The organism is Muribacter muris (assembly GCF_004569585.1).
Classification (GTDB): Bacteria; Pseudomonadota; Gammaproteobacteria; order Enterobacterales; family Pasteurellaceae; genus Muribacter; species Muribacter muris.
Genome location: NZ_SPPA01000003.1, coordinates 1 through 57,671 on the forward strand (window position 1 = coordinate 1; position 57,671 = coordinate 57,671).

Here is a 57,671-nt window from a genome sequence, read left to right on the forward strand (position 1 = left end):
TTAATTCACCATTGCCATATTTTAGAAACGGGTAATGAATCTTATCGATTTAAACATCGTAATTAAGAAATAATAAAAGTGGATCACTTTTAAAGGATCTTTGTGGTTCAATTTTGGAAGATCATTGACACCCCCCCCAAGCCTCAATGATTATTACGATTGCAAATGAATTAGGGGTTAGCCTTAACTATTTGCTTACTGGTGAATTAGACGAACAATTGCCACAACAAGAACATCAGCGAGTAGTTATCGCTGCGGCTCAAGATAAGGAGGTAAATAGACAAAACGATGATATGGCATTCATTAGCAAAAAACGTTTGATTACAGCCATAGAAACGTTAGAAGAAATTTTAGAAATAAGGCAAAGGGTGATGACTTCGGAGAACAAAGCCCAAATGGTGTGGATTATCTATGGACTGCTTTCCGAAGATGAAACCGATGATAAAGAAAATAATAATACTTTCATTGTTCAACTTGCAGAAAAATTAGTAGCGTAACTTATGGATAAACAAGCATTTTTAAATTTAATTGATGATAGTTCTAGCCCTAAAGGGCAAAAGCCTAACCAGCATCCCTCTCAAATTATAAACTATGTTGAAGGTAACGTTATTGGGATTCAGAATAACATTTATCATACAGACATAGATACGAACGAGAATCTAACAGAAGATAATAAACGAGAAATTAGGGCTATGATTGATAAATTTGAAAAGCAGAACAGGCAAAGAGGGGGACAATCGGCAAATGATGACTAAAATTGGTTTAAAACCCTTTTAAAACCTACCCAAGTTATGCAAAAAGTTTCGCAAAAATAGCCCATTTTCAACCATTTTTGCCCATTTTGCTTTTTGCATAACATTCAAAACCAAAAATGCGGAGAGCCTTGCAATTCCTAGCTTCTCCGCATTTTTTTCGCACCAAATTATTTCTTCTTTAGTTATGCAAAAAGAATCAGTACCCCATAAAAAGTCAAACTGCTGATGCTAGTTTTCATTTTGTTGAGGCTGAAGATGAACAATTAGCTGCTTTTCGTGCTGTAGGGTATATTGCTCAACAGTTGTATTTAGGATATGGAAAAAGCGTGAACTTTACGATTGAGAAAATTGAGTGCGTGAAAAAATGAATTCAATGAAAGTGCTAATGGGCATTCTGACTGCTAGTATTTCTGTTATCGCTATAGTTGCTATAGCATTTACCGTTAGGACTTTCTCTTCCCCTGCTCAGACAGGGGAAGAGCTATTTAAGCAAGCGCAACAGATAACACGTGATGCAGAAAAGTTAGTTATTGAGGCTATAAGTAATCCAGAAGTTAAGTTTAGTGACGTAGAAAAGCAATTTAAAAAGAGTTTTAGTCTGTATAAAGATGCTTTTTCACGAGGGTATTTGCCAGCAGAGAGAAAGTTGTTACAGCTGAAAATGCGCTAGCTTTCCAGTATCGATATACCTTCAAAGAATGCTCTAAGGCAAGGCGTTTATATAATGAGGTTATTGCACAGGATGCTTATTTGAGAGAAAAAGCAAAAGCTTTAGATGATTAGCTGATTGGTATCTTTATGGTTTCTGTGGTGTTACAGATTATGATAAGGCTGAGAAATTATATGCTCAAGCTTGTAGTCTAGGTTATTCATCAGCTTGTACAAGCCGTAAGATGTTACCGCACAATATTAAACGGTTGGAAGAGCATAGAGCTAGAACAAAAGCTAATCAATAACTCAGCTCAATCACTATCAGATCCCTTCTTTTCCGAAGGGATTTTTATTTTTGCAAAAATCGGGTAACACTGACCGCTTGTGAGCGGTGAAATATGACTGACAAGCGGTCTGCTTCTTACTGATTGAAACAGAACAAACGGATAAGCCGATGCATTTGCAATGTGCTAGCTAATTTTCCGCTATTGTTTTTTCACCCAATCTAAGAAGCGTTTTTGGGTATTTTTATCGGCTTGTTGGAACCAATATTGTAATTGTTGTTCGGCAATATTTTCACCTTGTACGGTGATTTTGCCTTTTGATGTTTTAGTATTTTGCACAACAGCGGCTGTGTTAGCCGCCAGATTTTTCACGGCAGCGTTGCTGTTACCGGCATTGTAATGTGCCAGATTGTCGACAATATGAGAATTTGGCATAAAGCCTTCGCCTTTTAAATAATCTTGTTGGTAGTTTAAAGTCTTACCAGATGTGGTTTTTAGCTCGAAAGTGGGTGATTTTTTAAATTTAGAGATTGCTAGATCGGTTTGAAGGTTAGGCGCATTGAGCTTTACATCTTCGTCGCTACCGTTAAAACGGATAACGATAGGTTGCGATTCAAAAAAATGTTTATCCGAACCGGATTGATACAGACTCGATACTTCAACAACGACCTGATGTTCTTTGTTTTCGCTGACTTGCAAATGAGTGCCTTTTTTTACTTTTTGACCGTCAAATGCAAGAATTGTGAGGTTAGATGAGCTCGTGAGTGTTCCTGCCAGTGCGGTTGTCGAGAGACTAAACGCAGCTAATGAGAGCGCAATGCGGGCAAATTTTGTCATCATTTATTCCTTAATCAGTGAGAAAAAATTGCTTATATCCTATGCTAAATTTATGTAAATAGAAAGCGTCTATAGGCGATTTTGTCGATTTTTGCTAAGATTTGTGATAATTTTTACAAATTATTTTTAATGAGTATATTCAATGAGTGATGACCAACATAGCGTAAATACGCTGGATAAAAAACCGTTTTTTAAGTCGTTATTTAGTGGCTTATTTCAGCAGGAGCCGAAAAATCGTGAGGATTTGGTTGAGGTAATTCGGGATTCTGCTGAAAACGAATTGATTGATAGTGACACCAAAGAGATGATCGAAGGGGTAATGGAAATCTCCGAGTTGCGTGTGCGGGATATTATGATTCCCCGCCCGCAAATTGTGTCGATTGATGCCAACCAGCCCCTTGAACAGTGCGTGGATATTATTATTGAATCGGCACACTCCCGTTTTCCTGTAATTCGGGACGGCAAGGAAACGATCGAGGGAATTTTACTTGCAAAAGATTTACTTAAATACCTTCGCTCCGATTCCGAACCTTTTGATATGGAAGCGATTTTACGTCCGGCGGTGATTGTACCGGAAAGTAAGCGGGTTGATCGAATGTTAAAAGAGTTCCGTTCCGAGCGTTTTCATATGGCGATTGTGGTCGATGAATTTGGTGCTGTTTCGGGATTGGTTACGATTGAAGATATTTTGGAGCAGATTGTCGGCGATATTGAAGATGAGTTTGATGAGGAAGAAATTGAACCGATTCGTCAGCTTTCACAGCATACCTATGCGGTTTCTGCCCTCACGGATATTGAGAAGTTTAACCAGCAATTTGCAGTGCAATTTGATGATGAAGAAGTCGATACGGTGGGCGGCTTAGTGATGCAGGCTTTCGGGCATTTACCAAAGCGGGGCGAAGAAATTGAGTTAAAGGGAATGGTGTTTAAAGTAACCTCGGCAGACAGCCGCCGTTTAATTCAGTTGCGAGTAAAAGTGAGCGATGAACAGCTTGCTCAAATGGCAGGTAATGAACCCAAAGAGAGCCTGAGCGAATGATGATTGCAAAAAAATCCTCGTTTCTGGCCTCTTGCTTAAGCCTGATGTTAGGGGGAATTGGCGTCTTAGCGTATTCTCCCTTTGATTATTGGGGCGTGAGCTTTCTTTCAGCATTCGGTTTAATCTGGTTAGCGACCCAGCCACATCAAAAAGGTGCCTTACTGAGTGTTTTTCTTTGGGGGCTTAGCTATTTTGCAGTGGGGGTAAATTGGGTACAGGTCAGTATGATCCAATTTGGTGGCGTTCCTGAAGTTGTTAGCTATCTGGCGGTGGTGCTATTAGCTGCCTATCTTGCACTTTATCCGCTACTTTTCGGTTATCTATCCCAACGTTTTAAGCTGACAAACCCTTGGATTTTAGCCAGCCTATTTACCTTGACGGAATATTTGCGGGAAGTTGTCTTTACCGGTTTTCCTTGGTTGCAGTTTGGGTATAGCTTGATTGATAGCCCGTTTGCCCGACTGGCTCAACTGTTTGGAGTGGAGGGGCTGACTTTCTTTGTGATCCTGACAAGCGGTTACTTAGTGCAAATTTTTCGCCACTTTACAACAAAGCAGCACAATCTGACCGCTTGCTTTAGCCTTTGCATCATCGTCATTTTTGCTTGGACGAGTCGCTTTGTACAATTTGTTGAAGTCGATAACAGCAAACCGCCGGTAACGATCAGCCTGATTCAAGGGAATATTGAGCAGAAGATGAAATGGGATCCGGCGTATTTCAATGAAACATTGCAAACCTACCAGCGTTTGATCGGGCAAGTCTTAGGTAAAAGTGAGGTGATTATCCTGCCGGAGTCGGCAATTCCAGCGTTGGAAAGCCAGATTGAGCCGCTGTTGAATCAGCTTCAAATCGCGGCAGCAGAAAAAGGCAGTGAACTGATTATTGGCACATTGCACCAAAGTGAGCGGGGGCTATTTAATAGCGCAGTGGTGGTCGGCAATCCGGAAATGCCTTATGCGTTGGCAAGTTCACCTCGTTACAATAAACATCATCTTGTGCCTTTTGGTGAATATGTACCGTTTGGCAGTTTGCTAGATTGGATGCGGGAGGTGTTTGTGTTGCCAATCAATTTATCGCAAGGTGATTATATTCAGTCGCCTTTGATTGCAGGCAAGCGCCGCTTTAATTTAGCGATTTGTTATGAAATTATCTATGGCGAGCAGGTGCAGCAAAATCAAAAAGCAGGTAATGCCGATTATCTTCTCACCATTTCTAATGATGCGTGGTTTGGTACGAGCATTGGACCTTGGCAGCATTTCCAGATGGCTCGAATGAGAGCGTTAGAGCTGGGGAAACCTTTAGTGCGGTCGACCAATACAGGTGTTACGGCGTTTATTGACGAGAATGGTAAATTAATAGCACAACTGCCACAGTTTGAAGCCGATACTTTGACGGCTACGTTGCATTCAACCGTAGGGAAAACGTGGTTTGCCGAGTTTGGGCGTTGGTTGATTTGGGCAATCTGTGCGGTTGTTATCCTTATTGGCTGGGGGAAACGGCTGCGTGGTTTCCAACCGAAAGATTAATTTATTTTTAGAATTCAATGATGAGAGTGAACTTTTTCTTCTTCCAAACGACTAATAAAGCGTGCGGAGCGAATAAAAAGCGTAGTAGTTAGGAGAACGCAAATAGATGAGTGAGCAAATAACCGATCAAGCATTGGTTGAGCTTGCACAACAAGGTGATAAAAAAGCATTTAATTTACTCGTCGTGCGTTATCAAAATAGAGTCGCAGGATTGCTGACACGCTATGTCGCACGAGACGATATTCCCGATATTGTGCAAGAATCTTTTATTAAGGCCTACCGTTCATTAGAGTCTTTCCGTGGGGAAAGTGCTTTTTACACTTGGCTTTATCGTATAGCGGTCAATACCGCCAAAAACCATTTAACCTCGTTAGGCAGACGTCCGCCCAAAGAAGATATTTTGGCGGAAGATGCCGAAAGTTATGACAGTGGCGTACACCTTCGGGAAGCCGATACACCGGAAAATTTAATTCTATCCGAAGAATTAAAACGGGTGGTGTTTGAAACGATTGAAGGGCTGCCGGCGGATCTGAAAACCGCTATTACCCTCAGGGAGTTGGAAGGGCTGAGTTATGAGGAGATCGCCGAAGCGATGCAATGCCCGATCGGTACAGTACGTTCTCGCATTTTCAGAGCGAGAGAAGCGATTGATGAAAAAATTAATCCTTTAATTCAATAATTTAAAAAAACGAATAGCACCGGAGTTATCTATGCAACATAAAGAATCACTTTCCGCCTATATGGACGGCGACAATGTAAGCGGTGAGTTCACTGAGACATTGTGTCAAGACGAGGCGTTACAAAAGAAATGGGCGAGCTATCATCTTGCCCGTAGCGTAATGCGTGGTGAAGACATTCTGCTTGGTGCAGATTTTTCTGCCAAAATGGAAGCATTGATTGAGAATGAGACGATCGAAAAAGCCCCTGCACAATTGGAAAAACCGCGTGGTTTATTGTTAACGTTGAAACGTTGGAGTATGCCGTTAATGCAAGCAGGTATTGCGGCATCGGTCTGTTTGATGGCGGTTTTCGGGGTGAACTATCTGAAATCCGGCGATGAGGTCGCACAGCAGTTAGAACAGCCGATTTTGCAAACCTTGCCTTTGGCAAGCTCCATTCAAACGGTGAGCTATAACACACCGACAAAAGAGCAACCGTCAGCAGAACAGCTTGAAGATCAGCAACGTCGTTTGAACGTGCTAATTCAAAATCACGAATTACAACGCAGAACAATGAACAGCCAAGTTACACCAACAGAAGAAGAAAAGGCAAAAGCGCAAACCTCTGCGGTGGAGACACAAACTCCTCAAACAGTCGATGAGAAATAAATTTTAAAGCCTAATGTTGCCCCTTCTATAAGGGAGAGGGCATTTCTTCTTTGCAAATTTTCTCGGATAATAGACCGCTTGTCAGCAAGGCAAGCGGTCTTTTCTTATCGACTTTTTATAGTAGCAACTGTATCCCCAAATCTTGGAAAGAGACATTAAACAGCCAGAGGCTGCCACTGTGAGCCATCACGGATGATGGCGTTAATCACGGTCAAAAGTTTACGCATACAGGCATTAAGTGCCACTTTAAAGGGCTTGCCTTTTGCCCGTAGGCGTTCATAAAATGCGTTGAACTTGGGTTCGTGTTTTCGGGCGACATTGGCTGCTTGATATAACACGTTGCGAACCGCTTTGCGACCGCCTGAGCAACGGCTTTTCCACTTGGTGTTGCCACTCTCTTTCGGGTGCGGCGCGACACCCACCAGCGAAGCGATTTGCTTGTACTTAAGCTGCCCCAGTTCGGGTAACATTGACACCAAAGTCGCCGTGGTTATCGGTCCGATGCCTTTGATGTCTTTAAACTTTTTTGCCTTGTCGTCAAAGGCTAAGGTGGCTTGTGCAATGGCATTTTCCGGCTCAGCAATGAGACGGTCAAAATGGGCAATCAGCTGTTCGACACTCGCCTTTTGACTGGCGTGGATAATCGTCAAGCGGTTTTTCTCCGCCACACGTATTGCCACAACAAGCTGCGTACGGCGTAGCACAAGGGCTTCTAACTGCGCTTGCTCAGGTGTTGGAGGCGTATAAAGCCGTGTGTCAACCTCGCCATACAAGACCAACATTTGAGCGTATGATGCCGGCATTTTGGCGTCTTTGGCATCGGTTTTCGCCAAGGATTTAGAGAGGGAAAACAGATGCGCTTGGTGAGGATTGGCAATCACCACGCGAAAGTCCGCACGATAAAGGGCTTTGGCAAGCGGGATTTCCAGCCCGCTTGTGCTTTCAAGGACGATTAAGTCCACATTTGCGGATTTTTGCAGGTATTCGACCGCCTGTTGAATCCCTTTGGGATGGTGAGTAAAGGTTTTGGTCTGTTTGCGACCGCTTAATCCCACAACAAAATGGCGTTTGGCAACATCTATACCACAGTAAATTTGTCCGTTCACTGTCACCTGCCTTGTATTCGGGTGCTATGCGTGCAACTGTACGGTTTTTGTGATGAATGTTATCGGCTCTCTAAGCTACGGGACGAAGTGCTTTCGAGGGACACAACGAGATGCCGATAACGGGTTATGTTGCGGAGTATAACTTAATTTAGATATACGAGGGACACACTGCGTGTGTCCGGATTTTAACCTATTGAAATAATTTGATTTTTATAAAGGACACACGCAGTGTGTCCCTACATTCTGTTAAAATGTCTATTTTTGTGCATTTGCTACATAATACCGTAAAATCGTTAAAGTGAGGCGATTTTATAATGGACGCCAGCATGGCGTCCCTACAATGATATTGAAATTGCTATTTTGTGCTTGGCTACATAATACCGTGCTTTTTGTAAATTCTCTTACCACCAAGTCATCCAGAAGAAATAAGAGAGCGAACCGATAACGGCAACGCAGGCGAGGTTAAGGATAATCCCCACTTTAACCATTTCGCTCTGTTTGATATAGCCCGTTGAGAACACAATCGCATTTGGCGGGGTAGCAATCGGCAACATAAAGGCACAAGACGCTCCGCAGGCGATAATCGCGGCAAGGGATACCGGTGGTAAACCCAAACCGTTTGCGACCGAGATGTAAATCGGCATTAGCAGAGCGGCACTGGCGGTATTGGAGGTAAATTCGGTTAAAAAGACGATAAAGGCGGTCATTACAATCGTCATCACCAGCCAATGCTGTGCGCCGATAAAGTGAACGATTGTATCGGCAAGAATTTTACTTGCACCGGTTTCCCGTAACACAATACTTAGCACTAAACCGCCGCCGAATAACATCAAGACGCTCCATTCAGTTCGGGATTGAATTTGTTGCCAGCTTGCCGTGTTACAGACACAAAACGCCAAGACGGCAACCATTGCGATCACCGCATCAAAGTTTTTAATTTGATAATTTAATGCCAGTAATTCCCGTAATAGCGGTTCAATTTTGCTACTCAAAACTAATAAAATAGCGGTAACAGAGAAGATCACAAGGGTTGTAATACGTTGCGGTGTGAGGGGGATGGTTTCAACATTTGCTTCAAATTTGACGTTAAAGTTCGGGCGTAATACCACTAGGAGTGTGATGACCATCGCAATCATCAGCAAAACGGCAACAGGCATTCCGTAAGGCAGCCACTCGGAAAAGCTGATTTTCAGTTGAGAGGCGAGAATTGCATTCGGCGCACTGCCGACCAAAGTCCCGATACCGCCAATGCTAGAGCTAAATGCAATGCCGAGTAACACAAACACATAAAGCGCACGGTTCGTTTTGAGATCAACCTGATGCAAAATGCCAAGCGTAAGCGGCAGCATCATTGCTGCCACTGCCGTATTATTGATAAACAGAGAAAGCAGTGCCGTTACACCAAATAGGTAGATAACCGTCAGTTTTAAATTGCCTTTGGCAAGTCGGATAATATGGCTGGCAATCCATAAATCAATTTTCTGAATATTGAGTACCGCTGCAATGACAAAACCGCCGAAGAACATAAAAATAATCGGTTCGGAGAAGGGGGCAAACGCCGCTTTGGTGGGCAGTACGTTGAGGGCGATGGCAAAGACGGGAATCATTAACGAGGTTACGGTGATATTAAAGGCTTCGGTCAGCCACAAAACGCCGACAAAAATCAGCAAAGCCAGCCCACGATTTTCTTGCGCTGAAAAGGGCAGCCAGTTGAGAAGGCAGAAGAATAAAATGAGATCGAGAGCAAGAATAATCCCGCCTCTCAGTGGATTTTTTGTTGTGCTTGACATAAGCTTATCCTATTTTGTTGTTAATTTTTGCTAAAATGTAGTCAGTTTTTGCATTTTTGTCGAGTAACAAATTAATTTTTTTAATGAAGAAAATCCGACAAAATTCAAGAATAATTTGATCTACATTCGCCTAATTTGCGGTGAAACTGATATAATCCAACGGTTTTTTATTTTTGAAAATCAAAAGAGGAACTCACTATGTCCGTAAAAAAAATGGCAGACCTTGATCTTGCAGGTAAGCGTCTTTTTATTCGTGCCGACCTTAATGTGCCGGTAAAAGACGGTGTAGTTACATCAGATGCCCGTATTCGTGCAACCATTCCGACCTTAAAACTCGCCCTACAAAAAGGGGCAAAAGTGATGGTAACGTCTCACTTAGGTCGTCCGACTGAAGGGGTATTTGAAGAATCCAACTCGTTACAACCTGTGGTCGATTATCTGAATAAAGCGGATTTAGGCGTGCCGGTACGTTTAGTGCGTGATTATTTAGACGGCGTGGACGTAAAAGAAAACGAAATCGTCGTGCTTGAAAATGTGCGTATCAACAAAGGTGAGAAGAAAAACGATCCTGAATTAGCCAAAAAATATGCGGCACTTTGCGATGTATTTGTGATGGACGCTTTCGGCACGGCACACCGTGCGGAAGGCTCGACTTACGGCGTGGCAGAATATGCGCCTGTCGCTTGTGCCGGCCCATTATTAGCCGCTGAATTAGAGGCATTAGGCAAAGCGTTAAAAGAGCCGCAACGTCCGATGTTAGCGATTGTCGGCGGTTCTAAAGTCTCCACAAAATTAACCGTGTTAGACTCGCTGTCTAAAATTGCCGATCAGCTCATTGTGGGCGGTGGTATTGCGAATACCTTTATTGCGGCACAAGGGCATAACGTGGGTAAATCCCTTTATGAAGCGGATTTAATCCCTGAAGCGCAGCGTTTATCCCAAGCGACTAATATTCCGGTGCCGGTGGACGTGCGTGTCGGCACGGAGTTTTCCGACACTGCCCCTGCAACCCATAAAGCAGTGAATGAAGTGGCAGCGGACGAGTCTATTTTCGATATCGGCGATAAATCGGCGGAAGAACTGGCGAATATTATCCGTAATGCAAAAACAATTTTGTGGAACGGGCCGGTTGGCGTGTTTGAATTTCCAAACTTCCGCAAAGGGACGGAAGTGATCTCAAATGCGATTGCCGAAGCAACCGCTAACGGTGCATTCTCAATTGCAGGCGGTGGCGATACACTAGCGGCGATTGATTTATTTGGCATTGCCGATAAAATTTCCTACATTTCAACCGGTGGCGGTGCGTTCTTAGAATTTGTGGAAGGCAAAGTCTTACCGGCGGTTGAAATTTTAGAAAAACGTGCAAACGGCTAAGGTTATTCTGATGTAGGGACGCATTTTTGCGTCCCAAGAATAGTGAATTATCTTAAATCATAAGGAACTCAAAATGGTAAAATTATTAGACATCGTAAAACCGGGTGTAGTAACGGGTGATGACGTTCAAAAAGTATTTGCGTTTGCAAAAGCAAATAACTTCGCAATCCCTGCGGTAAACTGTGTCGGTACAGACTCTGTGAATGCGGTATTGGAAACGGCAGCCCGTGTTAAAGCGCCGGTTATCGTGCAATTCTCAAACGGCGGCGCACAATTCTATGCCGGTAAAGGTTTAAAATCGGCAAGCGGTGCACGTAATGACGTATTAGGTGCTGTTGCCGGTGCAAAACACGTTCACGAATTGGCGAAAGAGTACGGCGTACCGGTTATTCTTCACACCGACCACGCAGCGAAAAACTTATTGCCTTGGATTGACGGCTTATTAGATGCGGGCGAAAAATTCTTTGCGGAAACCGGTAAACCGCTATTCTCTTCCCATATGATTGACCTTTCTGAAGAGCCAATCGAAGAAAATATGGAAATCTGTAAAAAATACCTTGAGCGTATGAACAAAATGGAAATGACCCTTGAGATCGAAATCGGGATCACCGGCGGTGAAGAAGACGGCGTGGATAATTCCGATGTTGATGAAGCCCGTTTATACACTCAACCGTCCGAAGTGTTATACGTTTACGACCAGCTCAATCCGGTCAGCCCACGTTTCACCATTGCGGCGGCATTCGGGAACGTACACGGCGTGTACAAACCGGGTAATGTGAAATTAAAACCGTCTATCTTAGGTGATTCACAAAAATTTGTGTCTGCCGAACGTAACCTCCCGCACAATTCATTAGATTTCGTATTCCACGGCGGTTCAGGCTCAAGCCGTGAAGAGATCCGTGAAGCGATCAGCTATGGTGCAATCAAAATGAACATTGATACCGATACACAATGGGCATCTTGGGACGGTATTTTACAGTTCTACAAAGCAAACCACGAGTATTTGCAAGGTCAATTAGGCAACCCGACCGGTCCTGACGCACCGAACAAAAAATACTACGATCCACGCGTATGGTTACGCAAAATGGAAGAGTCGATGTCTAAACGCTTAGAGCAATCTTTCGAAGACTTAAACTGCGTAAACGTGCTGTAATTTGTAAACTTTTAACTTGATCAGACCGCTTGTACAAGCGGTCTTTTTCCATTTGAAAATGACAATACTGCTTGATATTCAACATCTGACCAAACGTTTTCAAGATCGGGTCGGATTATTCCGCCGCCAAACCTTTTATGCGGTGAAAGATGTCTCTTTCACCCTCAATCGGCAAGAAACCTTAGCGATTATCGGGGCGAACGGGGCGGGCAAATCGACCTTAGCGAAAATGTTAGTCGGCATTACCGAGCCGACGTCCGGCACAATGCTGTTTCACGGTCAGCCGCTGACCTTTGGCGATTACGCCTTTCGGGCAAAGAAGATCCGAATGATTTTTCAAGATCCGAACGATGCGTTTGATCCGAATTACAATATCGGGCAAATTTTGGATTCACCGCTTAAACTGGCGATTTCACTCTCGGAAGAGCAACGCAATATGCGGATTTTCAGAGCTTTGAAATTAGTCGGAATGTACCCCGAACATACCCTTGTGCCGATTAAACACACCTCCAGCAGCCAAAAACAGCGGATTGCACTGGCACGGGCGTTAATTCTCAACCCTGAAATTATTATTGTGGACGATACGCTCAGTGCGGTGGATTTTTCCGTACGCAGCCAACTGATTAACCTAATGCTGAATTTGCAGGAGCGGTTGGGGCTGGCGTACATTTATATCGGGCAGAATTTGGGGATTATCAAACACCTTGCCGATAAATTGATGGTAATGGAGAACGGTGAAGTGGTCGAGTATGGCGATACCAAACAGATTTTACTCAATCCGCAGCACCCGATAACTCAACGGCTGATCGAAAACCACTTCGGAAAACCGCTCACCGAAGAAGCGTGGGCGGCGGTTTCTCAAAGTTAAATCATCGAATCGGGATCGGGAAATTGGTAACGGAAGCCAAGTTCCCGCTCAATTTTGGTGGCGAGAATGACCCGATCAAGCGGGGCATTATCCGCTAAAAAATGCAAATCGGCTAATCCAAGTCGGCGGGCGATACGGCGATAATAGTCGCTGCGGGTCGGGTGGTGTGGCGCACATAAATGATAGAGCCGTTGCCCGTTTGGGTGGCACAGTAGCGTATAAATTGCCTGAATACAATCTTGTAAATGCACTAAATTGACCGGCTGATTGGCATTGGCAAGTTGCGATTTGCCGGCTAAAGCATAGACGGGATGACGCTGTTTGCCGACCAAACCCGCCAAGCGTAAAATATCCGCTTCAATGGCTAAACCGCCCAGCCAATGTTCCAGCTCAATCAGTGTGTTGCTTGTGGCATTGTCCGCTTCCGGCTTACTGTTCTCATCAAATCGACCGGCACGCTGAGGTAATACGGAGGTCGAACTGATGAAAATAATATGGCGTACTTTTTGCAACATCGCCTGTTTAACTAACCGCGTGATCCCCTGTTGATAGCCGATTAAATCAGCACGGTTGGGTGGAACGGCAATCACCATTGCCCGACTATTGCATAACCCATTCGGTATTGAACGGCTGCCCAACTCAAAGGGATAAAGGCTAATCCCCCGCTTAGCCAATGTATTTTGCTGATCCGCTGTTCGCTTTGACCCGCTAACCTGCCAGCCTCGCTCGGCTAAAAACTCGGCTAACGGCAAGCCTAACCAACCAAGCCCGATAATCGTAACGCTTTGCATTTTACCCCCACAGCATAAAAGAATGAAGTTTGATTTATTTCAATTTCAATAGAAAAAAGCCTGAAAAAATCGGCAATCTGTTTAGAATAGATTGTTTGGAAATGTACTAAAAGAGGAAAAAGAATGGAACTTATTGATGCGATAATGCAACGTAAAACGATAAAATTATTTGATGAAAAGGTCAAAATCGAGCGGGCAGAATTAGCCGAAATGCTTGCTCTTGCCCAGCTTGCTCCCTCTAAAGCTAATTTGCAGCCTTGGCGGTTTGTCGTGATTGATGATCCGGCAAAGACAGCGCAGCTCAGTGATAAAGTGGCGTTTAACGCGCCGCCTTGTGAGAGTGCGGCGGCGGTGATTTTGATTTTAGCGGATCGCCATTATGATCAACTACTGCCGACTATTGTTGAATGCTCCGTGGAACAGGGCTGTTTGGACGCAGCATTTAAACAGCGAACGTTAGATTTTCTCACTAAAATGCACCAACATTTGAGTGATACAGCGATCCGAGATCAGGTGCTTATTGATGCCAGCTTAGCGGCAATGCAGCTAATGCTGGTGGTTAAAGCGAAGGGGTATGACAGCCACGCCATTGGGATTTTTGATCGTGATGCGGTATTATCAATGCTGGAGGTGGATCAGACACGTTATCTGCCGGTAATGTTACTGGCAATCGGTAAAGCGGCTGTGCCGGCAATTCCTAGCGCAAGGCTGCCCCTTGAATACACTGTTGCGTGGAATAACGGCAAGGATTTTGGCACATAATATCCAGCAAGCGGTGGGTTATTCTCCAAAATTAACGGTATTATGTAGCAAATGCACAAATATAGACATTTTAACAGAATGTAGGGACACATTGCGTGTGTCCTTTATAAAAATCAAAGTATTTCAATCGGTTAAAATCCGGACACACGCAGTGTGTCCCTACAAATAAACAAAAACAACGTTGTGTAACTGCTACATAATATTGAAAATTAACAAAATGATGCTGATATGCGACCGCTTGTCAAACGAGAAGCGGATTGATTGTTGTACGCTGAATAAGTAGAATGAGCGAAAATAGATAGAGGGAAATTCACAATGAAGAAATGGTTATTATTGGGGATTGCTGTGCTATTGGCGGCTTGTTCTACCCCGATGCAGCAGAGCAGTGTGCCGCTGGATACGAAAGCCGTAGCAGACTATCAGCAGCGGATACACAATGCCGAAGCAGGCAAAGCAACGGTAGATAAGGTGTGGGAGCTTAATCAGAGTGATAAACGCCCGAAGGTGGTTAAAGTCGTGGTGCACCCCTATCCCTATGCTTCGCCGAGTGTCTATTACGGCTGGGGAAGAAACGGCTACGGGCATTATCCCGGCGTTGGAATACGCCTAGGTTACGATTAAGCCACGCTCACTGTTTTTATCTTGGCGGTTAGCGCTCTTTTTCTGCCACTTCGCCGAGTAATCCGGCATAGCGAATCGTGGTCGGGCTGGATTCTAAAGCGATTTTGAGTGCCATTGTCAGCGGTACGGATAACAGCATTCCCACCGTACCGAGCAACCAGCCCCAAAAGAGAAGCGATAAAAACACCACTAATGTGGAAAGCCCTAGGGTTCTGCCCATCATTCTCGGTTCAAGCACATTGCCGATCACCATATTGATACCGATAACCCCGACAGCCACCCCTAATCCCGTTGAAAAGCCATTGAGCAGCAAGGCTTGCAGAACAATTGGCACACTGGCAATAATCGAACCGATATTGGGGATATAGTTAAGCAAAAAGCTAAGTGTTGCCCATAGCACTGCATATTGCACCCCGCACAGTTCTAGCAGTAGCCAAACGCCGAAGCCGGTGAGTAGGCTGACGAAGGTTTTCACTCCCAAATAGCTGATGACCCCTTGCAGTACCCGATCAATATGATTTTCTTTGTCGGCGAGATGCTGGGGATCCCCGCTTAATGCCACGGCGAGTTTATGCTTGGCGGTTGGCGCTTCAAGGAGCATAAAGACTACCACGAGCAGCAGGACAAAGGTGTTGGTTACGACCCCTGAAAAGCTCAATAATAGACGGCTGATAAAATTCATCATCACGCTCGGGTCGAGCTGGTCGAGTAAGTTTTCTTTGGAAACGCTAATCGGTATATGCCACTGTTCTGCCAGTTGGAGCAAGGTCGTCAGACGCTCAGATAGCAGGATTTTGTATTGAGGAATGGAGGCGGTAAACTCACGAATTGTACTGTTGATTAAACCGGCAAGAAAGAAAAAGATCGACACAAACAGCACAAAAAGGAGCGTAATGGCGACCCCAAGCGGCACTTTGCGATCGGTCATCAGCTTAATCAGCGGCGAGCAAATAATCGCAATAAAGAGCGACAATAAAAACGGTACAACGATTTCTGCCGATAGCTTAATTCCCGCCAAAATAATGACGAGCGAGGCGGCGGCAACGAAGAGACGGGTGAGTGATTTTTCCATAGGCGTTAGAGTGAAAGCGGTCGGTTTAGCCGAATATTTTACGAAATTATGTTACCGTTGCAAAATGTGAACCGAGTGCGTGCCACATTATCGTGATATTTTGCAGATTGTTCAGCGTATCCGACCGCTTGTAGTGATTATTTATATTCCGAATGGTAAAGCTTTTTAAGCGCATTAAGTTGTGCGGCAGTCGCTTTCGCTTCGGTTAATTTGCCTTGTTCGGCGAGCAGTTTCGCTTGACTTACCACATCAATGACTTCCTGCATTCCTTGTTGATAGCCGGCAAACTGGCTTTGATCGCCGTTAAGGCTGCGGGGCATTTTGCCTTTTGCTTGATTTGCCGCTTCGATAAATTTGTCGGCACTTTGTTGAAATGCTTCGGCGGAGTCAGCATTAAGCAACTGCCCGACTTGGCGGTTCATTTGAAACATTTCGATCGACACGTTTGCCACTGATACGGTGGCAAATGCAAGACTGAATAGGGCGATTGCCCATTTTACGCACTTCATCACATCACTCCAAATAAAAATGAAAAGCGGGGCAATTTGCCCCTAAATATTAAAATTGAAATTAGCCTTGATATTTTTGGAACACTAAGCAGGCGTTCGTACCGCCGAAGCCGAAGCTATTGGACATCACGGTCGTTAAGGCTTTATCTTGACGTTCGGTGATGATATTTAACCCTTCGGCTTGCTCGTCTAAGGTCTCAATATTGATACTTGGTGCAATAAAGCCGTTATCCAACATCAACAGCGAGTAGATTGCCTCGTGCGCACCGGCTGCCCCGAGAGAGTGTCCGGTCATTGATTTGGTGGAAGAAATTGCCGGCGATTTATCCGCAAATACTTCACGGATTGCGCCTAATTCTTTTACATCACCCACCGGCGTTGATGTACCGTGTACATTGATATATTCCACTTCGCCGTTTACGGTGGCAAGGGCTTGTTTCATACAACGCACCGCACCTTCGCCGCTCGGTGCGACCATATCATAGCCGTCCGAGGTTGCGCCGTAGCCGACAATTTCCGCATAGATTTTTGCACCACGGGCTAGGGCGTGTTCTAATTCTTCGATGACTAACACCGCACCGCCGCCGGCAATGACGAAGCCATCACGGTTGGCATCGTAAGCGCGGGAGGCTTTGGTCGGAGTGTCGTTATATTTGGTCGACACCGCACCCATCGCATCAAATTCGGTGGCACATTCCCAAGACAATTCTTCCGCACCGCCGGCAAAGACAATATCCTGTTTGCCGAGTTGGATCAGCTCCATTGCGTGCCCGATACAGTGTGCGGAGGTCGCACAGGCAGAGCTGATAGAGTAATTGACGCCACGGATTTTATACGGCGTGGCAAGGCAAGCAGACACGCTGGACGCCATCGTTTTGGTAACGGCATAAGGGCCAACGGCTTTCACTCCACGCGGGCCGCGTACCGCATCGCAGGCAACTAATTGGCTGTGTGCTGACCCCGTGCCTGCACCGATAACTAAGCCGGTGCGGTCGTTTGATACTTGATCCTCGGTTAAACCGGCATCTTCAATCGCTTCTTTCATTGAAAGGTAAGCGTAGGCAGCGGCATCGCCCATAAAACGATAGACTTTACGGTCGATAAGCTCGGCAGGATTGAGCTTGATCGTACCGGCAATTTGGCTACGCATACCCACTTCGGCAAATGCCGGCACAAATTCAATACCGGATTTGCCTTCACGCAACGAAGCTAAGACTTCTGCTTTGTTATTTCCGATACTTGAAATAATCCCTAAACCGGTAATTACCACTCTTTTCATTCTTTATCCTCTTTTGAAATAAGATTAAATCTGGGCTATTCTACACAATTTAGCGGATCGGCTAAACCAAAAAATCAACGCAAGCGGTCAGATCCGAGTTGTTTTTGGCAAAAAGAAAGGCTGTTAAACAACAGCCTTTCGGGTCAATACTTATTGCGCAAACGGATCACGCAGAATCATTGTCTCAACTCGGTCAGGGCCGGTGGAAAGAATATCAACCGGCACACCAAGCACTTCTTCAATGCGTTTAATGTAGTTGATCGCATTTTGCGGCAGATCTTCCCATTTGGTTACACGGAAAGTGTTTTCGCTCCAACCCGGTAAGGTTTCGTAGATAGGCTCAACCCCTTCCCAGTCGGCGGCTGCCATTGGGGCATATTCCACGATTTCGCCGTTCGGCATTTTATAAGCAACGCAAATTTTCAGTTCTTCAAAGCCGTCCAGTACGTCTAATTTCGTCATACAAAAACCGGAAATGGAATTGATTTGAATCGCACGGCGTACCGCAACCGCATCAAACCAACCACAGCGGCGCGGGCGACCGGTTACTGCACCAAATTCGTTACCTTTACGGGCAATTTCCGCACCGGTTTCGTCAAATAATTCGGTGGTAAACGGGCCGGAGCCGACTCGGGTACAGTAGGCTTTAATGATACCTAGCACATAGTCTAAATTGCGAGGCCCGAAGCCGGAACCGGTAGCAACCCCGCCGGCAGTGGTGTTGGAACTGGTTACAAACGGATAAGTACCGTGGTCGATGTCCAACATTGTGCCTTGCGCCCCTTCAAACAGGATATTGTCGCCGTTGGCACGGGCTTTATGCAGCAGGGTGGTAATATCCGCCACCATACCGGTGAGAATATCTGCCACCGCAAGCACATCGTCTAGGGTTTTTTGATAATCGACCGGCTCAACTTTGTAATAGTGAACCAGTTGGAAATTGTAGTATTCCAAGATGGTTTTTAATTTTGCCGCAAAGGTTTCACGGTTGAAAAGGTCGCTGACACGCAAGCCACGACGGGCGACTTTATCTTCATAAGCAGGGCCGATACCCCGACCGGTCGTGCCGATTTTGTTATTGCCGAGTGCGGCTTCACGGGCGTGATCCATTGCCACGTGGTAAGGTAAAATCAGCGGGCAAGCCTCGGAAATTTTTAACCGTTCACGCACATTGATACCACGGGACTCCAACTCGCCCATTTCTTGCATTAACGCCGCCGGAGAAAGTACCACACCGTTGCCGATTAAGCAGGTAACATTATCCCGTAAAATACCGGACGGAATCAGGCGCAGAACAGTTTTTTCCCCATTGATAATCAGGGTATGACCGGCATTGTGTCCGCCTTGATAACGCACAACGTATTTAACACGATCGGTTAGTAAATCAACGATTTTGCCTTTTCCTTCGTCGCCCCATTGCGCCCCAAGGATTGCAACACTTTTACCCATAATAAAAAGCCTCTTTATTAGATTGAAATTGGGCAAGCGGTCGGTTTTAGGCTGATTTTTGCAAATTTTCAGCAAAAGCTGACCGCTTGTAAATCGGTTTTAAACGTAAAAAGACCCGAATACTCGGGTCTTTGGATACAACTATTTTGTCGGTGCTTTCATAAAGCGGAAAAATTCACTGTCCGGTTTGAGCAGCATCATATTGTTTGAACCTTCCGCAAAGCTCTCTTCGTAAGCCTTCAAGCTACGCACAAAACGGTAAAAATCCGGATCTTGTTTGAAAGCGTCTGCATAGATTTTCGCCGCTTGCGCATCACCTTGACCTTTTAACTCTTCAGCGGTTTTATTGGCGTTTGCCATAATCAGCACCACTTTTTTATCGGTTTCGGCACGGATAAACTCCGCTTTTTCTTCCCCTTGCGAGCGGTGTTCGCGTGCGACTGCGGCACGTTCTGCCTGCATACGTTGGTAGATAGATGAAGATACTTCATTCGGCAAATTGATTTGCTTCACTCGCACATCAACCACCTCAATGCCGAGACGTTCTGCACCATCTTCACCGGTGTTGAGCGCTTTTTGTGCACCTGCCATTAGTTCGCCACGTGAGCCGGATACAATATCTTTAATGGTGCGAGAACCGATTTCCGAACGTAAGCGGTCATTGACTTTGCGGCGTAATAGATCTTCGGCTTTGCGGAAATCACCGCCTACTGAGGTGTAGAATTTCCCGAAGTCGCTGATTTTCCATTTCACATAGGAATCGACCAATAGATCTTTTTTCTCAACGGTAACAAAACGATCCTCTTTGCCGTCTAAGGTTTTAATACGGGCATCAAGGGTTTTGAGTTGATCGATAAGCGGGAGCTTAAAATGTAAACCCGGTTCATAGACCACCACTTTATTCTCGCCGTCCCGGTGTACTTTGCTAAAACGTAGCATAATACCCCGTTGCCCCTCTTGTACCACGATGACCGATTGATAGGCGATAAACGCAAGAATTGCCAAAACGGGTAATAATAATTTACGCATTACTTAAATCTCCCTTTACGCTCGGTTTGTCTTGGCTGCGGTGCGGGCTGTGCCGGTGGTGTGGTTTGCACCGGCGCAATTTGCGGTTGGATTGGCGCAGGCGGCGCAACCGTTTCGCTCACGCTGGGTTTTGCCATCAATTTATCAAGCGGCAGCACGGCAAGATTATTCGCATTGGCACTGTCCATCATCAGCTTAGGCGTGTTTTTCATTACCTTTTCCATCGTTTGAATGTAAAGGCGCTCACGGGTAACTTCCGCTGCTTGACGGTATTCCGGCAATAATCGGCTGAAGCGTTCTACTTCACCACGCGCATTGAGTACCACTTGCTCTTTGTAAGCATTGGCTTGTTCGATAATCCGTTGCGCTTGACCCCGTGCAATCGGTTCTTGACCACGGGCATAGGCTTCGGCTTCTCGGATCAGTCGCTGTTCGTCCTCTTGGGCTTTAATCGCATCGTCAAAAGCGGCTTTTACCTCTTCCGGCGGGCGAGCGTATTGGAAATTGACATCTGTAACCAGCAAGCCCATATCGTAGTTTTTGATAATCTCCCGCAAGGTATGCCACGTTTTTTCACGCACAACCGCACGGCCGGTGGTGAGAATATCGTCCATTGTCATATGCCCGATCACATAGCGTAGCGCACTGTCGGTCGCTTGTTTTAAGCTATCGTCCGGCTTGGTTACGCTGAAATGGTATTTTGCCGGATCTTCAATGCGGTATTGCACGGTCATTTCAACCTGTACCATATTTTCATCTTGGGTGAGCATTGACCCGCTGGTTTTCAACTCGGAGACTTGTTCCACATTGGTTGGAATCACTTGGTCGATAAAGGTCGGTTTCCAGTTTAAGCCCGGCATTTGAATGCTGTGCAATTTGCCGAAGCGGGTAACCACGCCCCGTTCCGCCTCTTGAATGGTATAAAATCCGGACGCAGCCCAAACGATTGCGCCCAAACCGAAAATAATCGGCAAAAATTTACCGAATGACACGGGGGGCTGGCTGTTTGAACTGTTTCGATTGCCGCCGTTACCGCCGCCTATTTTTTTCAGTAAATTGTTAAAAACGTCTTCTAAATCCGGCGGTTGCTGACCCGATTTAGACTGAGGCGCTTGATCTGGCTGCTGCCCCGTGCCTTGCTGTTCTTGTTCAGGCTTTTTTTGTCCCGGTTTCCCCCAAGGATCTTGCGAATTGCCATTGCCCGATGCGTTCCACGACATAATGTTCTCCAAAATCAACAGTATTTGCATTTTTTAAACACTTTTAAACAAAATGCAAGCGTTGGATTGTACCGATTTTGATTGGTTTTGGCTAGTTTGAATATGCAAAATCTGCGATCAATTTTGGCATTTTTCGCTTGGCGGGACGAGCGAAACGGCATTTGCAATTTCTCGCTAAAAACCGACCGCGTGTTGCGGTAAATAATCGCCCAAAGGGTAAAATCAGCGTATAATTTACCCTTTTTGATTGAAGGTTTACGCTATGCAAAAATTACGTTATCCGGTGGACGCAAAACCGCCTTTTGGTTTAACGCTATTATTAGCCGCTCAACACTTACTGGCGGCATTGGGCGGGATTATTGCCGTCCCCTTAGTATTGGGCAATGTATTGAAATTGCCCACGCCCGATACGATTGTGTTAGTCAATGCCGCCTTATTGGTCTCAGGCATTGTAACGATCATTCAATGCCAAGGGATCGGGTCGATCGGCTTGCGTTTGCCGAGTGTGATGGGAACGAGCTTTACCTTTGTGGCAGCGGCGTTGGCGATCGGCTTTAGCGAATACGGCGTGGCGGGCATTTTGGGTTCGTCCCTTGTCGGCTCGCTAGTGATGATTGTCGGCAGCTTTTTTATGCCCTATGTGCGAAAACTGTTTCCGCCGGTTGTAACCGGTGTGGTAGTGATGATGATCGGTTTGAGCTTAATTCCGGTGGCGGTCGATTGGTTTGCCGGCGGGCAAAAGGGCGATCCGCATTATGCTGATCCGGCTAATTTAGCGATGGCGGCGTTTGTGCTGGTTTTGGTGGTTGCCTTAGTGCAATGGGGCAAAGGCATTTTTTCGGCAGCGGCGATTGTGATCGGGATTTTAGTCGGCTATCTGGTAGCGTTAGCACTGGGAATGATCGATTTCATCAATGTGAACAATGCCGATTGGTTTGCCGTGCCGCAGCCGTTGCATTTCGGTTTAGCGTTTCCGATTTCCGGCATTATTGGAATGAGCATTGCCTATTTGGTTACCATTGTCGAATCCAGCGGCAATTTTTTAGCCCTCGGTAATGCGACCCAAACGGAGATTACCGGCAAGCATTTGCGTGGCGGGGTGCTGTGTGATGGTTTAGGCTCGGCGTTGGCGGCGGTAATGTCCACCACGCCGTTTTCTTCGTTCTCACAAAATATCGGCGTGATCTCGCTGACGGGCGTTGCCAGTCGCTATGTGGTAACGATGATGGGCGTGTTATTGGTGCTTGCCGGTGTGTTTCCGGTATTTGGTGCGTTGATAGTGTCAATTCCGATGCCGGTACTCGGTGGCGCAGGTTTGATGATGTTTGCAATGATTATTGCGGCAGGTATCCAAATGCTGGATAAAGTGGAACGCAGCAAACGCAACGGCTTGATTATTGCCATTTCGATCGGTTGTGGCTTAGCCGTAACGACGCGTCCCGAACTTTTGGATAAATTACCCTCATTTGTGAAAGAGATTTTTGGATCGGGGATTACGGTCGGCTCGTTGCTGGCGCTGACGCTTAATTTAATCCTGCCGCACGAGAAAGACGAGCAGGCGTAATTTCGACAAAATATCACTTGAAATTTAGGGCGATTATCCCTATCTTGTGCAACATCTTATTAACGCTTCACTTCGTGGGAGCGTTTTGTTTTGACCTCACTATAAGGAACGACTATGAGCAGTGTAATTCATACCACCGATGCAACGTTTGAACAAGACGTATTAAAATCAGATGTGCCGGTATTATTAGACTTTTGGGCACCGTGGTGTGGCCCTTGCCGTGCGATTGGGCCGGTATTAGACGATTTAGCCGCCCAAGTCGGCGATAAAGCGAAGATCGTGAAAATGAACGTGGACGAAAACCAACAAGTGCCGGCACAATACGGCGTGCGTAGTATCCCGTTCTTGCTGATTATCAAAAACGGCGAAGTGGTCGCACAACAAGTTGGTGCACAAAACCTACCGGCATTTTTAGAGAATTTAGCCTAGTTTAAATAAACGATAAAAGCGACTTGAGGTAGCTCAAGTCGCTTTTTTAATGTCTGTAAGCGGTTAGATGAGTCGGACATTTTCAATATTATGTAGCGGTTGCACAAAGTTGTTTTTTGTTCGCTTGTAGGGACACACTGCGTGTGTCCGGATTTTAACCTATTGAAATAATTTGATTTTTATAAAGGACACACGCAGTGTGTCCCTACATTCTGTTAAAATGTCTATTTTTGTGCATTTTTGCTACATAATACCGGACATTTTGCAAAAAAACCGCTAAATTCGACCGCTTGTTCTGTTACTGGTGCGGGTTGCGGGTATTGGCATTGACGAGATTACGCATCAATAAGGCGTAGTGGAGTTCAATATCCTGCGGCACATCTAAAAAGACAAAATGCCCGTCCCCCAAGCCGGCTTCCACCGCTTCGTTTTTGCGGTTGAGCATTCTCTCGATTTTAAACACGATATTGCCTTTCGGTGTCATCATTTCCACTTCATCGCCGAGCAGGAATTTATTTTTAACCGCCACTTCCGCCATACCTTGTTCGTTGCGTTTGCCGGTAAATTCACCGACAAATTGCTGACGCTCGGAAATGGAGTAGCCGTACTCGTAGTTTTGATATTCATCGTGAGTGTGGCGGCGTAGAAAACCTTCCGTATAGCCACGGTGTGCCAGCGACTCAAGGGTATCCATCAATGCTGGGTCGAACGGCTTACCTGCGGCGGCATCGTCAATCGCTTTGCGGTAAACTTGGGCGGTTCTGGCACAATAGTAGAAAGATTTGGTACGCCCTTCAATTTTGAGGGAATGTACGCCGATTTGAGCGAGTTTTTCCACGTGTTGCACCGCACGCAAATCTTTCGAGTTCATAATGTAAGTGCCGTGCTCGTCTTCAAAAGCGGTCATTTGCTCGTCCGGTTTTTGACTTTCGGCTAACAAAAAGACTTTATTGGTAGTATCGCCCTCACCTAAGGTCGGTGCGACATTTTTGATCTCAATCTGTTGTGCCGGATCAATTTTCGACACAATGTTCCCCACATCATCAACCTGACCTTCTTCCACTTGGTATTCCCAACGGCACGCATTGGTGCAAGTGCCTTGGTTCGGATCACGTTTGTTGATATAGCCGGAGAGCAGGCAACGCCCCGAATACGCCATACATAACGCACCGTGAACAAAAATTTCGATTTCCATATCCGGCACTTGCTCACGGATTTCGGCAATTTCTTCAATGGATAATTCACGGGATAAAATTACACGGGTTAAGCCCATCTGTTTCCAGAATTTCACCGTTGCCCAGTTTACCGCATTGGCTTGTACCGACAGGTGAATATCCATTTGCGGAAAATGTTCACGCACCAGCATAATCAGACCGGGGTCGGACATAATCAACGCATCGGGCTGCATATCCACCACCACTTGCAAATCCTTAATAAAGGTTTTGAGCTTGGAATTATGCGGTGCGATGTTCACCACCACATAGAATTTTTTGCCGAGGGCGTGGGCCTCATCAATACCGATCTTCAAATTGGCGTGGTTAAATTCATTGTTACGCACACGCAGGCTGTAACGAGGCTGCCCCGCATAGACGGCATCTGCCCCATAGGCAAAGGCATAACGCATATTTTTCAGCGAACCTGCAGGGGATAAAAGTTCGGGTTTTTGTAACATTTCAATTCTCTTCTGATAACAAGTCAGGGTTTTCCAGAGTGGAAAACGTAAAGGGGCGTTATTTTATATGAAGAATGCTATTTCTCTAAGCGAAAATTGAGGTAATAAATGAGGGTTAAGCGTTTAAACATCACGCTATTTTGTATGCGCTTGGTTTACAGGCGAGGTAATCAAAAAGACTTTTAGCACTGTTTAACTAACTTAAGTGTCTAATATTATGTCGCCAACGTACAAAATAGATATTTCAATATCATTGTAGGGACTCCATTCTGGCGTCCGATAAAATCGCATTATTTCACGATTTTTCGGTATTATGTAGCAAATGCACAAAAATAGACATTTTAACGGAATGTAGGGACACACTGCGTGTGTCCTTTATAAAAATCAAATTATTTCAATAGGTTAAAATCCGGACACACGCAGTGTGTCCCTACAAGAGAACAAAAAACGACTTTGTGCAACGGCTATATAATATTGAGATTTTCTTAAACGGACGCAAGCATTGCGTCCCTACCGTTTGCTCAAAATGGTATTTTGTGAATCTGCTAGATATGTCAAAAAATGTCGTCAAACAGACCGCTTGCTATTTAGTTTTCAACTTTATTTTTAACGCTAAGGTAGAGCCACAGTGCTAATAGCGCACAAGCCGATATGACTACCGCGGAAGAGTAGAAAATATTCCCAATGCCGACCAGTGGCGAAACAATACCGCCCAAAAAGAACGGTGCAAAGCCGAGCAGCGCAGACGCTGCTCCGGCGTGTTCCCTTTCACTCTCCATTGCCAGAGATGAAATTGCCGGTAACGGTAAACCGGTCAGCAGTAACATCAAGAAGAAACCGAGCTCTACTAAAAACCAGTGTGGCTGGATAAGCAAAACCACTGCGGTATAGAGGACTGCGGTTACGAAGCCGAGTACTCCCACGCCGAGCGGTTTGCCAATTTACTGCCAAGATTGGAGCCAATAACTAATGCAGCACCGTTTGCACCAAAGCAGAGGCTGAATGCCATTGACGATAAACCGTAAATACTTTGCAAGATAAAGGGGGAGGCGGCGATATAGGCAAACATCGCACCAAATAGGAACGTTTCGATCCCGACATAGTGCATAAACAGGCGGTTTTTAATGATTTTACCGAATGAGCCGAATACGGATAGTACCGAGCCTTGCAAGCGTTTTTCTTCTGCCAAGCTCTCGCACAGACGCAGGCTGAACAGGGTAACAACCACGCCAATGAAGGTGAGGAAAATAAAAATCCCTTTCCAATTGATATATTCTAACAGCAGGCTGCCTAAAATAGGGGAGATAATCGGCGCAAGCCCGTTAATTGTCATCAGTAAGCCGAAAAAGCGGGTCATTTCTCGCCCTCGATAAAGATCGGTAACTATCGCACGGGAAATCACCACACTGCCTGCCGACGATAATCCCTGCACGATCCTCAACGCAATCATTGTTTCAATATTGGGTGAAAAAACGATCGCAATGGTGCTTGCGATATAAACTAGCAGCGATAAAATCAGCGGTTTCTTCCGCCCGAATTTATCGCTGATAGGTCCGAGTAAAAGTTGCCCGACTGCCAATCCGATCATCGCAGTGGTCAGCGTAAGTTGGGTCATTGATGTTGTGGTATGGAAAAATTCTGCAAGCTGTGGTAGAGACGGAAGGTAGAGATCGACGACAAAAGGGCCGAATGCCGAGAGTATGCCGAGCAATAGTGCTAAGAAAAATTTAGAGTTTGCTTTAGTCATCATAGTTGTTATTAAAAATTAAAAGACAACATTATTGTTGAAAAAAACAAGCGGTCGGAAATTTGCAACATATTACAAAATTCAAACCGCTTGTAAGTCGTATAGTAGGTTATTTTGCTGCAACCGTAAAACGTTGGAATAAGTGAGCTTTTTGCTCAACATCATCGGCAATAGCAATGGCTAAGTCTGCCACTGAAATTCCCGCAGGTTCATCACCATTCATTAATAACTCTTCACCACCTAAGCGGTAAGAGCCTAAACGTTCTTCGCTAAATCCACTCTCTTCACCTAAACACGCTGGTGGAGAAATAAACGCCCAGTTTACATCACGGCGATCACGCAAGTCATTTAATAAATGGCGGGCTGCATTAGCGCCATCATAGATTTCTTTTGGGAAATCGGGTGTGTCCATAACTTGTAAATTAGGCGCTACGTATAAACTACCTGCACCACCTACAACTAATAGGTAAGGTATTGCTGCTGTTTTCGCTGCTTCTAGAATAGCGTTTGCACCGCGCGTGAAATCTGCACCGATATTTGGGTTATGCCAACCGGGGTTGAAAGCACTCACAACTGCGTCAAACCCTGCTAATTGTTCGGCAAATTTTGCATTTTCTACATCAAAAGCGACTGCTTGTACGTTGTTTGCTTTGAGTACTTTATCTACATTACGTGCAAAACCAACTACTTGATGACCACGATCAGCAAGCTCTTTCACGACTGCTGCCCCAACATAGCCAGTTGCACCGATTACTGCGATTTTTTTCATCTTTAATTCCTCTTAATTATTGATGATTAAAACATTGAACGGCCGCTTTCAGTTTTTTCCGGCACGGCTTGGATCACGTCCCAGTGTTCCACGATTTTACCGTTTTCATCAAAACGGAAAATATCCACGACCGCCTCGCCTTTATCGTTTTCGTCCATTGTGCTGTGAACGTGCAACATTACCAAATCACCGTCAGCCATTACACGCTTGATTTCTGCTTTGGATTTTGGGTGTGCTTTTAAAAATGGAACGAATGCATCAATAAATGCCTGTCCGCCATCTGCAACAGTTGGGTTATGTTGCAAGTATTCTTTGCCAACATATTTTTCCGTAGCTTCTTTGACTTTGTGTTGATTGAATGCCATTTCGTAAAATGCCAACGCTGTCGCTTTATTTTGCTCCGGCGTAGTGGCAGCAACTGCCGAGAAAGAAGTGAAAAGTGCAATAGCGGTTAAAAGTGATTTTTTCATTTTGTCGTTTCCTTAATTTTCGTTGTTCATTATGAATTGGTATTATAATGAAATAAAAATAGAGATAAACCGCAGTTTTTGAATAATATTGTTTCATTTTTTGAAACAAATAGTGGAAAATGAGGGGGGTATAGCTGAAGCACTGTTTTTGTATGCGCTGACGTAATGGCTATTTCAATGTCATTGCTGGGATTGAGGTACAAAGGCGTTTATTAACGGCTAGATGATTTCAGGAGAGATAAACGGACGCCGACTTGGCGTCCTTCGCTATAAGTAAAGGTGCAATTTTGCGTAACGACATCATATCGCAAGTTTTTCTATCAAACGCACCGCTTGTGCTTCATTATTCAGGTTGTGCGACTTTATCGATCAAAAACTGCGTCAGTAGCGGTACGGGGCGGCCGGTTGCGCCTTTGGCTGCGCCGGATTTCCACGCTGTACCGGCAATATCAAGGTGCGCCCACGGGTAGTCTTGGGTGAAGTTGGAGAGGAATTGCCCTGCGGTAATCGCCCCGCCGAAACGCCCGCCGATATTGGCGAGATCGGCAAAGTTGGATTTTAGCATTTCTTGATATTCTTCGCCAAGCGGTAAACGCCAAGTGCGATCGTCTGCTTTTTCCGCCGCTTGCAATAGCTGGTCGGCAATCTGATTATCCGTGGAAAGCAAGCCGCTGGTGTGGTGACCTAATGCGACGATGCACGCACCGGTAAGGGTGGCGATGTCAATCACTAATTCAGGGTTGAAGCGTTTAACATAAGTGAGTACATCGCACAGCACTAAACGCCCTTCGGCATCGGTATTCAGCACTTCAACGGTTAAGCCCGACATTGTGGTAAGAATATCACCCGGTCGGTAGGCATTGCCGTCCGGCATATTTTCGCAGCCGGCTAACACGCCGATGACATTAAGCGGTAAATTGAGTTGGGCGATCGCTTGCATTGTACCATAGACGGACGCTGCGCCGCCCATATCGTATTTCATCTCGTCCATTGCTTCCGACGGCTTAATGGAGATACCGCCGGAGTCGAAGGTCAGCCCTTTGCCGACCAGCACAATCGGTTTGGCGGACGGGTTCGGGTGGTTTTTGTATTCGATGACAGACATAAACGCCGGATTTGCCGAGCCGCGTGATACGGCGAGATAGCTGTGCATACCGAGGGCTGACATCTCTTTTTCGTCAATCACGCTGGTGGTGATATTGGCATAACGTTTGCCGAGTGCCACTGCCAGTTCGCTGAGGTATTTCGGGTTACAGACATTCGGCGGGCAGTTTGCCACATCTTTTGCACATTTTACTCCGTAAGCGACCGCTTGCCCTTCCAAAATGGCTTTTTCAACCAGCGGTTGTTGTTCGGTATCGCAGGCAAAATGGAGCGTTGTCAGCGTAGGATTTGGGGCTTTTTGGCGTTTAAATTCATCGTAGCGGTATTGGTTTTCCTGCACCGCTTCAATTGCAAACCGCACGTTCCAATAGGCTGTACGATGTTGCACGCTCAATTCCGTTAAGGCACAGACTGCGTGATTAACATTGATTTCACCAAGCGTTTGCGCCATTTTTTGCACAATTTGTTTATATTGGCGATCGCTTAACGCTGCCGGTTTACCGCAGCCGAGGAGTAATACACGAGTTGCCGCCACGTTCGGCACATTGTGTAATAACAGGCTTTGCCCTAATTTGCCGGTGAGATCGCCGGTTTTTAGCAGGTTGGTGAGGTAGCCTTGGCTGAGGGTGTCCAACTGCGCGGCGGCTGACGTGAGCTGATTGTCTTCATAGACGCCCACGACTAAACAGTCGCTCGCTGGGTTGGCAAGTGCCAAATCGGCTAAACGAAATTCCATAAAATCCTCCCGTGATTTTTTCTGTGTAAAAGGGTATGATTACGCTTTTGCAAGCGGTCGGTTTGGGCAAACTGTTTTCAACATAATGCCAAACTCAAAGATGGCGAACAATGGGGCGGAACGCTCATCAATGTAGCGTGCTGATATGTCATTTGACATAAATGGATTGCAAATAGTTTGCCCAAACCGACCGCTTGCAACTTGGCGTTAAGCTACCCTGTTAATAAAAAATTGCAAGTAATAATTTGCAAAACGAGAGTGGATTGTGATTTTAAGTCGATATTTAACCAAAGAGATTTTTAAAAGCCAAATTGCTATCTTATTTATTTTGTTGGTGATTTTCTTCTGCCAACAATTAGTGCGAGTACTCAGTTCGGCGGTGAGCGGCAAAGTGCCGACCGATTTGGTCTTGAGTCTGCTGGGGCTGGGAATGCCGACAATGGCACAACTGATGTTGCCGTTGTCGCTCTTTATTGCGTTATTGCTTACCCTTGGGCGTTTTTATGCGGAAAGCGAAATTACCGTGATGCGAGCCTGCGGGGTCGGGCAGAGTTTGTTGGTCAAGTCCGCCCTGTTTCTGTCCCTTTTTACGACCGTGATTGCCGTTTATAACGTATTTTGGCTGACCCCTTGGGCGATCAATAAACAGAGCGAAATGTTGGCGGAGGCGAAAGCCAATCCCCGTTTTGCTGCCCTGTCAGCCGGGCAATTTATGTCCGCCGGCGGTTATGTTTTATTTATTGATAACATTGAAAATAATCGGATTAACGATATTTATGTGTTCCAGCCGGATCAGCAGAAGAAAAACAAACCGTCCGTGGTGTTTGCCGAATCGGGCGAGCTGCAAGGCTTGCCGAACGGCGATCAACGCCTCAATTTAACCAACAGTACCCGCTACGAAGGCACGCCGCAGACAGCGGATTTTCGCATTTCACACTTTGATCGTTACAGTGCCTATTTAGGCTATCAAGATGTAGAAACCGATGAAAAATTGGTGCAACGGGCGGATTTCAACAAGCTCATTCAGGATAATTCCCTCGAAGCGAAGTCCGAATTGCAATGGCGTTTTGCCTTGATTTTTGCCGTACCGCTGATGGCGTTGTTAGCCGTGCCGATGAGCAGTGTGAACCCTCGCCAAGGGCGATTTGCCAAATTATTGCCGGCATTGTTGCTGTATTTAATTTATTTTTTGTTGCAAAGCTCTCTTAAATCGGCGGGCGGATCGGGCAAAGTCGATGCTACGTTGTGGATGCCGTTGGTGTCGCTCGCTTTCTTGCTACTCGGGATTGTGCTGAACAGTTGGGACAGCAAAGCGATGTCCGCGCTGCGTTACCGTTTTCACGCCCAAAAGGTGAAGAACTAAATGAATGTATTAGAACGTTATATCGGAAAAACGATCCTTGCCGCCATTATGCTGACCCTGTTTATGTTGGTCGGCTTGGGGGCGATTATTAAATTTGTCGAAGAATTTCGTGATGTCGGCAAAGGCAGTTATGACGGCTTAATGGCGGCGTACTACACCTTTTTAACTATTCCCCGTGATGTCGAAACATTTTTCCCGATTGCCGCCCTGCTCGGCTCATTGATGGGGCTTGGCACACTTGCCAGCCGCAGTGAATTAGTGGTGATGCAAGCCTCCGGTTTCTCCCGTTTCCGCATCGGGTTAGCGGTGATGAAAACCGCCATTCCGTTGGTGGTATTCACAATGGTGATCGGGGAGTGGGGAGTGCCGCAAACGGAGCAGTTTGCCCGTAATATGCGCTCAATCGCCCAAAGTGGCGGTTCAATGCTCTCAACCCAAGGCGGTTTTTGGGCGAAGGACGGCAAGGATTTCATCTATATTCGCCACATTCAGGACGAAACACACTTGCAAAATGTGATGATTTACCATTTTGATGAACAGAAAGCCTTACAAGCGATCACCAAAGCGGAACGGGCTATCTATTCGGCGGCACAAGGCTGGATTTTGCAGCAGGTGGAAAAATCCCGTGTCGGCGAGCAGGCAATTAGCCAAGGCAAAGAGCCGGATCAGCAATGGCAAACCAGCATTACGCCAAGTAAATTGGGGATTGTATCGCTCAAGCCGGAATCGCTCTCTATCTCGGGCTTGGCGGATTACGTCGGCTTTTTGAAAGACACGGGGCAAGATCCGAAACGTTTTGAAATCACCTTTTGGCGAAAAGTTTTTCAGCCTGTTTCAATGGCGGTGATGATGTTGCTGGCGATTTCCTTTATTTTCGGGCCGTTACGCAGCAGCACAATGGGCGCAAAAATCGTGATTGGCATTATCGCCGGCTTTGTGTTTTATGTCGCCAATATCGTGTTTGGTAATCTGAGCTTAGTTGTATTGTGGCTACCGGTGGCGGTGGGGGCGTTGATCCCAAGCCTACTCTGCTTAACGATTATTTGGTGGCTGCTCACTAAAAAGCGGGATTAAGTTATTAGAGAGGGAATATTATGTTGAAAAGAATGCAGCTAAAAAACTTCACGGTATTTAATGATGTAAATTTAGAATTCTCAAGCGGCTTAAATGTGATTATCGGTGAAAATGGTATGGGGAAATCCCATTTATTGAAAGTCGCTTATTCAATGATTGCTAGTAGCTTTGAACAGAGCAAAGGGTTAAATGTTATTTCCCCAACAAAATCGTTAATGCAAAAAGCCTATGCGGATAAACTAGTCAATGTTTTTCGTCCTGAAAGTTTAGGTAGATTAGTGCGTAGAAAGCAAGGACGAGAGCGATGTGAAATAACACTAGAATTTAAAAATAAAGAGCAAAATTGTGGATTAAGTTTTTCTACGAATAGTAAAACGGAAGTACAAATTGAAAAGCTAAATCATAGTTGGCAGGATAAAGCACCAGTATATTTACCAACAAGAGAATTATTAACTATTTACCCAAACTTCACTACAATATATAAAAATAATTATCTTGAATATGATGAAACCTATTATGATACTTGTATTCTATTAGGGGCTTTATTAGCAAAAGGCCCAAGGGAAGAAAAAATAAAAGAACTTTTATTGCCTTTAGAAGAAGAAATGGGGGGAAAAATCATTTTAGATAAAAATGGACACTTTTATATTCAAGGACAAGGAAAAATGGAAATGCCCTTAGTTGCTGAGGGATTACGCAAGTTGGCAATGATTGCCCGTTTAATTGCAACAGGAGCATTACTTGATAAAGGGATTTTATTTTGGGACGAGCCAGAAGCTAATCTGAATCCTAAACTAATCAAAGTGATCGCAAAAACTATTTTGCATTTATGTCGAAACGGTATTCAAGTATTTATTGCTACACATTCATTATTTCTATTACGAGAGTTAGAAATTTTATCTAAACAGTCTGATTTTAATGGAGTAAGCCAACGCTATTTAGGATTAAAATCCAGTAAAGATGGTATTACTATTGAACAAGGTAATGAAATTTATGATATTGAAACCTTAACAGTATTAAATGAATCTTTAATGCAATCTGATCGCTATCTTAATTTGTAGGTAAATATGAAAGAAATTATAGAAAGCAATATACGTTTTCATTTTCCTAATGAATTAGCAATAAAATATGATGATGAAATATTTTATCAGAAATTTAAAAGTATTGCTCAAGGAACAAAAGCAATCGATATTCTTTATATTAGTAATCCAATAGCTTGGATGATTGAAGTTAAAAATTATCAAAAAAGAGTTATTAATAAACAAATAATCGAACCCGAACAACCATCTAAATTACCCGAAATAATTGCCACGAAAGTTAGGGATACAATGGCAGGTATATGTTGTTTAAAATATGATAATAACAATATAGATCTTCAGTCCTTTGCAGAGAATTTTTTAAAACAACGTAAATTAAAAATAGTCTTCCATTTAGAACAAGATGAGGCATATGAGAGGTTTAGGCCTATTGATCCTGCCGATATTTTACAACGATTAAAAGTTTTACTGCGTAATGTTGATCCAAATCCCTATATTGTTAATTGTACTAATTTGCTGGAAAAATTTGATATTAGCTGGTCTGCGGAAAGAGAAAATTAGGTAAAAGAATTATGTCTAAACTCCGTTTTGTCCATTTAAAAGTGCATAGCGATTTCTCGATGATCAACGGTTTGGCGAAAGTCAAACCGCTGGTGAAAGCCTGTGCTGCCAATGAAATGGTGGCAATGGCATTGACAGACTTCACCAATTTCTGCGGGTTGGTACGCTTTTACGGCGAAGCACTGGGGGCGGGGATTAAACCGATTATCGGGGCGGATGTTGTAGTGCGCCCTGAGTCGGAGAGCGAGGAACGCTTTGAACTCACCCTATTGGTGAAAAATAATCTCGGCTACAAAAACATCACCCTGTTATTGTCGAAGGCTTACCAGCAGGGCTATGTCGATGTGCCGGTGATTGAAAAAGCGTGGCTGGCGGAGCTGAACGAAGGCATTATTCTGCTCTCTGGCGGGCGTAACGGCGATGTGGGCAAAGCGCTACTTAAAGAGAATGAAGCGGAAGCCGAAGCATTGCTGACATTCTATCAAACCCATTTTCCCCAACACTATTACCTCTCATTGTGCCGCACGGGACGAGCGGACGAAGAACGTTATATTCAACAAGCGGTCGCCTTTTCGCAAAAATTTGCGATTCCGTTGGTGGCGGTAAATGATGTGCTGTTTTTGCAGGCGGACGATTTTGAGGCGCACGAAATTCGGGTCGCGATTCACGATAGCTTTACCCTTGACGATCCGAAACGCCCGAAAAGATATTCCGAGCAGCAATATTTCCGCTCGGAACAGGAAATGGTCGAGCTGTTTGCCGATATTCCGCAGGCAATTGAAAATACCTTGCTTATTGCTCAACGTTGTAATGTTACCATTCGCTTGGGCGAGTATTTCCTGCCCAATTTCCCGACCGGTGAACTGTCCACCGAAGATTTTCTAGTGCAAAAATCCCGTGAAGGATTAGAAGAGCGGCTGGCATTTTTATTCCCCGATCCGCAGGAACGGGCAGACAAGCGGGCGGTTTATGACGAAAGATTACAAGTCGAACTCGATGTGATTAACCAAATGGGCTTTCCCGGCTACTTCTTGATCGTGATGGAATTTATCCAATGGTCGAAGGATAACGATATTCCCGTTGGGCCGGGGCGGGGTTCGGGTGCCGGCTCACTGGTGGCGTATGCACTGAAAATTACCGATCTTGATCCCCTTGCCTTTGATCTGCTTTTTGAGCGTTTTCTCAATCCGGAACGGGTGTCGATGCCCGATTTTGATGTCGATTTCTGTATGGACGGACGGGATCGGGTGATTGAACACGTCTCCGAAACCTACGGGCGACAAGCGGTATCGCAAATTATTACTTTCGGTACAATGGCGGCGAAAGCGGTTATCCGTGATGTCGGGCGGGTGCTGGGGCATCCGTATAGCTTTGTCGATCGCATTTCTAAACTGATTCCGCCCGATCCGGGAATGACGCTCGCCAAAGCCTTTGCCGTTGAGCCGAAACTACAAGAAATTTATGACGCCGATGAGGAAGTACAAGCCCTGATCGATATGGCTCGCAAATTGGAGGGGGTAACCCGTAACGCCGGTAAGCACGCCGGCGGGGTCGTGATTGCGCCTACGGCGATTACCGATTTTTCACCGCTCTATTGTGATGCCTACGGTCATCACCCGGTTACTCACTTTGATAAAAACGATGTGGAATATGCCGGCTTGGTCAAATTCGACTTCTTAGGGCTGCGAACACTCACGATTATTAAATGGGCGTTGGAAATGATTAACCAACGGCTTGCGACAGAGGGCAAACCACCGATTCAGATTGAAAGCATTCTGTTGGACGATAAAAAAGCCTTCGATTTATTGCTGAAAGCGAAAACCACGGCGGTATTCCAACTGGAATCACGGGGAATGAAGGATTTGATTTCACGCCTAAAACCCGACTGTTTTGAGGATATTATTGCGTTAGTGGCGCTTTTTCGACCGGGGCCGTTGGAGTCGGGAATGGTGCAGAACTTTATCGACCGTAAACACGGGCGGGAGGAAGTCTCCTACCCCGATGCACAATATCAGCACGAGTCGCTCAAGCCGATTTTAGAGCCGACTTACGGCATTATCCTGTATCAAGAGCAGGTAATGCAGATTGCACAAGTGCTGGCGGGCTATACCCTTGGCGGTGCGGATTTACTGCGGCGGGCAATGGGGAAGAAAAAGCCTGAGGAGATGGCAGCACAGCGTTCCACCTTTGAAAGCGGGGCGATAAAAAACGGCGTGGACGGCGAACTGGCGATGAAAATCTTCGACTTGGTGGAAAAATTTGCCGGCTACGGCTTTAACAAATCCCACTCGGCAGCCTATGCGTTGGTGTCTTATCAAACCTTATGGCTGAAAGCGCATTATCCGGCGGAATTTATGGCGGCGGTGATGACCTCTGAGATGGATAATACCGATAAAATTGTCGGCTTTTACGATGAGTGTATCAATATGGGTCTGACGGTTGTGCCGCCCGATATTAACAGCGGTAAGCACCGTTTCAGCGTGAATGAGAAAGGCGAGATTGTGTACGGCTTGGGGGCGATTAAAGGTGTGGGCGAAGGGCCGGTCGATGCGATTTTGGAAGCCCGCCAAAAAGGCGGGATTTTCAAAGATCTGTTTGATTTAACTGCGCGTGTGGATCTGAAAAAAGTCAATCGCCGTACCTTTGAGGGCTTAATTATGGCGGGGGCATTTGATAAACTGGGCCCTCACCGTGCTGCGCTGATGAAAAACTTGGAAGATGCCCTCAAAGCCTCGGATCAACACAGCAAAATGGAAGCGCTGGGGCAAAGCGATATGTTCGGCGTGCTGACGGAAACGCCCGAAGAAGTGCAAAGCGCCTATGCCAATACGCCGAAATGGACGGAACAAGCGGTGCTGGAGGGGGAAAAATCAACACTCGGTTTATATTTAAGCGGACACCCGATCGGGCGTTTCCTCAAAGAGCTGGCACATTATGCACCGGCTCGGCTGAATGAATTGCAGCCAACCTATCGAGGACAAACCACCACAGTGGCAGGGATTATTATGGCGACCCGCATCGCCGTTACCAAACGGGGCAATCGGATCGGTATCGCCAGTATTGAGGATCGTGCCGGTAAGCTGGATATTACCCTGTTTTCCGAAGCGTTGGAGAATTACGGCGATCTGCTGCAAAAAGATCAGATTATTATTGCGACCGGTGCGGTGCAAAATGATGATTTCAGCGGCGGGTTAAAAATGTCGGCACGGGAGCTGATCAGTTTAGACGATGCCCGCAGCCGCTATGCAAAAAGTTTGGCTCTGGCGATCAATCAAGAACAGATTACGCCGCAGTTTATCAAAACCTTGGCGGAACTGATTGAGCCTTATAAAGAGGGCATTTTGCCGCTCCATTTCTACTATCAAAGCCCCGAAGGGCGAGCCTTACTGCGTGGCGGGGTAGAATGGTGGGTCAGCCCGAAAGAAGAAATGCTGACCAAGCTGAAAAATTTACTCGGCGAAAATGCCGTTGAACTGGAATTTGAATAATGAAGGATACCCGAATGTTTAGCCGCCTTGATGCAAAAATCTCGCTGTTTTCGACCGCTTGTATCGGTCTGTTTTTTCTGCTGATCCTGCATTTTAAATGGAGTTATAACGTCCTGCCGATGCTACTTAGTCTGATTGGGATCGCTGTTATTGTGCAAGGGGTTAAGCAAACGCCGTGGCGCTTGGAAAGGCGTAATAAAGGGCTGATTATCGCCTTTATCGGCTACTTTTTGTTGTTTATCCTCTCTTTGCTCATTCATCAAGGTAAAGCCAAAGAGCTGGATTTGCCGAGCCGAATGTTACTCGTGCTGCCGTTATTGGCGGTCTGCTACCGATTTAAACCTAATCCGCTTTGGATTTTGTATGCTATCGTGCTGGCAACATTGAGTGCCGGCGTGGTGGCGGTAGTACAATTTTTCGGGTTGGGAATGCCGCATATTTTTCCGGTACATATGTATATTCAGTCGGGCGGCATCATAATGAGCTTGGCGATGTTTAGTCTGGCCGCTGCATTTTTCTTCAAGCAACGCCGAATGCATCTTTGGTTATGGTTGAGCATTTTTGCTTGCGGTGTGGGTATTTTGGCTGCCGTGCTTAATCAATCACGGGGGCCTTGGGTGGTCGCGCCTTTTATCTTAGCCGTGATTTTGTGGTTTAACCGCAAACTGTTATCGAAATGGTTTATTGTATTGTTACTACTGATTGCGTTAGTGGCGGGCGGCTTCGGCGGGCATTTGATCGAGCAGCGTTGGCAGCAGGCGAGAAACGATATTACCCAATATATTGAGCAAAATAACGGTTCAAGCTCGTTGGGCGCACGTTTTGATATGTGGAAAAGTGCATTATTGGGCATTCAAGAAAAACCGATTTTCGGCTGGGGGCTGCAAGGTGTGAAAACAATGCGTCAGCAACACGCAGAACAAAAACAAATTTCAAAAGTTGCCGGGGAATTTGGCCACGCCCATAACCAATATTTGCACGATGCCTCTGCACGAGGTTTGCTCGGTTTAGCGGCTCTCTTGGCGATTTTCCTCGTGCCGTTACGGCTGTTCTGGCTAGGAATGAAGCGTTCAGCACCTCAATCGCTTGCCCGTTTATGGGGTGTATTAGGTATGGTGCATATATTGGCAATAATGGGCTATTGTTTAAGCCAAAGTTTTCTGTCGCACAATTCCGGAGTGATGTTTTACGGCTTTGTGGTTGTGCTGTTGCTTGGTTTGCAAAAAAATGCGTCAATCCGACCGCTTGACGATGAGAAAATCGAATGATCCGCCTGCTTTATACCCTGCTTAGCTATCTGGTGCAGCCGATCATTTTGCTGTTAATGTGGAAACGAGGCGGCAAGCTGCCGGCGTACCGCCGTCGTTTACAAGAGCGTTACGGCTGCTATCAAGGTATGCAAAAGCCGAAAGCGAACGGTATAGTGATCCACGCTGCGTCAGTAGGGGAGGTGATTGCCGCCACCCCGTTGGTTAAAGCAATTCAAACCGCCTACCCGACCTTGCCGATTACGATGACAACGGTTACCCCGACAGGTTCGGCACGGGTGGAGGCGGCGTTCGGTAAGACGGTTTCGCATTTTTATCTGCCCTATGATCTGCCTGATGCGATCAAGCGTTTTTTAGGTTTTGTCGAGCCGACACTCTTTATTGTGATTGAAACGGAGCTGTGGCCCAATTTAATCCACCAAATGCACCTGCACCGCATTCCTTTTGTGATTGCCAATGCCCGCTTGTCGCCACGCTCGGCACGCCGTTACGGTTGGGTACATTCAACGATTAAGGCAATGCTGGGTGAAATCCGCTTGATTTTGGCGCAGGATGAAGTCAGCGCCGATCGCTATCTTGAACTGGGTTTTCCGCCCGAACGGCTCGTCAATGCAGGTAATCTGAAATTTGACCTTGAAATCAGCGACCATTTACGCCAAAAAGTATCCAATACTGCTGAAATGCTAGGGCTGACCAAGCGGGCGGTATGGATCGCCGGCAGCACTCACGAGGGCGAAGAGAAGATGATTTTGGACGCCCATCAGCAACTGCTGCAACGCTATCCCGATTTGGTGCTGATCCTTGTGCCGCGCCACCCGGAACGGTTTGAACAAGTGGAAGCCTTAATCAAAAAAACAGGCATTCGCTATGTAAAACGTTCACGCCATCACCCTTTAACGGCAGATACCCACGTTTTATTGGGGGATACAATGGGCGAAATGATGTTACTCTACGGTCTAGCGCAAATTGCGTTTGTCGGCGGCAGCTTAGTGAAGCACGGCGGGCATAATCCCCTTGAATCGATCGCCTTTGAACTGCCGGTGATTTCGGGAGTACATACCTTTAATTTTCCGGAAGTGTTCACCAAATTACGCAATGTGAACGGTTTTATTGAAATTGAAAGCCGTGTTGATGTGTTAGTCCAAGCGGTGAGCGATTTGCTGGATTGTCCGCAAAAAGGGCAAAAAATCAGTCGGGCAGGGTTTGAAGTGCTGAAAGAAAATCAAGGCTCGCTTAAACGCCATTTAACCTTATTAGCCCCCTATATCGAGAAAGAAAATGCAGAAAAAAGTGATTTACGCCGGCACATTTGACCCGATTACCCACGGGCATTTAGACATTATTCAGCGTGCCGCAGCGTTATTTGACCGGCTCATTGTCGCCGTTGCCCATAATCCGAGTAAAAATCCGCTGTTTAGCTTATCGCAACGGGTGGAATTGGTGCAAAAAAGCACGGCGCATTTAGCCAATGTGGAAGTGAGGGGCTTTAGCGGCTTATTGGCGGATTTTGCCCGTGAGCTAGGGGCGGTCAGCTTAATTCGGGGGATTCGGGGCAGCGATGACATTGATTATGAAATCCAACTGGCGCAGCTTAACCATAAGCTGTCCGGTTCGCTTGAAACCCTATTTTTCCCACCGTCAGTGCAGTGGCGTTATCTCTCCTCGACAATGGTGAGGGAAATTTACCGCCACCACGGCGACATCACGCCTTTTGTACCGGACGCAGTGTGCGAATTGATCACGCGGTCGGTTAGTGAAAATAATGTGCAAAATGGATAAAAAGATGAAAAAAGACAGCCAAAACCTGATTTGGATCGACCTTGAAATGACGGGGCTAGATCCGGAAAAAGAACGCATTATTGAAATTGCGACAATTGTTACCGATAAAGATCTCACTATTTTAGCCGAAGGGCCGGTACTTGCCGTGCATCAGCCTGACACACTATTGGCAAAAATGAGCGAATGGTGTGTGAAAACCCACACGGAAAACGGCTTGGTCGAGCGGGTTAAGCAGAGCAAATTGAACGAACGGGCGGCAGAATTACAAACCCTTGATTTTCTTAAACAATGGGTGCCGAAAGGCGCTTCACCGATTTGCGGTAACAGCGTGGCGCAAGATAAACGCTTTTTATACCGCTATATGCCCGAATTGGCGGACTATTTTCACTATCGCCATTTGGACGTCAGCACCCTGAAAGAGCTGGCAAGCCGTTGGAAACCGGCAATGCTCGAACAATTCAGCAAGAAAAACAGCCATTTGGCATTAGACGATATTAAAGAGTCGATCGAAGAATTAAAATTTTATCGCACCCATTTTATCAATTTGGATTAACAATGCAGCCGACTTTTTATTTTGCCGATGAAACGGAAATGTTGCAGTTTGGGCAGAACTTTGCCCGCTATTTGCAATCCTATTTAGCGGGCGATGCAAACGCCGCTTTTGTGATTTATCTTAACGGTGAACTCGGGGCGGGCAAAACCACCTTTACCCGCAGTATTGTCAAGGCATTTGGGCATCAGGGGAATGTCAAAAGCCCGACCTATACCTTGGTTGAGGAGTACGCCCTGCCGCCGTTTCACCTCTATCACTTTGATTTATATCGGCTTGCCGATCCGGAAGAACTGGAGTTTATGGGAATTCGGGACTATTTTCGCCCGCAAGCTCTCTGTTTATTGGAATGGGCGAGCCGCGGGGAAGGGGTAATTCCCGCTGCCGATTTGGTGATTCAAATTTATTACGCCGAGCAAGGACGCAAATTGCATCTTTACCCGCAAAGTGAAGCAGCTCGCCAACTTTTACAAAAAATGTCATAAATCAGACCGCTTGATGATTTGAAATGAAAAATAAATGCTTAACTTATCTACAAACCGCCGTCATCGGCTTATGCTTAAGTGTATCGGTTGCGGCACGCACCGTGGTGGCAATTGACGCCGGACACGGCGGCAAAGATCCGGGCGCAATCGGCAAAACACTCGGCGTAAAAGAGAAAGATGTTACGTTGGCAATCGCCCGTGAATTAAAAGGAATGCTGGATGCCGATCCGAATTTTAAAGCCGTGATGACCCGTAATCGGGACTATTTTATCCCTTTGCCGAACCGAACGGAGATCGCCCGCAAAAATCGGGCGAATTTTCTCATCTCCATTCACGCCGATTCATCGCCGAGTTCCGAAAATTTAAAAGGGGCATCTGTGTGGGTATTATCCAACCGCCGTGCAAACGATGAATTGGGGAAATGGTTGGAAGATCACGAAAAACAATCGGAACTGCTCGGCGGGGCAGGCTCGGTGCTGGCGCATACCAACGAACGTTATCTCAACCAAACCGTGCTGGATTTACAATTTTCCCACGCACAGCGTTCCGGCTATGAACTCGGTAAAGCTGTGCTGGGCAAGTTGAGCAATATTACACCGTTGGTGAAAAGCTCGCCACAGCACGCCAGTTTGAGTGTATTGCGTTCGCCGGATATTCCGTCTATTTTGGTGGAAACGGGCTTTCTATCCAATGCGGTGGAAGAACAAAAATTGGCGACCACCGCTTACCGCCGCCAGATTGCAAGGGCGATTTATAACGGCTTAGTCGCTTACCGCAATGCTCACCCTGCGTTGAGCCGTAAGGTTGCCTATAAAGCGGCGAAAAACGAACCGCAAGCGGACAGCGTAAAAAACGTGCTGGCAGATATGGCGAAAAATGCGCCTAAAACGGACAAAAAAGAGTCATCGGTGGCAAAAGGCAAAGAAAAAAGCGAGCCGAAAGAGAGCAAGCAGAAACAAGCACCGATGACACAGGGGAAATCGGCAAAAGCCACGGCGGATAATCCGAAAGCGGATAACGCAAAAAGTGTCGATCCGAACGTTGCGTTCCACATAGTAAAGCAGGACGAAACCCTCTATTCGATTGCCAGAATGTACAAAACCAGCCCTGAAAAACTCAGCAAGCTCAACAATATCAAAGATAACAAAATTGTCGTGGGGAAAAAACTGAAGTTAAAATAACCTCGTTCGCACCCTTGCGTGGCAAGCGGTGCGTTTTCGTCCATTTTTTGCAAATCACTAAAGGAACAACAATGACAAATCCACTTCTCAATGCAACGGGTTTACCCCGTTTTTCACAAATCAAGCCTGAACATATTGAACCTGCCGTGCGTGAATTATTGCAACAATGTCGCCAAACCATTGAACAAGTAGCGCAAATTGCCGAACCGACCTGGGAAAATTTTTATCTGCCACAAGCAATGGCGGGTGATCGGCTCTCTCGGGCGTGGTCGCCAGTCGGACATTTAAATGCGGTGAAAAACAGCCCTGAATTGCGTGAAGCCTACCAAGCCTGCTTGCCGTTATTGTCTGAATACAGCACTTGGGCGGGGCAACATCAGGGCTTGTATCAAGGCTACCTTAAGCTGAAAAACAGTCCGGCATTTGAACATTACTCGATTGCCCAGAAAAAAGCGGTTGAAAACAGCCTGCGGGATTTTGAATTATCGGGCATTTCGTTGCCACCCGAAAAACAGCAGCGTTACGGTGAGATTTCAATGCGTTTGTCTGAACTGAGTGCGAAATTTAGCAATAATGTGCTAGATGCGACAATGGGCTGGGAAATCGTAATCGATAACGAAGCCGATCTTGCCGGCTTGCCGGAATCGGCGTTGGAAGCCGCCAAATTATCCGCGCAAAGCAAAGATAAAAACGGCTACCGTTTTACCCTTGAATTTCCAAGCTATTTGCCGGTGATGACCTATTGCGAAAACCGATCGCTCCGAGAAAAAATGTACCAAGCGTTTAATACAAGGGCTTCCGATCAAGGTGAAAACGCCGGTAAATGGGACAACTCGGCAATTATGGCGGAAACCTTAGCATTGCGGTTAGAGCTGGCGCAATTACTTGGTTTTGAAACTTATGCCGACTATTCCCTTGCCACCAAAATGGCGGAAAGCCCAAAACAAGTGATTGATTTCTTAGAAGATTTAGCCAACCGTTCTAAAGCACAAGGGGAAAAAGAGCTGGCGGCGCTGCGTGAATTTGCCGAAAAAAACTATGGTGTTAGTGAATTAGCACCTTGGGATATTGCGTTTTATAGCGAAAAGCAAAAACAGGCACTTTATGCGATCAACGATGAGGAACTTCGCCCCTATTTTCCGGAAGATCGGGTACTTTCGGGCTTATTTGAGCTGATTAAGCGAATTTTCGGAATGCGGGTGGTCGAGCAAACCGAGTTCGATAGCTACCACGATGATGTGCGTTTTTTCACTATTTTTGATGAAACCGACCGCTTGCGTGGCTCGTTCTACCTTGATTTATACGCTCGTGAACATAAGCGTGGCGGGGCGTGGATGGACGATTGTATCAACCAAAAACGCTTGGCAGACGGCACATTACAAAAACCGGTTGCCTATTTGACCTGTAATTTCAATAAGCCGCTCGGCGATAAGCCGGCACTGTTTACCCACGATGAAGTTACAACCTTATTCCACGAATTTGGCCACGGCATTCACCATATGCTGACCGAAATTGAGGTCGGCGATGTGGCGGGTATTAACGGTGTGCCGTGGGACGCAGTGGAATTGCCGAGCCAATTCCTTGAAAATTGGTGTTGGGAAGAAGAGGCGCTTGCCTTTATTTCTGGTCATTATGAGACGGGCGAACTGCTGCCGAAAGCAAAATTAACCCAATTATTGAAAGCGAAAAACTATCAAGCGGCGATGTTTGTATTACGCCAATTAGAGTTTGGGCTGTTTGATTTCCGCTTACATTTGGCAGCCCCGAAAGCGAATATCGTATTGGACACGCTCCAAGCGGTTAAATCACAGGTTGCCCTGATTAAAACGCCGGATTGGGTACGCACGCCCCATAGCTTTAGCCATATTTTTGCCGGCGGTTATGCGGCGGGCTATTATAGCTATTTGTGGGCGGAAGTTTTATCGGCAGATGCCTACGCTCGCTTTGAAGAAGAGGGTATTTTCAGCCGCACGGTCGGACAAGCGTTTCTTGATCATATTCTTACCCGTGGCGGTTCGGAAGAGCCGATGGTGCTGTTTGAACGTTTCCGTGGGCGGAAGCCGACCCTTGATGCGCTGTTAAGGCACAAAGGCATTGCCAATTAGTTTGAAAACGGGGGCTTCGGCTCTCGTTTTGCTTTTCTTTTCCTGCCTAAATCGTTAGAATTTGGTGCATTGATTATGATTGAGGAAGTGTGATGTCATTGGATCTTACCGATATTCGCCAACGGATTACCCAGTTGGATCGCCATTTATTGAAACTGTTGTCCGAGCGTCATCGTTTGGCGTTTGATGTGGTGCGCAGCAAGGAAATCAGCCAAAAACCGCTGCGTGATGTGGCACGCGAAAAGCAACTGTTGCAAGAATTGGTGAATTTTGCCGAGGCGGAAAATTATCAGCTTGATCCCGACTATATCACGCAAATATTTCAACGTATTATCGAAGACTCGGTATTAACCCAGCAGAATTATTTGCAAAATAAACTGAACCAAATGAAAGAGCAATGCGTCAGTGTCGCCTTTTTGGGAATGCGGGGTTCTTACTCTCACTTTGCCGCCCGCCAATTTGTGAAACAGTATCCGCAATCAATTACGGAATTAAGCTGTGCTTCCTTTGACGATGTGTTTGACAAAGTTAAAAACGGTGAAGCGGATTATGGCGTGTTGCCGTTGGAAAATACCACGTCCGGTTCGATCAATGAAGTGTACGATCTGCTACAACACACGGATCTCTCGCTGGTCGGTGAGTTAGCATACCCGATTAAACATTGCGTGTTAGGGGTGGAAAATGTCGCTTTGACGGAGATTGACACGATCTACACCCACCCGCAGCCCGCTTCCCAATGCAGCCAATTTATTCAAGGTTTAGATAAAGTGCATATCCGCTATTGTGAAAGCAGCTCTCACGCAATGCAGATGGTTGCCCGCCTCAATAAACCGAATTGTGTCGCTTTAGGCAATCAAGACGGCGGGCAATTATACGGGTTAGCCGTTTTAGCGAGCGATATTGCCAACCAAGAAAACAACATTACCCGTTTTATTGTGGTGGCTAAGCAGCAAGTAAAGGTATCGCCGCAGGTGCAGACAAAAACGTTGCTGTTAATGACTACCACTCAACAAGCCGGTGCATTAGTTGATGCGTTAATGGTGTTTAAAACCCACGGTATCCGAATGGTGAAATTGGAATCCCGCCCGATTTACGGTAAACCGTGGGAGGAAATGTTTTATGTCGAGCTAGAAGCGAATATCCACTGCGCCAATACACAGCAGGCGTTAGCCGATCTTAAAGCGGTAACCAGTTACACCAAAGTGCTTGGTTGCTACCCAAGCGAGATTATCGAACCGGTTAAATTATAAACGGACGTGCCGACAGGGTGTCGGCATTTTTTTATGATGAACAGAAATCGCAAATTTTCGCCCCCGCTAGTGCGGCGCAGACCGAAAAAAGCCGCGCCGTCTTTCGCCGAAACGGTGTTGGTGCTATTTAATAAACCTTATGATGTGCTGACCCAATTCAGCGATGATCAACATCGCTGCACGTTAAAAGATTTTATTGATATTCCGCACATTTATCCGGTCGGGCGGTTAGATCGGGATAGCGAAGGCTTACTGCTCCTGACCAATCACGGCGAAATTCAGCATCGTCTTGCTCACCCCCGCTTTGAGAAAGCAAAAACGTACTGGGTGCAGGTGGAGGGCGAGCCGCAGGACGCCGATTTAGCCAAGCTCCGACAAGGTGTAATGTTGAAAGACGGTCTGACTAAGCCCGCTAAGGTCGAGGTTATTAGTGATCCGCAGTTTAATTGGGCAAGTGCGCCGAAAATTCGGGAGCGCAAAACGATCCCGACATCGTGGTTGTCGCTGACGATTACCGAAGGACGTAACCGCCAAGTGAGACGAATGACCGCGTATATCGGCTTTCCTACCTTGCGTTTGATCCGAGTCGGAATGGGGAACTTTCGGCTTCACCCGTTAGAAAGTGGTGAATACCGCTCGCTAAGTGAGGTGGAAAAACGGCAGCTTTTTCAGCAATTACAATTACCGATCGTCTAAACAAGCGGTTAGATTAGGCGCATTTTTTGTAATAAGAGTGTAAAGGCACAAAAATAGATATTTCAAGATAATGATTGCACCATAAGTACGAAGGCGGTTGCGTGCGTCCAAACTCAAGAATCTCACTCTGAGATAGGGCATATGCAGGTGTGTCTAAGGTTTGATTAACCTCGTATTTTGTGCAATAGTTACACAATGCTAGGAAATTTCAGCAAAGAGGATAAAAAATGACTATTTTAGTAACCGGCGGTGCGGGCTATATCGGCTCTCATACCGTTGTCGAATTATTAAACGCAGGGCGTGAAGTGGTGGTATTGGATAACTTATCCAATTCTTCGCCGGTATCGTTGCAACGTGTTGAACAGATTACCGGCAAAAGCGTGCCGTTTTATCACGGGGATATTCTCGATCGTGAGCTGTTACGCCGTATTTTTGGCGAGCATCCGATTGACGCGGTGATTCACTTCGCCGGCTTAAAAGCGGTGGGTGAGAGTGTGCAGAAACCGTTGCACTATTATCAAAATAACGTAACCGGCTCGCTGGTGCTAGTGGAAGAGATGCTCAAAGCCGGCGTGCAGAATATTGTGTTCAGTTCGTCAGCGACCGTTTACGGCGACCCGCAACAAATCCCGATTACTGAATCTTGTGCGGTGGGCGGGACAACCAACCCGTACGGCACGTCAAAATATATGGTGGAGCGGATTTTAGACGATACGGTAAAAGCCTATCCGCAATTAAGTGCGGTGATTTTACGCTATTTTAATCCGGTCGGTGCACACGCAAGCGGTCTGATTGGCGAAGATCCTAACGGTATTCCGAATAACTTATTGCCGTATATCAGCCAAGTCGCTGTGGGCAAATTATCGCAGCTTTCCGTGTTCGGCAGTGATTATGACACACACGACGGCACTGGCGTGCGGGATTATATCCACGTTGTCGATCTTGCCCTTGGGCATTTAAAAGCGTTGGAACGCCACCAAAATGACGCCGGTTACCACGTCTATAATTTAGGCACGGGCACGGGCTATTCCGTGCTGGATATGGTAAACGCCTTTGAACAGGCGAATGGGATCAAGGTTGCCTATAAATTGGTTGAACGCCGTGCGGGTGATATTGCCGTCTGTTATTCTGACCCGAAAAAAGCCCTTGAGCAGTTGGGCTGGAAAACCGAACGTGATCTCACCCAGATGATGAAAGACACTTGGCATTGGCAAAAAAATAACCCTAACGGTTATAAAGGATAGCGTATGAACGAGCAAGCAACCCCTTCGATTTGGCAGCAAATTTTCACTAAAAATATGCTGTTGTGTATTTTTACCGGCTTTAGCTCCGGTTTACCGCTGTATGTGTTATTCCAACTTGTGCCGGCGTGGCTGACCTCCAGCCAAGTCGATATTAAAACCATTGGCTTTTTTACGCTGATCGGTTTTCCTTATACGTGGAAATTTATGATTTCCCCGTTACTCGACCGCTATTACCCGAATTTTCTCGGTCGCCGCCGCAGTTGGATGTTTATCACCCAAATCGGTTTGTTGGGGTTGCTTGTATTATTAGGGCAGTTTGATCCGGCTCAGGAAATTCAAACCGTTGCGGTGATCTCAACCGCAGTCGCAGTGTTTTCGGCGGTACAAGATATTGTGATTGATGCTTATCGGCGGGAAATTTTAAGCGATGCGGAATTAGGTTTGGGCAATTCCGTGCACGTTAATGCGTATCGGATCGCCGGCTTAATTCCGGGCGGTGTCTCGTTGGTATTAGCAGACAGCCTGCCGTGGGATAGCGTATTTTTATTCACCGCCCTCTTTATGCTACCGGGGCTGGTGCTTTCGCTGTTTTTAAGTACCGAACCCAAAGTGCCGACCATCGACCGCTCCGTGCCGTTTTATAAAGCGTTCACCTTACCGTTTAAAGAATTTTTCGGACGTAAAGGCGTGGCGGCAGGCTTAGGGCTGATTTTGTTTATCTTTATGTATAAATTTGGTGATTCGCTTGCCACATCGTTACAAACCAAATTTATTTTGGATATGGGCTTTAGTAAAAGTGATGTCGGCACAGTGGTAAAACTGAACTCACTGTGGGCATCGATTATTTCCGGAATGATTGGCGGGGTAATGATGATCCGGCTTGGGATTAACCGTTCGCTTTGGTTGTTTGGGTTTGTACAGTTAATCACCATTTTAGGCTTTGTATGGATGGCAAGCCACGGGCATTTTGACACTATCGGCGCGTATGAATTATTTGTCCTGACGACCGTCATCATCGGTGAGTACATCGGCGTAGGGCTAGGGACTGCGGCATTTGTCGCATTTATGGCAAAAGAGACCAATCCGCTTTACACCGCAACGCAACTTGCAATCTTTACCAGCTTATCGGCGATCCCAAGTAAAATCTTCGGGGCATTCTCCGGCGTGTTGGTCGAAAATTTCGGCTATACCCAATTTTTCTGGATCTGCTTCTTTGTCGGCATACCGGGTATGCTAATGCTGCTGAAAGTCGCGCCGTGGTCGCAAAAAGCCTGATTTAGCCCTTGTAAAAAAGAGCATAAAAAAGACCGCTTGTGTAATCACAAGCGGTCTTTTTTTGGCTGAAACAGGCAAATAAATTTTGGAGTGTCGGAAAGGAATTTTTTTAATCGGTTAAAAATTTGTATTTTTTTAGTGAAAAGGGGCAAATTTGTGAGCTAGTTCGCAAAATAACACTCCACTATTTTACTTAATAATGAAGTGATACTACATTTAGTCGATGATTGACCAATAATAAGAGGAAAGGTTATGAAAACAGTTTCAATGAAAAAAACGGCACTCGCCTTATGTATTTCGGCATTGCTAAGTGGGCAGGGTATGGCGCAAAATACTTCCCAGCCAGCCAGCCAGCCAGCCAGCCAGCCAGCCAGCCAGCCAGATAATTATGGATTTCAATACGAGAAAAATTCAAACTTCCTTTATCCTATCGATCTGACCGATAAATTTAAATCGCAAAATCTGTTTAATTTGGAAAATGGTTCTATTACCTTGCGGGTGAGTTCCACATTAGGTTTTATGACTTTTTTAGGCGTTTCCAATAGTGAATCTGCGACACAATATGCCAGCTTTTATGTAAACCGGGCAAACGGCACGGATACTTTTGGAATAGAGCTTCGTAACGGTGGCAATTTAATTAACAATTCAGATCTTCGCGTTACTTTACCGGCTAATCATACGGATTTCAGAACCTTAACTTATACCTTTGATAAGGATAATCAGCAAATTACTATTTATGTGGACGGCGAAAAGGTGAAAACGCACTCGGCGTCTAAATTTTTCGCCGATATTCCGGGGCTAAATAGTGCTTTCTTAGGTAGAACCGAGCGTAATGATATAAAAGATTGGCGCACTATCAGTAATATTTATTATGCGGATTTAACGAAAGAGGTATTGACCGCCGAGCAAGTGAAAGCGAAGCATCAGGCGATTTTGGCGACTCATACGGAGCGTTTAGGGCGTGGTGAGGCATTCGGTGCACTCAGAGCAGAGAAACAGTCGTTATTTGTTAGCGGGCAAGGCGGTGCAGAGAATTACCGTATTCCATCACTTCTCACCACTAAAAACGGCGTTACCATTGCAGCGGTAGATAAACGTCATCAACATTCTGCTGACTGGGGCAATATTGATACGGTGATTCGCCGTAGTACGGACGGGGGCAAAACTTGGCAAGAGGACAAGGTGATTATTGATCTTGCCGAGCAGCCGTACGGTAATGAAAATTCGGCATTTTTAATCGATCCGTTAATGGTGCAGGATAAAAACTCCGGACGGGTATTTATGCTGGTAGATATGTTCCCTGAAACCCGTGGTTTCTTCGGCATCAACTCCCTTGAAGGTGAAGGTACGGGCTATAAGGAGATTAACGGTAAGTCTTACCGCGTGTTGTTAGATGCTCAAAATAATCAGTTTACTGTGCGGGAAAACGGGATCGTCTATAACGAAGCAAATCAACCGACCGATTATCGTGTTGTGGTTGAAGGCGATCCGCAGCGAGCCTTTAAAGATTTAGGGGATTTGTATCAAGGCGATCAGCGTTTGGGTAACATCTTTTTACTCACAAATTGGGAAGGTAACGATTCTGCACCGCTCAAAGCGAAAAAGACCGCTTCCCTATGGCTGACATACAGTGATGATGACGGGCAAACGTGGTCTAACCCGAAAGATATTACACCGCAAGTCAAAGCCGACTGGATGCGATTTATCGGTACTGGTCCAGGGTCTGGGATTCAGTTAAAGAACGGCAATTTAGTGATGCCGATTTACTATACCAATACTCACGGCGGTCCTTCACAATCGTCTGCGGTGATTATTAGCCGTGACGGCGGGGAGACGTGGGAAAGGGGCGAGTCGCCGAACGACCGAATTTTTGCTCAAGCAGGCGGCTCTCGATTACTTAATGATAATAGCCATATCATTACCGAATCCCAAGTAATCGAATTGGGTAATGGCGATGTTAAACTCTTTGCCCGTAGCCTTAAAGGTAATGTCTTTATCGCTACCAGTAAGGACGGCGGTTACACTTGGTTACCGGATGTTGAAATTGATCCGGTAATACTTGAACCTTATACCCAGCTTTCCGTAATTAAATACTCTAAGCGGATTAACGGCAAGGAATATGTTATTTTGTCTAATCCGCACAATACTAATCATAACAGCCAACGCCGATCTAACGGTAAAGTATGGCTGGGCGAAGTACAAGAAGACGGCTCAATTGAGTGGAAATACAACACAACTATTTCACCGGATCGATACGCTTATAGTAGCTTGACAGAGTTACCAAACGGCGAAATCGGCTTGTTATATGAAGATGATGCAAACGGAGCTGCGAGAGATATTGCGTTTGTTCGCTTGAATTTACAAGAACTACTTTGGAAAGATAACATCATTTACCGTGATAGCCGAGCACCGGAAAATAAAGATTTTTCCTACCAAACAGAGCAAGAGGAAACCTTTTATAAAATCGGCGACGGTGAAATGGTCAAAGTCGGTGCAGGCATCAATAACGGGCGTTTAGTTGTAGATGAGGGCATTGCAACTCTCAATCAGCAAGCCAACGAGCAGGGTGAAAAACAAGCCTTTGCTGCCGTCTTGGTCAACCAGCACGGTACAGTGCGTTTGGGCAGTGCTGATCAAATAAATTTAAGTCAAATTTATTTGGAGCAAGGTACGTTAGATGTGAATGGGCAATCGTTAGAACTTGCCGAGCAGAATAACGAAAATACGGGGTTAAGAGCTGATGTGATTAACGGACATATCGTTAATCATAGCGATAGTCCGACAAAACTCACCTACCGCTTAGGCGGGCATCGGGCGATACTGGGTAAAATGGGCGATGAAAAAGGCGCTTTGGATCTCACCTATCACCCGAATACCGCGGTGTCTAGCCTTGCATTGGCTGGCAATAGTGTGTTGAATATTGTTGATGTGAAAAGCGGTGCGATTGTTTATGCCCCTGACAGTCAGCATCAAGCCAACGATTTAACCGTCCGTACCGGCGCAATGGCTTATTTGGTTAATAATACCGACGTTAGTCTGAAAAATGCGGTATTAGAACAAGATGCTAATTTAGTGATTGATAGTGAGAAAGATCAAGCTGCACGCCTTGATGCAACAGTAACGGGTGCAGGTAACCTCTTTAAACAGGGCGAAGGTCATTTGGCATTATCGGGAAATTATCGGCATACCGGCGTCAGCCATATCAATGGCGGTTCGGTAGCGTTAAACGGCACATTAGGCGGTAGCCATTTCAGGCTGGCAACCGATACTACCCTCGGCGGTAATGGTCGCATCACTGCACCGGCAACGTGGGAGGAAGGCAGCCGTATCGCACCAAGTGCCTTTGCCGAAACCTTTACACCACACACCTTACACTTTAATGATGTTGATAATCTTGGCGCTAAAGTGGCGTTAGGCGTGGCGAATACGCAAGATGAGATGAAGAATTGGCAACACGATCAGCTCTTGATTTGGGGTAATCTCAATACGGAGAAAGCCATTCCGGTTGATCTCAAACTCCACGGCAGTAAGAAAGGGTTTTCCGATACTAACGGCAATGGACAATATGATGCCGATGAAGGTATCTCCCTTGTACAAGTGAAAGGACAGGGTAAACTTGGGCAGTTTGAACTCGGTGAAACGATAGCAAATGACCCGAATGATCTCTTTGATTTTGCCTTAGTCAGTGTCGATAAACGAATGAGTGATGCGGCAAGTAATGGCTTCGGTGAGCATAATTCAGATTATTATGATTACCGTCTGCAAACGGCGTTAGTTCGTGAGGACGGCACAAAAGTGAGTCCAATAATTGCTTATGTCGAGCAACCGATTGAGCAAGGTAATCAGCCTGATCAAACGGACGAAAACCATACCGAGCAGCCTAAGCCGCCGGTGAGTGGAGAGCACCCGAACGACAATCCGACCGCTGGCGATCAACCGACTGTTTCTCAACCAAATATTGATGAAACGGCAAATGTTGAGAACAAGCCGAGTGAAAACGCTTCTCGCAATGATAAACCGACCGTCTCTCAACCGAATACCGAAAATAGGGTAAATATTGCAGATAAAACAGAGGAAAAACCATCGGTTAATACGGCACAACCTCCACAAATTGACAATACTGCTGAGGCTCGTGTCAAATTAAAATCACGAATGCCGTCTTATTTGGTGGCAAAAACAGCGATGGTGGCACAAGGTAATGTGTTACAACAACAGTTTATGCAAAACCTTTGGGCAGAGAATAAAAAAGGATTTTACGTTAATCAGCTACATAGCAACTCACGTTATCAGTCGGATCTCGCCTTTAATGACTACGGTTTCGGCTTCAAAGCCGAACAAAACAGTACGTTGTTTGGTGGCTATTTACCGCTTGGCGAGCGTAGCGAACTTCACGCAGGGGTGGGCTTTAGTAAACAAAAAGTAACGCCAAATGCCGCAGACGGTGAGAGCCAAGCCAGTTATAAAACGACCTCCTTATTGTTGGGCTTACACAATCAATGGGGGCAAAACGGAGTGATTAACAGCTACCTCGATTATCATTGGCACAGCGGTAAAATCTCGGCACAAGAGAGCAAAGAGAGTGCGAAAGTGAAAGGTAAACAGTTTAGTTTGCGTAGTGAGTTAGGCTATCGGGTACCGTTCGGGCAATTCAGCCTTACTCCCGTTGTGGGGGTAGGCTACCAGCAGTTGACTATGGCGGCACAGGATCATCTTGCACAAAATTGGCAGGCAGATTTCACACCATATCGTAGTTTTACAGCGTTAGCAGGGAGTTACTTCAATCTTGATTTGGATAAATTACGCCTTAAAGCCGGTATGTTCTACGAGCATAATATTGAACATCAAGGCTCGGCGACCCTTATTGCTAATCAGCAGCAAACCTTTAAGCAAGGACGGTTAGGTAGTGCGGTACTATTTAAAGGTGAAGCCGAATATGCCTTTAGCCCGAATGTAAAACTAAGCCTGAATGCCAGCCACCGAAACGGTGTCGCAAAAGGGAAGTTGAAACGGACACAGATTGGCGCACAGTTAAGTTATCTGTTCTAGTCGGTAAAATCCCTTAATGAAAAGACCGCTTGCATTAGCAAGCGGTCTGTCTAATCGGAAAATTTGCAAAATGGGATTGAAAGCTCCTTCATATCAATAGTAGAAGATCAAAGCGAATCTGAAGCCCGTTTGAAATTATAGTGCCTGTCAGATTAATTTGAACTTAATCTTTTCCGCTTGTTCATCAAGCCAGGTTGCTATTGTATTCTAAGCAGGAAACTCTCACTTTTTATTGTGATGGTAAGAGAGCGTTTCTCTGCAAAATTTTGCAGAAATCCGATTGTACTTTGACTTATTTTTTCAATTCAATTGCGGACTGAATTAAATATGTTTTACCCGACATAGGCAGAATATTTCCCGCAATACCTTCCAATGCTTGGGCTTTGATTAAGCGGGTAGCTTTATCATCGCTTAATGCTAAGCGGTAATCAGTGAGTTTTGCCGCCCAACGATAATCTTTTTCATTTAATGCTTTCTGTGCTAATTCGGTCAATTTCGCTTTACCGCCTGCCAATCTAGCCATACGTTCAGCTTCTTCTTTATCCGTTAAAGGCACAAGATTAGTCGGATTGCCGTCAAACCACCCCAATTTTGCCGCAAAGATTTCTTTGACCGCCCAAGGAATAGCACCATAGTAATCGGCTAAATTTTGTACTTTTTGTAAATGCTCCGGTAAGCGTATTTCCGCGGCAAGTTGATTCGGTGTTTTGCCTTCGTTCATACCTTTGATAGTTTCGTTATACACATATTCCATAGCTTCAGCGTGTTGGTTGAATCGTTTTTGGAAAGTCTCTTTGCCGATAAGCACATCATTATGCCCCGGCATTACTGCAACGGCATCGAACTTCGCTAACTCGCGTACGGTATTTGCCCAACGTTCAATATCACGATAAAGCCCGCCGCGAATCGGATACATATTCGGCATTAAACCGTATACGTGATCGCCGGTAAGCAGCACTTTTTGTTCGGGCAGATAAATTGCCAAATGATCTGGGCTTTCGCCTGCCACGGTGGTGATCTCAAATTTAACGCCATCAATTTTCAGTTCAGTTTTACCGTCTTGGATTTTGTGGTTTGGTTGGGCTAATGTTTTACCGGTTTCACCATTTTTGAAACGTGGAATGACGAAATTTTCAGGGTAAAGCTCGTCAGGGATTTCTTCACCAAACTGCTTGCTGGTACGGTTTTTAACCACATTTTCCAGGCCCTTTAACGGTTTTTGCTCACCACCTAGATCGTGATGGGCGTAAATCGGTATATCACCGTCAGCGTCCGCTAAAAATACTTCTGCACCACGGCGGTGGTCTGGGTGACTGTGGGTAAGTAAAATCGCTTGCAATTTGCCCGGAATTAACTGTTTGATTTCTTGTAACGCTTGACGAACACGAGGCAAATCATCACCTGTATCAATCAAAATATAGCCGTTCTTGCTTTTAATTGCAGCAAAGTTTGACGAACTATAGCCCGTGAAAGCATATACATTGGGGGCTAGTTCAACTCGTTTTTGTTCTAATTTGCCGTGTTGGTGGATAGTTTCAAAACCGGGGTACTGCTCTTGAGTATGGGCATAAGTGGTCATCATAGATAATCCTAATGCAATAGCTAATAATGTTTTTTTCATATCTTTCCTCATTACGATTATTTCAGACTGTTTGAACTCTATTCATAGATAAATTCAAATTTTTGTATTAAATCTGCGTTTAAGCTACGTCCAACAATACATAATTCTCGGCTAGCACTTTCTACTGCATTGCGTACTTCTGCACTAAATTCTGCCTTTAGATGGAAATTGATACAAATTTTAGTAACTCGGAATTGTTGCATATCTACCTCTTTGCTTGTTTCCGCATAACAGCCTGAAAAATCTGCCCCCAATTGTTCAGCACGAAGTGCCATAATAGTCATTGCGCAAGAAGCTAGCGTGCTAGTGAGTAAATCGGCAGGTGAAATATTTTCACCTTTACCTCCAACATTTTTGCCTGCATCGGTAATAATTGTTTGTCCATTTGCTAAATGGGTAGTTTTCATACGGAGTTGTCCTTGATAGGCAATTTTACAAGTAGAAGTCATTTTTCTTTCCTCTTTAAAAAATAAAAAATAGTGTTCAGCTGGTATGAAATTGATTTATTTATCAAACACAGACTTATCAAAACGTTCAACATAAGCTACTAAATTCGCTTTACTACGCGCATATTGTGCTATTTTGGTTTCAATCGGGGTTTGAATTAAGCTGGCAACCACCGGTACAATCGCTACATCGGCAGAGGTGATTTCGTCACCAAACAGATAATTTTTCTCGCCCAAATAATCACTGATTGCATCTAAATCTGCAGAAGCCAATTGGTAAACTTCTGCTAAATTATGCAAACCAATGCCGTGTCCTTGCATTTGGCTCATTACTTTACTTTGAAGTGCTGTAAAAATTTCTTCTGCTTGCTCAGACGGCATACCGTCAAACATAGCCTGAATAATGAACGTTTTTCCAATCGGATCAATAAAGCGGTTGTACACGCCTGACCAATAAAGATGTTCTTCCGCCATACGTGAAAAAGCATGTCCGATAGCCTTTTGCTCTACACTTAAAGTGTGGTCTAAATTCACACGGTATTTTGCTTGTAAATATGCTGAAATAAAGTGGCTGTCGGCGATGAGTTCTTCGCCATCTTGCAATACTGGCACTTTGCCTTTCGGCATTTGACTGAAATCCGCCACGTATTCTTTTTCAAAGTCAGCCCCTGTTAAACGCAATAAGGCTTCAATTTTCCAAGCAAAAGGCGATGAACTGTGGATAGTGCCTTTGCCAGGTAATGTGAAAAGTTTTAACATTTTCTACTCCTTATTTTTCTAAAAATGCCGTTAGCTTGGCAGCAAGTTTTTGCGGTAATTTCAAATGTAAGAAATGGTTGCGATGTTTATCTGAAACTACCAACGTTGGTCTATCAAATCTGTGCAAAATCATATTACTGCAATCATTACACGCATAGCTAAATTGAATTTGAATTAACGAGCTAATGTGAAGCGACTTGTTCGCCAATGACGACGAGTTTTCATCAGCAGGGGCATCAATCGCTGTGTCAGTAAATAGAAGCTGCTTTGTTAATAAGCACGAATTTTCCACTCGGTTTGAGACGAATAAATCCATATTGTCCAAAGCTCATTGGCTAAGCAAAAAGTAAGCCTCTTGAATGACGGCTTATACGATTTCCTAATTTGGCTTTGTTCAATAAACTGTTAAAGTTTGTTTGGTAAGATTGCATTGCGTTTAAAAAAGTCAAATGCGGAAATTGTCATTTTCCTCTGTTTGGCTATTGAATTAAATCTGATAGCTATTATAC

General features: G+C 45.5%; 50 protein-coding genes. 31 read left to right on the top strand and 19 right to left on the bottom strand.

The annotated features are described in order from the left end of the window. Window positions 1–146: 146 nt before the first annotated feature. The 3 genes from E4T80_RS13070 to E4T80_RS01725 all read left to right on the top strand — a co-directional run bounded on the left by E4T80_RS13070 (window position 147) and on the right by E4T80_RS01725 (window position 1,425). Complete coding sequence (locus E4T80_RS13070; RefSeq protein WP_228064837.1) at window positions 147–497, top strand: hypothetical protein; 351 nt, start codon at window positions 147–149, stop codon at window positions 495–497. Window positions 498–500: 3 nt separating this feature from the next. Then, window positions 501–755 (top strand): hypothetical protein, encoded by a 255-nt coding sequence (locus tag E4T80_RS01720; RefSeq protein WP_135054380.1) that lies wholly within the window; start codon window positions 501–503, stop codon window positions 753–755. A 352-nt stretch (window positions 756–1,107) separates the two neighbouring features. Further along, a complete protein-coding gene (locus E4T80_RS01725; protein ID WP_135054382.1) occupies window positions 1,108–1,425 on the top strand; it encodes a hypothetical protein in 318 nt (105 codons plus the stop codon). Between the two features lie 466 nt (window positions 1,426–1,891). Here E4T80_RS01725 and E4T80_RS01730 read toward each other — a convergent pair whose 3' ends face one another. After that, a complete protein-coding gene (locus E4T80_RS01730; RefSeq protein ID WP_135054384.1) occupies window positions 1,892–2,530 on the bottom strand; it encodes a curli polymerization inhibitor CsgI-related protein in 639 nt (212 codons plus the stop codon). Window positions 2,531–2,669: 139 nt separating this feature from the next. Here E4T80_RS01730 and corC point away from each other — a divergent pair, with 139 nt between their 5' ends. The 4 genes from corC (at window position 2,670) to E4T80_RS01750 (ending at window position 6,420) form a co-directional block, all read left to right on the top strand. Next, window positions 2,670–3,566, top strand: a complete 897-nt coding sequence (gene corC / locus E4T80_RS01735) for a CNNM family magnesium/cobalt transport protein CorC (RefSeq protein ID WP_135054386.1) — start codon at window positions 2,670–2,672, stop codon at window positions 3,564–3,566. Continuing rightward, complete coding sequence (gene lnt, locus E4T80_RS01740) at window positions 3,563–5,092, top strand: apolipoprotein N-acyltransferase (RefSeq protein WP_135054388.1); 1,530 nt, start codon at window positions 3,563–3,565, stop codon at window positions 5,090–5,092. The genes corC and lnt overlap by 4 nt, the downstream gene beginning before the upstream one ends. A 106-nt stretch (window positions 5,093–5,198) precedes the next feature. Next, window positions 5,199–5,771, top strand: coding sequence for an RNA polymerase sigma factor RpoE (gene rpoE / locus E4T80_RS01745; RefSeq protein ID WP_135054390.1), 573 nt, complete (start codon window positions 5,199–5,201; stop codon window positions 5,769–5,771). Window positions 5,772–5,802: 31 nt separating this feature from the next. Further along, window positions 5,803–6,420: a sigma-E factor negative regulatory protein gene (locus E4T80_RS01750; protein WP_135054392.1), complete on the top strand. Its 618-nt coding sequence runs from the start codon at window positions 5,803–5,805 to the stop codon at window positions 6,418–6,420. A 155-nt stretch (window positions 6,421–6,575) separates the two neighbouring features. On the opposite strand, the gene E4T80_RS01755 is transcribed toward E4T80_RS01750, so the two are convergent. Beyond that, window positions 6,576–7,514 (bottom strand): IS110 family RNA-guided transposase, encoded by a 939-nt coding sequence (locus tag E4T80_RS01755; RefSeq protein ID WP_135054607.1) that lies wholly within the window; start codon window positions 7,512–7,514, stop codon window positions 6,576–6,578. 413 nt (window positions 7,515–7,927) lie between these two features. After that, a complete protein-coding gene (locus tag E4T80_RS01760) occupies window positions 7,928–9,316 on the bottom strand; it encodes an SLC13 family permease (protein WP_135054394.1) in 1,389 nt (462 codons plus the stop codon). 198 nt (window positions 9,317–9,514) lie between these two features. On the opposite strand from E4T80_RS01760, the gene E4T80_RS01765 reads away from it, so the two are divergent. From E4T80_RS01765 to E4T80_RS01775, 3 genes are all read left to right on the top strand, one after another. Next, complete coding sequence (locus E4T80_RS01765; protein ID WP_135054396.1) at window positions 9,515–10,690, top strand: phosphoglycerate kinase; 1,176 nt, start codon at window positions 9,515–9,517, stop codon at window positions 10,688–10,690. A 73-nt stretch (window positions 10,691–10,763) separates the two neighbouring features. Then, the gene (gene fbaA, locus E4T80_RS01770; RefSeq protein ID WP_135054398.1) at window positions 10,764–11,843 is read left to right on the top strand and encodes a class II fructose-bisphosphate aldolase; all 1,080 of its coding nucleotides are present in this window, start codon (window positions 10,764–10,766) and stop codon (window positions 11,841–11,843) included. 58 nt (window positions 11,844–11,901) lie between these two features. After that, window positions 11,902–12,711 (top strand): peptide ABC transporter ATP-binding protein, encoded by an 810-nt coding sequence (locus E4T80_RS01775; RefSeq protein ID WP_135054400.1) that lies wholly within the window; start codon window positions 11,902–11,904, stop codon window positions 12,709–12,711. On the opposite strand, the gene E4T80_RS01780 is transcribed toward E4T80_RS01775, so the two are convergent. Further along, a complete protein-coding gene (locus E4T80_RS01780) occupies window positions 12,708–13,502 on the bottom strand; it encodes an NAD(P)-binding domain-containing protein (protein WP_135054401.1) in 795 nt (264 codons plus the stop codon). The two genes, E4T80_RS01775 and E4T80_RS01780, sit on opposite strands and share 4 nt — an antisense overlap. 123 nt (window positions 13,503–13,625) lie before the next feature. Between E4T80_RS01780 and E4T80_RS01785 the strand changes: the two genes are divergently transcribed. Next, window positions 13,626–14,264, top strand: coding sequence for a nitroreductase family protein (locus E4T80_RS01785; RefSeq protein ID WP_135054402.1), 639 nt, complete (start codon window positions 13,626–13,628; stop codon window positions 14,262–14,264). A gap of 315 nt (window positions 14,265–14,579) precedes the next feature. After that, complete coding sequence (locus tag E4T80_RS01790) at window positions 14,580–14,885, top strand: hypothetical protein (protein ID WP_135054404.1); 306 nt, start codon at window positions 14,580–14,582, stop codon at window positions 14,883–14,885. A gap of 28 nt (window positions 14,886–14,913) precedes the next feature. On the opposite strand, the gene E4T80_RS01795 is transcribed toward E4T80_RS01790, so the two are convergent. The 6 genes from E4T80_RS01795 to hflK form a co-directional block, all read right to left on the bottom strand. Beyond that, on the bottom strand, window positions 14,914–15,957 hold the full coding sequence (locus E4T80_RS01795; protein WP_135054406.1) for an AI-2E family transporter: 1,044 nt from the start codon (window positions 15,955–15,957) through the stop codon (window positions 14,914–14,916). A 137-nt stretch (window positions 15,958–16,094) separates the two neighbouring features. Beyond that, entirely contained in the window at window positions 16,095–16,466 is a 372-nt protein-coding gene (locus E4T80_RS01800; protein WP_135054408.1) for a cytochrome b562, read from the bottom strand. A 61-nt stretch (window positions 16,467–16,527) separates the two neighbouring features. Beyond that, window positions 16,528–17,745: a beta-ketoacyl-ACP synthase I gene (fabB, locus tag E4T80_RS01805; protein WP_135054409.1), complete on the bottom strand. Its 1,218-nt coding sequence runs from the start codon at window positions 17,743–17,745 to the stop codon at window positions 16,528–16,530. Window positions 17,746–17,895: 150 nt separating this feature from the next. Further along, entirely contained in the window at window positions 17,896–19,194 is a 1,299-nt protein-coding gene (locus E4T80_RS01810) for an adenylosuccinate synthase (protein WP_047976854.1), read from the bottom strand. Between the two features lie 141 nt (window positions 19,195–19,335). Beyond that, on the bottom strand, window positions 19,336–20,223 hold the full coding sequence (gene hflC / locus E4T80_RS01815; RefSeq protein WP_135054412.1) for a protease modulator HflC: 888 nt from the start codon (window positions 20,221–20,223) through the stop codon (window positions 19,336–19,338). Next, window positions 20,223–21,443 (bottom strand): FtsH protease activity modulator HflK, encoded by a 1,221-nt coding sequence (gene hflK, locus E4T80_RS01820; protein WP_135054414.1) that lies wholly within the window; start codon window positions 21,441–21,443, stop codon window positions 20,223–20,225. Before hflK ends, hflC begins: the two co-directional genes overlap by 1 nt. A 262-nt stretch (window positions 21,444–21,705) precedes the next feature. Here hflK and E4T80_RS01825 point away from each other — a divergent pair, with 262 nt between their 5' ends. Further along, window positions 21,706–23,007, top strand: coding sequence for a nucleobase:cation symporter-2 family protein (locus E4T80_RS01825; protein ID WP_135054416.1), 1,302 nt, complete (start codon window positions 21,706–21,708; stop codon window positions 23,005–23,007). 114 nt (window positions 23,008–23,121) lie between these two features. Further along, entirely contained in the window at window positions 23,122–23,436 is a 315-nt protein-coding gene (gene trxA, locus E4T80_RS01830; RefSeq protein WP_047976858.1) for a thioredoxin, read from the top strand. Window positions 23,437–23,734: 298 nt separating this feature from the next. On the opposite strand, the gene trhP is transcribed toward trxA, so the two are convergent. The 6 genes from trhP to E4T80_RS01855 all read right to left on the bottom strand — a co-directional run bounded on the left by trhP (window position 23,735) and on the right by E4T80_RS01855 (window position 29,934). After that, a complete protein-coding gene (trhP, locus tag E4T80_RS01835; RefSeq protein ID WP_135054418.1) occupies window positions 23,735–25,108 on the bottom strand; it encodes a prephenate-dependent tRNA uridine(34) hydroxylase TrhP in 1,374 nt (457 codons plus the stop codon). Between the two features lie 587 nt (window positions 25,109–25,695). Beyond that, window positions 25,696–25,935, bottom strand: a complete 240-nt coding sequence (locus tag E4T80_RS13075) for a hypothetical protein (RefSeq protein WP_228064829.1) — start codon at window positions 25,933–25,935, stop codon at window positions 25,696–25,698. Window positions 25,936–26,009: 74 nt separating this feature from the next. Further along, the gene (locus tag E4T80_RS01840) at window positions 26,010–26,858 is read right to left on the bottom strand and encodes a multidrug effflux MFS transporter (protein ID WP_228064828.1); all 849 of its coding nucleotides are present in this window, start codon (window positions 26,856–26,858) and stop codon (window positions 26,010–26,012) included. 106 nt (window positions 26,859–26,964) lie between these two features. After that, window positions 26,965–27,624: an NAD(P)-dependent oxidoreductase gene (locus E4T80_RS01845; RefSeq protein ID WP_135054420.1), complete on the bottom strand. Its 660-nt coding sequence runs from the start codon at window positions 27,622–27,624 to the stop codon at window positions 26,965–26,967. A gap of 26 nt (window positions 27,625–27,650) precedes the next feature. Beyond that, window positions 27,651–28,094 carry a nuclear transport factor 2 family protein gene (locus E4T80_RS01850; protein ID WP_135054422.1) on the bottom strand — a complete coding sequence of 148 codons (444 nt, stop codon included), beginning with the start codon at window positions 28,092–28,094 and terminating at the stop codon, window positions 27,651–27,653. A 343-nt stretch (window positions 28,095–28,437) separates the two neighbouring features. Next, window positions 28,438–29,934, bottom strand: a complete 1,497-nt coding sequence (locus tag E4T80_RS01855) for a leucyl aminopeptidase (protein WP_135054424.1) — start codon at window positions 29,932–29,934, stop codon at window positions 28,438–28,440. Between the two features lie 265 nt (window positions 29,935–30,199). Between E4T80_RS01855 and lptF the strand changes: the two genes are divergently transcribed. The 17 genes from lptF (at window position 30,200) to E4T80_RS01940 (ending at window position 54,336) form a co-directional block, all read left to right on the top strand. Beyond that, window positions 30,200–31,297, top strand: coding sequence for an LPS export ABC transporter permease LptF (lptF, locus tag E4T80_RS01860; protein WP_135054426.1), 1,098 nt, complete (start codon window positions 30,200–30,202; stop codon window positions 31,295–31,297). Beyond that, a complete protein-coding gene (lptG, locus tag E4T80_RS01865; protein ID WP_135054428.1) occupies window positions 31,298–32,371 on the top strand; it encodes an LPS export ABC transporter permease LptG in 1,074 nt (357 codons plus the stop codon). It abuts the gene before it with no gap. Window positions 32,372–32,391: 20 nt separating this feature from the next. Continuing rightward, entirely contained in the window at window positions 32,392–33,432 is a 1,041-nt protein-coding gene (locus E4T80_RS01870) for an AAA family ATPase (RefSeq protein WP_135054430.1), read from the top strand. A gap of 6 nt (window positions 33,433–33,438) precedes the next feature. After that, the gene (locus E4T80_RS01875; RefSeq protein WP_135054432.1) at window positions 33,439–33,969 is read left to right on the top strand and encodes a cysteine--tRNA ligase; all 531 of its coding nucleotides are present in this window, start codon (window positions 33,439–33,441) and stop codon (window positions 33,967–33,969) included. Window positions 33,970–33,980: 11 nt separating this feature from the next. Further along, on the top strand, window positions 33,981–37,457 hold the full coding sequence (gene dnaE, locus E4T80_RS01880) for a DNA polymerase III subunit alpha (protein WP_135054434.1): 3,477 nt from the start codon (window positions 33,981–33,983) through the stop codon (window positions 37,455–37,457). Between the two features lie 14 nt (window positions 37,458–37,471). Continuing rightward, entirely contained in the window at window positions 37,472–38,725 is a 1,254-nt protein-coding gene (locus E4T80_RS01885; RefSeq protein ID WP_135054436.1) for an O-antigen ligase family protein, read from the top strand. Next, on the top strand, window positions 38,722–40,038 hold the full coding sequence (gene waaA, locus E4T80_RS01890; protein ID WP_135054438.1) for a lipid IV(A) 3-deoxy-D-manno-octulosonic acid transferase: 1,317 nt from the start codon (window positions 38,722–38,724) through the stop codon (window positions 40,036–40,038). Before E4T80_RS01885 ends, waaA begins: the two co-directional genes overlap by 4 nt. After that, window positions 40,004–40,504 carry a pantetheine-phosphate adenylyltransferase gene (gene coaD / locus E4T80_RS01895; RefSeq protein WP_135054440.1) on the top strand — a complete coding sequence of 167 codons (501 nt, stop codon included), beginning with the start codon at window positions 40,004–40,006 and terminating at the stop codon, window positions 40,502–40,504. Before waaA ends, coaD begins: the two co-directional genes overlap by 35 nt. A gap of 4 nt (window positions 40,505–40,508) precedes the next feature. Then, window positions 40,509–41,057, top strand: a complete 549-nt coding sequence (gene orn / locus E4T80_RS01900; protein ID WP_047976869.1) for an oligoribonuclease — start codon at window positions 40,509–40,511, stop codon at window positions 41,055–41,057. A gap of 2 nt (window positions 41,058–41,059) precedes the next feature. Then, a complete protein-coding gene (tsaE, locus tag E4T80_RS01905) occupies window positions 41,060–41,539 on the top strand; it encodes a tRNA (adenosine(37)-N6)-threonylcarbamoyltransferase complex ATPase subunit type 1 TsaE (RefSeq protein ID WP_135054442.1) in 480 nt (159 codons plus the stop codon). Window positions 41,540–41,562: 23 nt separating this feature from the next. Next, a complete protein-coding gene (locus E4T80_RS01910) occupies window positions 41,563–42,720 on the top strand; it encodes an N-acetylmuramoyl-L-alanine amidase (RefSeq protein WP_135054444.1) in 1,158 nt (385 codons plus the stop codon). 71 nt (window positions 42,721–42,791) lie between these two features. After that, the gene (gene prlC / locus E4T80_RS01915) at window positions 42,792–44,825 is read left to right on the top strand and encodes an oligopeptidase A (RefSeq protein WP_135054446.1); all 2,034 of its coding nucleotides are present in this window, start codon (window positions 42,792–42,794) and stop codon (window positions 44,823–44,825) included. 92 nt (window positions 44,826–44,917) lie between these two features. Beyond that, complete coding sequence (locus E4T80_RS01920) at window positions 44,918–46,075, top strand: chorismate mutase (protein ID WP_135054448.1); 1,158 nt, start codon at window positions 44,918–44,920, stop codon at window positions 46,073–46,075. A 36-nt stretch (window positions 46,076–46,111) separates the two neighbouring features. Continuing rightward, a complete protein-coding gene (locus E4T80_RS01925; RefSeq protein ID WP_135054609.1) occupies window positions 46,112–46,771 on the top strand; it encodes a pseudouridine synthase in 660 nt (219 codons plus the stop codon). Between the two features lie 227 nt (window positions 46,772–46,998). Continuing rightward, window positions 46,999–48,015: a UDP-glucose 4-epimerase GalE gene (galE, locus tag E4T80_RS01930; protein ID WP_135054450.1), complete on the top strand. Its 1,017-nt coding sequence runs from the start codon at window positions 46,999–47,001 to the stop codon at window positions 48,013–48,015. Window positions 48,016–48,018: 3 nt separating this feature from the next. Then, window positions 48,019–49,290: an AmpG family muropeptide MFS transporter gene (locus E4T80_RS01935; RefSeq protein WP_135054452.1), complete on the top strand. Its 1,272-nt coding sequence runs from the start codon at window positions 48,019–48,021 to the stop codon at window positions 49,288–49,290. Between the two features lie 252 nt (window positions 49,291–49,542). Beyond that, complete coding sequence (locus tag E4T80_RS01940; RefSeq protein WP_135054454.1) at window positions 49,543–54,336, top strand: exo-alpha-sialidase; 4,794 nt, start codon at window positions 49,543–49,545, stop codon at window positions 54,334–54,336. Between the two features lie 292 nt (window positions 54,337–54,628). Here the strand turns inward: E4T80_RS01940 and E4T80_RS01945 are convergent, their stop codons facing one another. The 3 genes from E4T80_RS01945 to E4T80_RS01955 are packed head-to-tail and all read right to left on the bottom strand — an operon-like array spanning window position 54,629 to window position 57,162. After that, window positions 54,629–55,957, bottom strand: a complete 1,329-nt coding sequence (locus tag E4T80_RS01945; RefSeq protein WP_167740680.1) for an alkyl/aryl-sulfatase — start codon at window positions 55,955–55,957, stop codon at window positions 54,629–54,631. 38 nt (window positions 55,958–55,995) lie between these two features. After that, window positions 55,996–56,406, bottom strand: coding sequence for an OsmC family protein (locus E4T80_RS01950; RefSeq protein ID WP_135054458.1), 411 nt, complete (start codon window positions 56,404–56,406; stop codon window positions 55,996–55,998). Between the two features lie 54 nt (window positions 56,407–56,460). After that, window positions 56,461–57,162 (bottom strand): glutathione S-transferase family protein, encoded by a 702-nt coding sequence (locus E4T80_RS01955; RefSeq protein ID WP_135054460.1) that lies wholly within the window; start codon window positions 57,160–57,162, stop codon window positions 56,461–56,463. Window positions 57,163–57,671 lie beyond the last annotated feature (509 nt).

Excerpts from the sequence above, each read along its gene's own strand:
- E4T80_RS01845 (WP_135054420.1), bottom strand. The coding sequence starts at position 27,624 with ATGAAAAAAATCGCAGTAATCGGTGCAACTGGCTATGTTGGGGCAGCA.
- E4T80_RS13070 (WP_228064837.1), top strand. The coding sequence starts at position 147 with ATGATTATTACGATTGCAAATGAATTAGGGGTTAGCCTTAACTATTTG.
- fbaA (WP_135054398.1), top strand. The coding sequence starts at position 10,764 with ATGGTAAAATTATTAGACATCGTAAAACCGGGTGTAGTAACGGGTGAT.
- E4T80_RS01950 (WP_135054458.1), bottom strand. The coding sequence starts at position 56,406 with ATGACTTCTACTTGTAAAATTGCCTATCAAGGACAACTCCGTATGAAA.
- E4T80_RS01750 (WP_135054392.1), top strand. The coding sequence starts at position 5,803 with ATGCAACATAAAGAATCACTTTCCGCCTATATGGACGGCGACAATGTA.
- fabB (WP_135054409.1), bottom strand. The coding sequence starts at position 17,745 with ATGAAAAGAGTGGTAATTACCGGTTTAGGGATTATTTCAAGTATCGGA.
- E4T80_RS01825 (WP_135054416.1), top strand. The coding sequence starts at position 21,706 with ATGCAAAAATTACGTTATCCGGTGGACGCAAAACCGCCTTTTGGTTTA.
- E4T80_RS01940 (WP_135054454.1), top strand. The coding sequence starts at position 49,543 with ATGAAAACAGTTTCAATGAAAAAAACGGCACTCGCCTTATGTATTTCG.
- E4T80_RS01730 (WP_135054384.1), bottom strand. The coding sequence starts at position 2,530 with ATGATGACAAAATTTGCCCGCATTGCGCTCTCATTAGCTGCGTTTAGT.
- dnaE (WP_135054434.1), top strand. The coding sequence starts at position 33,981 with ATGTCTAAACTCCGTTTTGTCCATTTAAAAGTGCATAGCGATTTCTCG.
- E4T80_RS01760 (WP_135054394.1), bottom strand. The coding sequence starts at position 9,316 with ATGTCAAGCACAACAAAAAATCCACTGAGAGGCGGGATTATTCTTGCT.
- corC (WP_135054386.1), top strand. The coding sequence starts at position 2,670 with ATGAGTGATGACCAACATAGCGTAAATACGCTGGATAAAAAACCGTTT.
- waaA (WP_135054438.1), top strand. The coding sequence starts at position 38,722 with ATGATCCGCCTGCTTTATACCCTGCTTAGCTATCTGGTGCAGCCGATC.
- E4T80_RS01910 (WP_135054444.1), top strand. The coding sequence starts at position 41,563 with ATGAAAAATAAATGCTTAACTTATCTACAAACCGCCGTCATCGGCTTA.
- lnt (WP_135054388.1), top strand. The coding sequence starts at position 3,563 with ATGATGATTGCAAAAAAATCCTCGTTTCTGGCCTCTTGCTTAAGCCTG.
- E4T80_RS01920 (WP_135054448.1), top strand. The coding sequence starts at position 44,918 with ATGTCATTGGATCTTACCGATATTCGCCAACGGATTACCCAGTTGGAT.
- trhP (WP_135054418.1), bottom strand. The coding sequence starts at position 25,108 with ATGTTACAAAAACCCGAACTTTTATCCCCTGCAGGTTCGCTGAAAAAT.
- E4T80_RS01850 (WP_135054422.1), bottom strand. The coding sequence starts at position 28,094 with ATGAAAAAATCACTTTTAACCGCTATTGCACTTTTCACTTCTTTCTCG.
- E4T80_RS01925 (WP_135054609.1), top strand. The coding sequence starts at position 46,112 with ATGAACAGAAATCGCAAATTTTCGCCCCCGCTAGTGCGGCGCAGACCG.
- E4T80_RS01885 (WP_135054436.1), top strand. The coding sequence starts at position 37,472 with ATGTTTAGCCGCCTTGATGCAAAAATCTCGCTGTTTTCGACCGCTTGT.
- E4T80_RS01840 (WP_228064828.1), bottom strand. The coding sequence starts at position 26,858 with ATGATGACTAAAGCAAACTCTAAATTTTTCTTAGCACTATTGCTCGGC.
- E4T80_RS01955 (WP_135054460.1), bottom strand. The coding sequence starts at position 57,162 with ATGTTAAAACTTTTCACATTACCTGGCAAAGGCACTATCCACAGTTCA.
- E4T80_RS01720 (WP_135054380.1), top strand. The coding sequence starts at position 501 with ATGGATAAACAAGCATTTTTAAATTTAATTGATGATAGTTCTAGCCCT.
- E4T80_RS01935 (WP_135054452.1), top strand. The coding sequence starts at position 48,019 with ATGAACGAGCAAGCAACCCCTTCGATTTGGCAGCAAATTTTCACTAAA.
- E4T80_RS01785 (WP_135054402.1), top strand. The coding sequence starts at position 13,626 with ATGGAACTTATTGATGCGATAATGCAACGTAAAACGATAAAATTATTT.
- rpoE (WP_135054390.1), top strand. The coding sequence starts at position 5,199 with ATGAGTGAGCAAATAACCGATCAAGCATTGGTTGAGCTTGCACAACAA.
- E4T80_RS01795 (WP_135054406.1), bottom strand. The coding sequence starts at position 15,957 with ATGGAAAAATCACTCACCCGTCTCTTCGTTGCCGCCGCCTCGCTCGTC.
- E4T80_RS01945 (WP_167740680.1), bottom strand. The coding sequence starts at position 55,957 with ATGAAAAAAACATTATTAGCTATTGCATTAGGATTATCTATGATGACC.
- E4T80_RS01875 (WP_135054432.1), top strand. The coding sequence starts at position 33,439 with ATGAAAGAAATTATAGAAAGCAATATACGTTTTCATTTTCCTAATGAA.
- E4T80_RS01810 (WP_047976854.1), bottom strand. The coding sequence starts at position 19,194 with ATGGGTAAAAGTGTTGCAATCCTTGGGGCGCAATGGGGCGACGAAGGA.
- E4T80_RS01855 (WP_135054424.1), bottom strand. The coding sequence starts at position 29,934 with ATGGAATTTCGTTTAGCCGATTTGGCACTTGCCAACCCAGCGAGCGAC.
- E4T80_RS01775 (WP_135054400.1), top strand. The coding sequence starts at position 11,902 with ATGACAATACTGCTTGATATTCAACATCTGACCAAACGTTTTCAAGAT.
- prlC (WP_135054446.1), top strand. The coding sequence starts at position 42,792 with ATGACAAATCCACTTCTCAATGCAACGGGTTTACCCCGTTTTTCACAA.
- E4T80_RS01870 (WP_135054430.1), top strand. The coding sequence starts at position 32,392 with ATGTTGAAAAGAATGCAGCTAAAAAACTTCACGGTATTTAATGATGTA.
- lptG (WP_135054428.1), top strand. The coding sequence starts at position 31,298 with ATGAATGTATTAGAACGTTATATCGGAAAAACGATCCTTGCCGCCATT.
- hflC (WP_135054412.1), bottom strand. The coding sequence starts at position 20,223 with ATGCGTAAATTATTATTACCCGTTTTGGCAATTCTTGCGTTTATCGCC.
- trxA (WP_047976858.1), top strand. The coding sequence starts at position 23,122 with ATGAGCAGTGTAATTCATACCACCGATGCAACGTTTGAACAAGACGTA.
- E4T80_RS01790 (WP_135054404.1), top strand. The coding sequence starts at position 14,580 with ATGAAGAAATGGTTATTATTGGGGATTGCTGTGCTATTGGCGGCTTGT.
- galE (WP_135054450.1), top strand. The coding sequence starts at position 46,999 with ATGACTATTTTAGTAACCGGCGGTGCGGGCTATATCGGCTCTCATACC.
- E4T80_RS13075 (WP_228064829.1), bottom strand. The coding sequence starts at position 25,935 with ATGTTACTGCTGACCGGTTTACCGTTACCGGCAATTTCATCTCTGGCA.
- E4T80_RS01800 (WP_135054408.1), bottom strand. The coding sequence starts at position 16,466 with ATGAAGTGCGTAAAATGGGCAATCGCCCTATTCAGTCTTGCATTTGCC.
- E4T80_RS01765 (WP_135054396.1), top strand. The coding sequence starts at position 9,515 with ATGTCCGTAAAAAAAATGGCAGACCTTGATCTTGCAGGTAAGCGTCTT.
- hflK (WP_135054414.1), bottom strand. The coding sequence starts at position 21,443 with ATGTCGTGGAACGCATCGGGCAATGGCAATTCGCAAGATCCTTGGGGG.
- E4T80_RS01780 (WP_135054401.1), bottom strand. The coding sequence starts at position 13,502 with ATGCAAAGCGTTACGATTATCGGGCTTGGTTGGTTAGGCTTGCCGTTA.
- tsaE (WP_135054442.1), top strand. The coding sequence starts at position 41,060 with ATGCAGCCGACTTTTTATTTTGCCGATGAAACGGAAATGTTGCAGTTT.
- orn (WP_047976869.1), top strand. The coding sequence starts at position 40,509 with ATGAAAAAAGACAGCCAAAACCTGATTTGGATCGACCTTGAAATGACG.
- coaD (WP_135054440.1), top strand. The coding sequence starts at position 40,004 with ATGCAGAAAAAAGTGATTTACGCCGGCACATTTGACCCGATTACCCAC.